The organism is Ensifer adhaerens, from assembly GCF_002007205.1.
Classification (GTDB): Bacteria; Pseudomonadota; Alphaproteobacteria; order Rhizobiales; family Rhizobiaceae; genus Ensifer; species Ensifer adhaerens_D.
In genome coordinates this window covers 400,714-458,384 of the sequence record NZ_LAZS01000014.1, presented here as the reverse complement: position 1 = coordinate 458,384, position 57,671 = coordinate 400,714, and the positions used below count along the sequence as shown (strand labels likewise).

At 63.5% G+C, this 57,671-nt stretch carries 51 protein-coding genes (2 of these 51 only partly in view); 24 read left to right on the top strand and 27 right to left on the bottom strand.

Annotated features, from left to right (window positions below):
* Positions 1-290 carry the 5' portion of an MmcB family DNA repair protein gene (locus tag XB14_RS32290; RefSeq protein ID WP_077968659.1) on the bottom strand. 235 nt of this gene lie to the left of the window's left edge, so only the first 290 of its 525 coding nucleotides appear in the window; its start codon is at positions 288-290; the stop codon falls past the left edge of the window.
* A gap of 183 nt (positions 291-473) precedes the next feature.
* Here XB14_RS32290 and XB14_RS32285 point away from each other — a divergent pair, with 183 nt between their 5' ends.
* Together XB14_RS32285 and XB14_RS32280 are read left to right on the top strand one after the other, a co-directional pair.
* Complete coding sequence (locus XB14_RS32285) at positions 474-1,163, top strand: L,D-transpeptidase (RefSeq protein ID WP_077968657.1); 690 nt, start codon at positions 474-476, stop codon at positions 1,161-1,163.
* A gap of 273 nt (positions 1,164-1,436) precedes the next feature.
* Positions 1,437-3,368, top strand: coding sequence for a HAMP domain-containing methyl-accepting chemotaxis protein (locus XB14_RS32280; RefSeq protein ID WP_077968656.1), 1,932 nt, complete (start codon positions 1,437-1,439; stop codon positions 3,366-3,368).
* Positions 3,369-3,483: 115 nt separating this feature from the next.
* Here XB14_RS32280 and XB14_RS32275 read toward each other — a convergent pair whose 3' ends face one another.
* Positions 3,484-5,655, bottom strand: coding sequence for a malate synthase G (locus XB14_RS32275; protein ID WP_077968654.1), 2,172 nt, complete (start codon positions 5,653-5,655; stop codon positions 3,484-3,486).
* A 203-nt stretch (positions 5,656-5,858) separates the two neighbouring features.
* Positions 5,859-7,862: a hydantoinase/oxoprolinase N-terminal domain-containing protein gene (locus tag XB14_RS32270; RefSeq protein WP_077968645.1), complete on the bottom strand. Its 2,004-nt coding sequence runs from the start codon at positions 7,860-7,862 to the stop codon at positions 5,859-5,861.
* A gap of 91 nt (positions 7,863-7,953) precedes the next feature.
* On the opposite strand from XB14_RS32270, the gene XB14_RS32265 reads away from it, so the two are divergent.
* Positions 7,954-8,643: a hypothetical protein gene (locus XB14_RS32265; RefSeq protein WP_143348639.1), complete on the top strand. Its 690-nt coding sequence runs from the start codon at positions 7,954-7,956 to the stop codon at positions 8,641-8,643.
* On the opposite strand, the gene XB14_RS32260 is transcribed toward XB14_RS32265, so the two are convergent.
* The 5 genes from XB14_RS32260 to hslV all read right to left on the bottom strand — a co-directional run bounded on the left by XB14_RS32260 (position 8,597) and on the right by hslV (position 13,576).
* Positions 8,597-9,991: a cytochrome P450 gene (locus XB14_RS32260; RefSeq protein WP_077968642.1), complete on the bottom strand. Its 1,395-nt coding sequence runs from the start codon at positions 9,989-9,991 to the stop codon at positions 8,597-8,599. The two genes, XB14_RS32265 and XB14_RS32260, sit on opposite strands and share 47 nt — an antisense overlap.
* Before the next feature lie 74 nt (positions 9,992-10,065).
* Entirely contained in the window at positions 10,066-11,010 is a 945-nt protein-coding gene (locus XB14_RS32255; protein WP_143348638.1) for a DUF1402 family protein, read from the bottom strand.
* Positions 11,011-11,203: 193 nt separating this feature from the next.
* Positions 11,204-12,508 (bottom strand): ATP-dependent protease ATPase subunit HslU, encoded by a 1,305-nt coding sequence (gene hslU, locus XB14_RS32250; protein WP_077968636.1) that lies wholly within the window; start codon positions 12,506-12,508, stop codon positions 11,204-11,206.
* Positions 12,505-13,029 (bottom strand): GNAT family N-acetyltransferase, encoded by a 525-nt coding sequence (locus XB14_RS32245; protein WP_077968635.1) that lies wholly within the window; start codon positions 13,027-13,029, stop codon positions 12,505-12,507. Before XB14_RS32245 ends, hslU begins: the two co-directional genes overlap by 4 nt.
* Entirely contained in the window at positions 13,019-13,576 is a 558-nt protein-coding gene (hslV, locus tag XB14_RS32240; RefSeq protein WP_051659613.1) for an ATP-dependent protease subunit HslV, read from the bottom strand. Before hslV ends, XB14_RS32245 begins: the two co-directional genes overlap by 11 nt.
* A gap of 227 nt (positions 13,577-13,803) precedes the next feature.
* Between hslV and hisB the strand changes: the two genes are divergently transcribed.
* Genes hisB through coaA form a run of 7 tightly spaced genes read left to right on the top strand, consistent with a single transcriptional unit; the run spans position 13,804 to position 18,432 of the window.
* Complete coding sequence (gene hisB / locus XB14_RS32235; RefSeq protein WP_077968633.1) at positions 13,804-14,412, top strand: imidazoleglycerol-phosphate dehydratase HisB; 609 nt, start codon at positions 13,804-13,806, stop codon at positions 14,410-14,412.
* 24 nt (positions 14,413-14,436) lie between these two features.
* Positions 14,437-14,907, top strand: a complete 471-nt coding sequence (locus tag XB14_RS32230; protein ID WP_060521554.1) for a DUF2628 domain-containing protein — start codon at positions 14,437-14,439, stop codon at positions 14,905-14,907.
* Positions 14,907-15,557, top strand: coding sequence for an imidazole glycerol phosphate synthase subunit HisH (gene hisH / locus XB14_RS32225; protein WP_077968632.1), 651 nt, complete (start codon positions 14,907-14,909; stop codon positions 15,555-15,557). The genes XB14_RS32230 and hisH overlap by 1 nt, the downstream gene beginning before the upstream one ends.
* A gap of 29 nt (positions 15,558-15,586) precedes the next feature.
* Positions 15,587-16,324, top strand: coding sequence for a 1-(5-phosphoribosyl)-5-[(5-phosphoribosylamino)methylideneamino]imidazole-4-carboxamide isomerase (gene hisA / locus XB14_RS32220; protein ID WP_077968631.1), 738 nt, complete (start codon positions 15,587-15,589; stop codon positions 16,322-16,324).
* Positions 16,325-16,327: 3 nt separating this feature from the next.
* Positions 16,328-17,104 (top strand): imidazole glycerol phosphate synthase subunit HisF, encoded by a 777-nt coding sequence (gene hisF, locus XB14_RS32215; RefSeq protein WP_034802161.1) that lies wholly within the window; start codon positions 16,328-16,330, stop codon positions 17,102-17,104.
* A gap of 15 nt (positions 17,105-17,119) precedes the next feature.
* The gene (locus tag XB14_RS32210; protein ID WP_077968630.1) at positions 17,120-17,443 is read left to right on the top strand and encodes a phosphoribosyl-ATP diphosphatase; all 324 of its coding nucleotides are present in this window, start codon (positions 17,120-17,122) and stop codon (positions 17,441-17,443) included.
* Complete coding sequence (coaA, locus tag XB14_RS32205) at positions 17,440-18,432, top strand: type I pantothenate kinase (protein WP_077968629.1); 993 nt, start codon at positions 17,440-17,442, stop codon at positions 18,430-18,432. The genes XB14_RS32210 and coaA overlap by 4 nt, the downstream gene beginning before the upstream one ends.
* Positions 18,433-18,446: 14 nt before the next feature.
* On the opposite strand, the gene XB14_RS32200 is transcribed toward coaA, so the two are convergent.
* The 5 genes from XB14_RS32200 to XB14_RS32180 form a co-directional block, all read right to left on the bottom strand.
* Positions 18,447-19,058, bottom strand: coding sequence for an alpha-ketoglutarate-dependent dioxygenase AlkB (locus XB14_RS32200; protein WP_077968628.1), 612 nt, complete (start codon positions 19,056-19,058; stop codon positions 18,447-18,449).
* 12 nt (positions 19,059-19,070) lie between these two features.
* Positions 19,071-19,508 carry a hypothetical protein gene (locus XB14_RS32195; protein ID WP_077968627.1) on the bottom strand — a complete coding sequence of 146 codons (438 nt, stop codon included), beginning with the start codon at positions 19,506-19,508 and terminating at the stop codon, positions 19,071-19,073.
* 2 nt (positions 19,509-19,510) lie between these two features.
* Positions 19,511-19,984 carry a peptidoglycan-binding protein LysM gene (gene lysM / locus XB14_RS32190; protein WP_077968626.1) on the bottom strand — a complete coding sequence of 158 codons (474 nt, stop codon included), beginning with the start codon at positions 19,982-19,984 and terminating at the stop codon, positions 19,511-19,513.
* Between the two features lie 78 nt (positions 19,985-20,062).
* Positions 20,063-20,497, bottom strand: a complete 435-nt coding sequence (arfB, locus tag XB14_RS32185) for an alternative ribosome rescue aminoacyl-tRNA hydrolase ArfB (protein WP_034801693.1) — start codon at positions 20,495-20,497, stop codon at positions 20,063-20,065.
* 203 nt (positions 20,498-20,700) lie between these two features.
* On the bottom strand, positions 20,701-22,311 hold the full coding sequence (locus tag XB14_RS32180) for a phosphoenolpyruvate carboxykinase (protein WP_077968712.1): 1,611 nt from the start codon (positions 22,309-22,311) through the stop codon (positions 20,701-20,703).
* Positions 22,312-22,634: 323 nt separating this feature from the next.
* On the opposite strand from XB14_RS32180, the gene chvI reads away from it, so the two are divergent.
* The 12 genes from chvI to trxA all read left to right on the top strand — a co-directional run bounded on the left by chvI (position 22,635) and on the right by trxA (position 40,394).
* Entirely contained in the window at positions 22,635-23,360 is a 726-nt protein-coding gene (chvI, locus tag XB14_RS32175) for a two-component system response regulator ChvI (protein WP_077968625.1), read from the top strand.
* 185 nt (positions 23,361-23,545) lie between these two features.
* The gene (locus tag XB14_RS32170) at positions 23,546-25,333 is read left to right on the top strand and encodes a stimulus-sensing domain-containing protein (RefSeq protein ID WP_077968624.1); all 1,788 of its coding nucleotides are present in this window, start codon (positions 23,546-23,548) and stop codon (positions 25,331-25,333) included.
* Entirely contained in the window at positions 25,330-25,788 is a 459-nt protein-coding gene (locus tag XB14_RS32165) for an HPr kinase/phosphorylase (protein ID WP_077968623.1), read from the top strand. The genes XB14_RS32170 and XB14_RS32165 overlap by 4 nt, the downstream gene beginning before the upstream one ends.
* Before the next feature lie 156 nt (positions 25,789-25,944).
* Positions 25,945-26,346 (top strand): PTS sugar transporter subunit IIA, encoded by a 402-nt coding sequence (locus XB14_RS32160; RefSeq protein WP_077968615.1) that lies wholly within the window; start codon positions 25,945-25,947, stop codon positions 26,344-26,346.
* Positions 26,346-26,636 (top strand): HPr family phosphocarrier protein, encoded by a 291-nt coding sequence (locus tag XB14_RS32155; RefSeq protein ID WP_043624332.1) that lies wholly within the window; start codon positions 26,346-26,348, stop codon positions 26,634-26,636. The genes XB14_RS32160 and XB14_RS32155 overlap by 1 nt, the downstream gene beginning before the upstream one ends.
* A gap of 166 nt (positions 26,637-26,802) precedes the next feature.
* Positions 26,803-28,203 carry an adenosylhomocysteinase gene (ahcY, locus tag XB14_RS32150; protein WP_077968599.1) on the top strand — a complete coding sequence of 467 codons (1,401 nt, stop codon included), beginning with the start codon at positions 26,803-26,805 and terminating at the stop codon, positions 28,201-28,203.
* A 306-nt stretch (positions 28,204-28,509) separates the two neighbouring features.
* Entirely contained in the window at positions 28,510-30,990 is a 2,481-nt protein-coding gene (locus XB14_RS32145; protein WP_077968597.1) for a PAS domain-containing sensor histidine kinase, read from the top strand.
* Positions 30,990-32,501 carry a tRNA (adenosine(37)-N6)-threonylcarbamoyltransferase complex ATPase subunit type 1 TsaE gene (tsaE, locus tag XB14_RS32140; protein WP_077968595.1) on the top strand — a complete coding sequence of 504 codons (1,512 nt, stop codon included), beginning with the start codon at positions 30,990-30,992 and terminating at the stop codon, positions 32,499-32,501. The genes XB14_RS32145 and tsaE overlap by 1 nt, the downstream gene beginning before the upstream one ends.
* A gap of 10 nt (positions 32,502-32,511) precedes the next feature.
* Positions 32,512-33,243 carry a nucleotidyltransferase family protein gene (locus XB14_RS32135; RefSeq protein ID WP_077968593.1) on the top strand — a complete coding sequence of 244 codons (732 nt, stop codon included), beginning with the start codon at positions 32,512-32,514 and terminating at the stop codon, positions 33,241-33,243.
* On the top strand, positions 33,240-36,428 hold the full coding sequence (gene addB / locus XB14_RS32130; protein WP_077968591.1) for a double-strand break repair protein AddB: 3,189 nt from the start codon (positions 33,240-33,242) through the stop codon (positions 36,426-36,428). The genes XB14_RS32135 and addB overlap by 4 nt, the downstream gene beginning before the upstream one ends.
* Positions 36,418-39,984 (top strand): double-strand break repair helicase AddA, encoded by a 3,567-nt coding sequence (gene addA / locus XB14_RS32125; RefSeq protein ID WP_077968589.1) that lies wholly within the window; start codon positions 36,418-36,420, stop codon positions 39,982-39,984. Before addB ends, addA begins: the two co-directional genes overlap by 11 nt.
* A gap of 86 nt (positions 39,985-40,070) precedes the next feature.
* Positions 40,071-40,394: a thioredoxin gene (gene trxA, locus XB14_RS32120; protein ID WP_057252049.1), complete on the top strand. Its 324-nt coding sequence runs from the start codon at positions 40,071-40,073 to the stop codon at positions 40,392-40,394.
* A gap of 90 nt (positions 40,395-40,484) precedes the next feature.
* Here the strand turns inward: trxA and XB14_RS32115 are convergent, their stop codons facing one another.
* From XB14_RS32115 to XB14_RS32095, 5 genes are all read right to left on the bottom strand, one after another.
* Positions 40,485-41,828, bottom strand: coding sequence for a bifunctional folylpolyglutamate synthase/dihydrofolate synthase (locus XB14_RS32115; protein ID WP_077968587.1), 1,344 nt, complete (start codon positions 41,826-41,828; stop codon positions 40,485-40,487).
* 160 nt (positions 41,829-41,988) lie between these two features.
* Positions 41,989-42,903, bottom strand: a complete 915-nt coding sequence (gene accD / locus XB14_RS32110; RefSeq protein ID WP_077968585.1) for an acetyl-CoA carboxylase, carboxyltransferase subunit beta — start codon at positions 42,901-42,903, stop codon at positions 41,989-41,991.
* 50 nt (positions 42,904-42,953) lie between these two features.
* A complete protein-coding gene (gene trpA, locus XB14_RS32105; RefSeq protein ID WP_077968583.1) occupies positions 42,954-43,793 on the bottom strand; it encodes a tryptophan synthase subunit alpha in 840 nt (279 codons plus the stop codon).
* A gap of 4 nt (positions 43,794-43,797) precedes the next feature.
* Positions 43,798-45,018, bottom strand: coding sequence for a tryptophan synthase subunit beta (gene trpB, locus XB14_RS32100; RefSeq protein WP_077968581.1), 1,221 nt, complete (start codon positions 45,016-45,018; stop codon positions 43,798-43,800).
* Entirely contained in the window at positions 45,015-45,689 is a 675-nt protein-coding gene (locus XB14_RS32095) for a phosphoribosylanthranilate isomerase (RefSeq protein WP_077968580.1), read from the bottom strand. The genes trpB and XB14_RS32095 overlap by 4 nt, the downstream gene beginning before the upstream one ends.
* Before the next feature lie 155 nt (positions 45,690-45,844).
* Here XB14_RS32095 and XB14_RS32090 point away from each other — a divergent pair, with 155 nt between their 5' ends.
* Complete coding sequence (locus XB14_RS32090) at positions 45,845-46,039, top strand: YqaE/Pmp3 family membrane protein (RefSeq protein ID WP_077968711.1); 195 nt, start codon at positions 45,845-45,847, stop codon at positions 46,037-46,039.
* A gap of 28 nt (positions 46,040-46,067) precedes the next feature.
* Here the strand turns inward: XB14_RS32090 and XB14_RS32085 are convergent, their stop codons facing one another.
* The 9 genes from XB14_RS32085 to XB14_RS32045 form a co-directional block, all read right to left on the bottom strand.
* Complete coding sequence (locus XB14_RS32085) at positions 46,068-46,820, bottom strand: M48 family metallopeptidase (protein WP_077968579.1); 753 nt, start codon at positions 46,818-46,820, stop codon at positions 46,068-46,070.
* 104 nt (positions 46,821-46,924) lie between these two features.
* On the bottom strand, positions 46,925-47,347 hold the full coding sequence (locus XB14_RS32080) for a DUF2852 domain-containing protein (RefSeq protein WP_077968578.1): 423 nt from the start codon (positions 47,345-47,347) through the stop codon (positions 46,925-46,927).
* A gap of 146 nt (positions 47,348-47,493) precedes the next feature.
* Complete coding sequence (phaZ, locus tag XB14_RS32075) at positions 47,494-48,768, bottom strand: polyhydroxyalkanoate depolymerase (RefSeq protein WP_077968577.1); 1,275 nt, start codon at positions 48,766-48,768, stop codon at positions 47,494-47,496.
* Between the two features lie 333 nt (positions 48,769-49,101).
* Positions 49,102-50,124, bottom strand: coding sequence for a zinc-binding alcohol dehydrogenase family protein (locus XB14_RS32070; RefSeq protein ID WP_077968576.1), 1,023 nt, complete (start codon positions 50,122-50,124; stop codon positions 49,102-49,104).
* 26 nt (positions 50,125-50,150) lie between these two features.
* The gene (locus tag XB14_RS32065; protein WP_077968575.1) at positions 50,151-51,128 is read right to left on the bottom strand and encodes an ABC transporter permease; all 978 of its coding nucleotides are present in this window, start codon (positions 51,126-51,128) and stop codon (positions 50,151-50,153) included.
* A gap of 88 nt (positions 51,129-51,216) precedes the next feature.
* Positions 51,217-52,770 (bottom strand): sugar ABC transporter ATP-binding protein, encoded by a 1,554-nt coding sequence (locus XB14_RS32060; RefSeq protein WP_077968574.1) that lies wholly within the window; start codon positions 52,768-52,770, stop codon positions 51,217-51,219.
* 94 nt (positions 52,771-52,864) lie between these two features.
* Positions 52,865-53,854, bottom strand: coding sequence for an ABC transporter substrate-binding protein (locus XB14_RS32055; protein ID WP_077968572.1), 990 nt, complete (start codon positions 53,852-53,854; stop codon positions 52,865-52,867).
* A gap of 167 nt (positions 53,855-54,021) precedes the next feature.
* Entirely contained in the window at positions 54,022-55,041 is a 1,020-nt protein-coding gene (locus XB14_RS32050) for an aldo/keto reductase (RefSeq protein WP_077968571.1), read from the bottom strand.
* A gap of 39 nt (positions 55,042-55,080) precedes the next feature.
* Positions 55,081-56,586, bottom strand: coding sequence for a UxaA family hydrolase (locus XB14_RS32045; RefSeq protein ID WP_077968569.1), 1,506 nt, complete (start codon positions 56,584-56,586; stop codon positions 55,081-55,083).
* A gap of 222 nt (positions 56,587-56,808) precedes the next feature.
* Here XB14_RS32045 and XB14_RS32040 point away from each other — a divergent pair, with 222 nt between their 5' ends.
* Positions 56,809-57,671, top strand: the 5' portion of a protein-coding gene (locus XB14_RS32040) for a GntR family transcriptional regulator (protein ID WP_077968566.1). 16 nt of this gene lie beyond the right edge of the window; only the first 863 of its 879 coding nucleotides appear in the window; it begins with the start codon at positions 56,809-56,811; its stop codon lies beyond the right edge, outside the window.

Below are 57,671 nucleotides of genomic sequence, written 5' to 3'. Positions count from 1 at the left end.
CCGGCATGCGTTGCGAAGAACAGCCGGTCGCAATGCTGGCGGTAGTCCGGCCATTTGCGGTCGACGCGAAAGTCCTCGATCGAGGTCTTGATTTCGACGATCCAGATCTCGCCCTTCACCGACAACGAGATCAGATCGGCGCGTCTTCCGCTCGCAAGCGTCAATTCCGGCAGGACCGAATGGCGCAGTTCGGCGAAAAGCCGCTGCACGCCGCGGCGCACCATCATGGCGCGATTTGACTGTCGGCCGTCGATCAGCGGGTTGTCGCCATGGATGGAGAGGATGGTCATGCGTCCGATGTCCCTTTGGCACGGTCATTTTGTTGCAAAAAAACAAGGGTCATGGAATTTGCACTTTTCAGCCAAATTGTGGCCGCGCAATCCCTTGCATAGCACAAACTAATCGAAAATAACCGTAGTCACTGTTGGTCGCGGCGACCCAGTTTTACTTCGCTTCTTTTTTAAGAGACTCCCATGCGCTTCCGCAATGCCTTCCTCTTGTGCAGCCTCGCGGCGACACTCGCCGTTGCCGGCTGCTCGACGACGTCGTCCAAACCCGAAACGGCTGCGAACGAACCCGCGCCCGTAGCGCAAACGGTCGCTACGAATCAGATTTTCAACGGCGATTATGGCGCAGTTGAGGATCACGGCTACGCGCTGCCGGCCATTCCGATCAACAAGGTCGATACCCGCTTCCATCGCCAGATCGTCGACTACGCCACCAGCGAGCGCCCCGGGACCATCATCGTCAACACGCCGAACCGCTTCCTCTACTACGTGCTGCCGGGCGGCAAGGCCGTTCGTTACGGCATCGGCGTCGGCAAGGCCGGCTTTGCATGGGAAGGCGAAGCCTATGTCGCCTGGAAGCAGGAATGGCCGATGTGGCACCCGCCGAAGGAAATGGCGGAGCGCAAGCCGGAAGTCGCCAAATATGTCGAAGAAGGCATGGGCCCCGGCCTCAAGAACCCGCTCGGCGCGCGCGCTCTTTACCTCTTCAACGACCAAGGCAAGGACACGCTGTTCCGCCTGCACGGCACGCCGGAATGGTCGTCGATCGGCACGGCCGCTTCGTCCGGCTGTATCCGCCTGATGAACCAGGACATCATCGACCTCTATTCCCGCGTTCGCCCCGGCAAGAACGCCCGCGTCGTCGTCCAGCAGTAATCGAATCAGATCGACACTGACGAAGCCGCCGACCCTGTCGGCGGCTTTTTACGTTCGCGCTCAACGTCACCCAACTTCCGAGCGAAAGCTGCAACCAAGCACACCATCGACGCAAAGTTGCCCTGTTGATTCGCGCTCAAATCAGGGTCGCGGAATTTGTCCCTGTCCGCTCCGAAAAGTTCAATTTCGACTTAAATTCAGTCGCTTATTAAGTAAGCGTTATCTAAATAATCGAAACAGTGTGCCCACGAAATTCGCTCGGGAGGGACTGGCATGCTGATCAAGACCAAGCTTATCGGCGCAATCGCGCTTCTATCATCCATCGCTATCGGCATCGCTTTTCACAGCCAGAGCACGCTGTCGGAAACCAGCGACATGATGGACGCGGTCTACGCCGATCGCATTGTGCCGCTGAAGAACCTGAAGGCGACTTCCGACGCCTTTGCGGTCTCGATCGTCGATGCTGCCCACAAGGTGCGCAATGGTAACGAATCGATGGAGAGCGGGCTTGCCTCGGTCAATGCCGCACGGGAAACGATCAAGTCAAACTGGGACGCCTATGCGGCGACCTCGATGACTGACGAGGAGCGGAAACTCGTCGACAATGCACGAAGGCAGATGGTCGTTGCGATGGATTCGATCATGGCACTCACTGAGATCCTCTCGGCCAAGGACCAGAAGGCTCTTGATGCCTTCGTGCGCGACAAGCTCTACGCGACGATCGATCCGCTGACGGCAACGATCTCCGAGATTTCGGACCTGCAGGTCGAACTTTCCGGTACGGCCTTCGAGGCAAAGCATCACGAGTTCGAAACCGTACAGACACTCAACATTGGGATCATCGTTCTCGTCGTGGCGCTTGCTGCCGGCACCTTCCTTGTGGTGCTGCGCGGCGTCGTCGGACCGCTCGCCCGCCAGATCGCCGCCATGCGCCGGCTGATCGACGGCCACGTCGAAGATGCCGACGAGCCGGTGCGCGGCAAGGACGAGATCGCCGAAATGGCCCACGCCATTCAATCCTTCCGCGAGGCGGCGCGCTCGAATCTTCGGCTGCAGGCGGAGGCCGAGGAGAACCGCCGCAACGGCGAGGCCGAACGTGTCGGCGTCCAGAAGGCGGCGGAGCAGGCGGCGCAGGAAAAGCTGACACAGGCGACTGCCGGACTTGCCGGCGGCCTGCAGAGGCTGGCCAAGGGCGATCTCGCCGTTCAGCTACATGAGCCGTTCGCCGCCGAGTTCGAACAATTGCGGCACGACCTCAACAAAGCGGCCGCGCAGTTGAACGATGCGCTTCTCGCCGTTGCCGACAGCGCCCAAAACATCGGCATGGGCACGCGCGAGATCAGCCAGAGCGCCGACGACCTGTCGAAGCGCACCGAGCAGCAGGCCGCGTCCCTTGAGGAAACGGCGGCAGCGCTCGATCAGATCACCGCCAATGTCAGCAATTCCTCAAGACGGACGGAGGAGGCACGCGACGTCGCCGGCGAGGCGAAGACCAGCGCGGCCCAGTCCGCCGTCGTCGTCGCCAACGCGGTGGAAGCCATGCGTCGAATCGAGGAATCCTCCAGCCAGATTTCCAGCATCATCGGCGTCATCGACGAGATCGCCTTCCAGACGAACCTGCTGGCGCTGAATGCCGGCGTCGAAGCGGCGCGGGCCGGCGAAGCGGGCAAGGGCTTCGCCGTCGTCGCCCAGGAGGTGCGCGAACTCGCCCAGCGCTCGGCGAAAGCGGCAAAAGAAATCAAGGATCTCATCCGTACATCGAGCCAGGAGGTCGAGAACGGCGTGCACCTGGTGCGCGACACCGGCGAGGCGCTGCAGACGATCGAGGCGCATGTGATCACCATCAACGAACACATGGCGGCGATTGCCACCTCCGCCCGGGAACAGTCCGTGGGCCTGAGTGAGGTCAACACGGCGGTCAACCAGATGGACCAGGTGACGCAGAGGAACGCGGCGATGGTCGAGGAAGCCAACGCCGCCTCCGCCACGCTGGCGCAGGAAGGCACAAATCTTCGCGACCTCATCGGCCGCTTCATTCTTGCCGGCGAGACGCAGGCGAAAAGCGGATCGAGGACACCTGCGCCGGCGGGCGGCCCAACGACGCGTGACCATGGGCGCCCCGTCGCCCAAATGAACCGGCGACCTGCGGCCTACGCGACGCAAGGCAATGCCGCGCTCGCTACGGACGGATGGGCCGAGTTCTAGAGTACGGCAGCGGAGACGGTTCCCCAGGCAGCGAACCAGGCGAAAGGCTCAAAAAGAAGGGCCGTGCGTTCACGCAAACGCACGGCCCTTCTTGACAATTAAACGCCAGCTCGAATCAGGCGGCGTTGCGTGCCTTCAGCTCCAGTCGACGGCGATGCAGGACCGGCTCGGTGTAGCCGTTCGGCTGCTCACGACCCTTGAGGACGAGCTCGACGGCGGCCTGGAAGGCGATCGAACCGTCGAAGTTGCCGGCCATCGCGACATAAAGCGGATCATCGGCGTTCTGACCGTCGACGACCGCGGCCATGCGCTTCATCGTATCGACGACCTGGGCCTCGGTGACGACGCCGTGGTGCAGCCAGTTGGCCATGTGCTGCGCGGAGATGCGCAGCGTCGCGCGGTCTTCCATCAGGCCGACATTGTTGATGTCGGGAACCTTCGAGCAGCCGACGCCCTGGTCGACCCAGCGCACGACGTAGCCGAGGATGCCTTGCGCGTTGTTGTTGAGTTCGCGCTGGATTTCCTCCGGCGTCCAGTTGGGACGGACCGCGACCGGTACCGACAGGATATCGGAGAGCTTGGCGCGCGGCCGGCTCTTCAGGCTTGCCTGAACGTCGGCGACGTTGACGCGGTGGTAGTGGGTGGCGTGCAGCGTGGCGGCCGTCGGCGACGGAACCCAGGCGGTGTTGGCGCCGGCCTTCGGGTGAGCGATCTTCTGCTCGAGCATCGCCGCCATCAGATCGGGCATCGCCCACATGCCCTTGCCGATCTGGGCATGGCCGGACAGGCCGCATTCAAGGCCGATATCGACGTTCCAGTTTTCGTAGGCACCGATCCAGGCGGCCTGCTTCATGTCGCCCTTGCGGATCATCGGGCCGGCTTCCATGGACGTGTGCATTTCGTCGCCGGTGCGATCGAGGAAGCCGGTGTTGATGAAGACGACGCGCTCGCGGGCAGCGCGGATGCATTCCTTGAGGCTGACCGTGGTGCGGCGCTCCTCGTCCATGATGCCCATCTTCATGGTGTTAGCGGCCATGCCGAGCGCCTTTTCGACGCGCGCGAAGATCTCGCAGGCAAAGGCGACTTCTTCCGGCCCGTGCATCTTCGGCTTGACGACATACATGGAGCCCTCGCGGGAGTTCATGCGGCGCCCACCCTGACCGATATCGTGCAGGGCGATCAGCGCCGTGACCATGGCGTCCATGATGCCCTCAGGGACTTCCTTGCCGTCGCGATCAAGGATAGCCGGATTCGTCATGAGGTGGCCGACATTGCGCACCAGCATAAGCGAGCGACCGGGAAGGGACAGCGTGCCGCCGGCAGCCGCCTGGTAGGTGCGGTCGGCATTGAGGCGGCGGGTGAAGGTCTTGCCGCCCTTGGCGACCTCTTCTTCGAGGTCACCCTTCATCAGGCCGAGCCAGTTGCGGTAGACGACGACCTTGTCCTCGGCGTCGACGGCGGCGACCGAATCCTCGCAGTCCATGATCGTGGTGATTGCCGATTCGAGTATGACGTCGGCGATACCGGCCGGATCTTCCTTGCCGATCGGCGTCGAGGTGTCGAGAACGACGATCGCATGCAGATTGTTGTGCCGCAGAACGATTTCCGCGCGTGCTCCTTCGGAACCACTGTAGCCCACGAACTGGGCAGCGTTGCGCAGTGCGGTGCTCGAACCATCCTTGAGACCGATCGCCAGCGCACTGCCAGCAACCTTCAGGGACGTAACGTCGGCCCAGCGTCCCTTCGCCAGCGGTGCGCTGGCGTCGAGGAAGTCACGCGCCCAGGCGATGACCTTGGCGCCGCGCTTGGGATTGTAGCCGCGGCCCTTTTCCGCGCCGTCCGTCTCGGAAATCGCATCCGTGCCATAGAGCGCATCGTAGAGCGAGCCCCAACGCGCATTGGCGGCGTTCAAGGCGTAGCGCGCATTCATGACGGGCACGACGAGCTGCGGACCGGCGATCGTTGCGATCTCAGGATCGACATTGGCGGTCGAAACGCTGAATTCGCCGCCTTCCGGCAGCAGGTAGCCGATGTCGCGCAGGAAGGTCTGGTACGTCTCGATGTCGACCGGTGCGCCATTCTGCTTGTACCAGGCGTCGAGCTTGGCCTGCAGCTCGTCGCGCTTGGCAAGCAATGCCCGGTTCTTCGGCGCCAGGTCGTGGACGAGAGCGGAAAGCTCGGCGAAGAAGTGCTCCGCCTCGACGCCGGTGCCCGGCATCGCCTCTTGCACCAGGAAGCGATGGAGTCCCGCATCAATCTTCAACCCAAACTTCTCAATGCGGTCCATCTGCCAACTCCTTGAAATAGACTTAAGGAGCGCCACCGATCCGGACAGATCCGATGAACGCCCCAACATGTTGATCCTGCGCCTGAAACCGATCGCGGACCAGCCCATGCGCAATGTGCGCGCGAAACGGCCGCAGTTTCTCACCAATTCATTCCCTGTCAATTCTGCAAGGATGCGAAGAATTGTTTCCGAAATGGAAAAGATCAATCGTGAGCGATGCGCGGACGACCGCTTGCCGAGGCGATAAACCGGGCCTCGATCAGCTTGCGGCTGCCCTCGACCTCCGGCGCGTCGATCTCCTCGCGCAACAGCGAGGCAGGATCATCGGCACCATTGGTGCGGGCTGTCTCCAGCGCGACCGTTTCCGCCCGCCGGCGCGCGGCGTCGAAGGCCTCCTCCTGGTCGAGAACGCGTTCGCTGGCCCCGGCACCGTTGACGACGAAGATGCCCTCCTCCGGCATGGTCACGAAAACCGTGACCGTGGCGCTGACCTGGCCGACGACCGCGCCGACGGCATTGGCGACACCGGCCTCCTCCGGAATGGCGATATCGGTTCCGAGCATCTCGGCTATAGCCGGGTAATAGACCGGCGCCGAAGCACCGAGGCCGACGAGCGGACGGTCGAGCGCGAGCGAGAAGCGGACGATGCCCGGGGTGCGGTTGAGCGCGCGATCGACAGCCTGCGATACGGCGGGATCGATCGCACCCGCGCCATCCTCGCCGAGACAGGCCTGCAGGATGACTTCGCAGGATTGCCGCGTCAGCCGGTCGACGATCATCTCGGCCATGACTTCCGGCGATGCGGCTATCGACTGGCCAGAGCCGTCGCGGGTACGCGCTGCAAGCTCGATGCCAAGCTCAGCCGCTTCCAGATTCCATTGCGACTGCCGGCCGAGCACATGCATGGCATCGGATGGCGTCAGGCCGCAGATATGCACGAGCCCACGCGCCACCAGCCGGTCGAGTGTCGCTTTCTGCGGCGTCGAGACAAGCAGCGTTTCGAGCGCAATGGGCACGCTGCCGATGCGCTCGTAGAGCGCCTGTTCCTGCGGCTGCAGCCCGCTTGCCAGATGGTCCGGCAGGCCGGTGCGCACGGCAAGGCGGCCGTCGTGGCGCCCGCGGTGCTGCGCGCGCATCTGCTTTTCCAACGCCGAGATGACGGCATCGCCATGCAGCGCAGCCGCGAGGCTCAGCGGCATCAGTCGGCGCGGACCGAGATCGAGCTTGGCCTTGAGGCCGCGATCGTTGATGCGCACCTCCGAATCGCCGCCGAGTCCATAGGTGCGCATCGCCACCGCTTCGACCATGGTGCGGAAGCCGCCGACCACGGCGCCTTCGGCATCGAGACGCGGCCGACCGCCATCAAGCACGGCCACGTCGGTGGTGGTGCCGCCGATATCCGAAACCACGGCATTGTCGAGACCGGTCAGATGCCGGGCACCGACGAGGCTTGCTGCCGGACCGGAGAGGATCGTCTCGATCGGGCGCAGCCGCGCCTCCTCGGCCGAAATCAGCGCACCGTCACCGCGCACTACCATCATGGGCACGTCGATGCCGCGCGCCTTCAGGAAACCTTCGCAGGAGCCGATCAGCCGGTCGATCATCGACACCAGCCGGGCATTCAGCAGCGTCGTCAAGGCGCGGCGCGGTCCGCCGAGCTTCGAGGACAGCTCGTGGCTGCAGGTGACCGGTAGGTGCGAGACTTCGCGGATGCGGTCGCGCACCCGCTTTTCATGATCCGGATTGCGCACGGCGAAGTAGCCGGCAATGGCGAAGGAGGAAACCTGTCCGGCAAGCACCGGCAGGGCGGCGTCGAGTTCGCTCATGTCGAGCGGGGTTTCGCCGCCATGCACATTGTGACCGCCGGGTAAGAAGAGCACCGGATCGGAACCGAGCGCTTCGAGCAATCCGTCGCGCTTCAGGTCATCCGGCCCGAAGCCGATCATGACCAGACCGGCACGCCCTCCCTGCCCCTCGACCAGGGCGTTGGTGGCAAGGGTCGTCGACAGCGACACCATGCTGATCGCCGATAGCGGCACCTTCGCCTGATCGAGCACGGCCTCGACCGCACCGGAAATGCCGACCGCGAGGTCGTGGCGGGTGGTCAGCGCCTTGGCCTTGGCGACGACACCTTTGGTTTCCGAGAAGAGAACGGCGTCGGTGTAAGTGCCGCCGGTGTCGATGCCGAGAAGAAAATGGGAGGTCAATTCGCGCAGTCCGGAATTCGCGCGGGGCTAAGGGCCCCGGGTTCAATGGGGATCGATGCGGTGATATGACATATTTCAGGAGAAAACCATCGTGTCGCAGACATCGACGATGAGTTCAGCGACACCGGTGACAATGGCAGGGGTCCATCGCATGCTCGAACGCCGCCGTCCGCTGCTTCTCGCCTCGCTGCTATCGGCGGGCATCCTCTGCCTTTCGGCGGGTTGGTCCCGCGCACAGGATGCAGATGAAGAGGAATACAAGCCGCAACTCCCCGAGGTCGCCATCTACAAGGCGATGCTCGACGCCAACAAGCAGACTGGATGGATCCAGTTTCGCGACTATGACGACCGGCAGCTGATCTATTTCACCGCATTGCAGACGATGCATTGCCGGCTATCGGAAATCCGCTACTCGATCAATTCCGACGCGCTCGACCAGCGATTTCCGCTGGCGAAGTGCAATCCGCAGCTGCCCTTCAACCTGCCGGGCGACGAAACGGCCGAGTACGTCTATATCTCCCTGCCCGCGAAAACCGCGCAAACCCTGACGATCCAGGCCGTCTGGGACGATGGCGCCGGCAGCGAGATCGTGGTTTACAAGCCCTGCGACAATGTCGGCGACGCCACCTGCGCGCAGATCAAGACGATCAAGAAGCCGTCGAAAATGCTGCAGCAGCCGAAGCCGGCGGATTCTCCAGTGCGTTCCGTTCAGTCACCGATTCCCGGCAAGACCTTCAGCGAGCCGAAACCCTCATCGGCAAGCCGCCCCGCGGTTGAGTAGTGAGCCGCTGCACCGGCCAGGGATTGGTTTCCGCTGTCATATCGAAGCGGTAGCGGTGCATCATCACCGCCAGCGCGATCACCGCTTCCTGCAGGGCAAAAGTCGCGCCGATGCAGACGCGCGGGCCGGCGCCGAAGGGCAAATACTGGTAGCGGTGCAACTTCTCGCGGTTTTCCGGCAGGAAGCGCTCGGGCATGAAGGCGCGCGGCTTGTCCCAATAGAGCACATGGCGATGCAGCGTCCAGGGCATGATCAGCACGGCGATGCCCTTGGGGATGCGCACGCGCTTGCCTGACGGCGAGGTCCATTCGTCTTCCTCGATCGCGGCGCGGTTGATCGACGGCGCCGGCGGATAGAGCCGCATCGCCTCCTCGAAGGCGGCGAGCACATGCGGCATCAGGCCGAGCCATTCGACCGGCTCGGCACCGCTTGCAATCGCCGCATCGATCTCGGCTTCCATGATCTCGCGATAGGCCGGCGTGTTGGCGACGCAGTAGAGCGTCCAGGCGAGTGCACGGGCGGTCGTTTCGTGCCCGGCGCCGATGAAGGTCAGGATATTGTCTTCGATCTCGGCGGTCGAAAGACCCTGGCTGCCCTCGATCTCCAGAAGCAGGGTCAGAAAGTCCTGCGGCGTGCCCTCGGGGTCCTCCACCATCTTGCGGCGGCGAAGCGCCATGGTCTCCGACACGATCGAGCGGAAGCGGTTCATCACCTTCCGGCCGCCGATGCGCGTCGGGCGCGGAATCCATTCCGGCGCGAGCAGGATATCCATCGGATCGACGCGCCCCATGCGGTGCAGCAACTCCTCGACGCTCTGCACGAACCCATCCCGCTCGACGGCGACTTCGCCTGAGAACAGCGTTTCGGCGAGGATGTCGAAGGTCAGTTCCGTCATGTCGTTGGCGAGGTTGGTCGTGAACGGAGCTTTCTTGGCTTCGACATAACGCTCGACGAACGCTTCCGAACTGCGCAGCATCTGCCCGGCAAAGCCCTTGGCGTGGCGCGGCGTGAACACCGGCGCCATGGCCCTGCGCGAGCGCTTCCAGACCTCGCCCTCCGCCGTCAGCAGCCCGTCGCGCAGAATCGGCCGCAGGATCAGCCGACGCACCTTCGACATTTCGTAGTTGGCGACATTGTCGACGAGGATATGTCGGATGAGGCCGGGATCGTTGACGATCAGCGTGCGCTGGGTGACGAACTTCGTCTCGATCCAGGGCAACGTATAGGACGGCTCGCCCCAGAGCTCGAGCGGATTGCGCAGGACGGTCCTGATGATCTTCAGGTAGGAAGGAATGCCAACGCGAGGAATGGGAGCCGGCGGCTCGAAGGGCTCCGGACGCATGTCCATGGTGATCGCCTTTTCTCGATTGTGCCAGGATTTCAGGTTTTTACGGCGCAATCAAGGAAAGTGCTTCACGTGAATCACAGCAGGCTTTCAAGCTCCGAAAGCTTGTCGTTGACGAGCCAGCCGTAATAGTTTTCCTCCGGCCATTGCGCCTGTCCACCCTGGATTTTCGCCGCAAGTGCTGCGGCACGGCCATCCGGATTGCCGACATTGTAGAGCGTTGCGGTGACGCCCGGGTTGGTGGAGATATCGACGCCGGCGATCGACTTGTAGGCGTCGATCGAGTGGCGGATCGAGGCGGCCATGTAAGCGAGCGAGACATCCGGATCCATGATCGCCTCATAGACGCCGGCAGCGTTGTTCTCGTCCAGGCGATCGTAGCCCGACGTCTTCGCGACGATATCCGTCAGCATCAGCGCCGTCAGCGGGTTGATCTGGCCGAGCCCGAAGGTCTGGCCGGCAAAGAACGGCTGGAAGAACACGGCGCTGAACCGGTTGTTCGGGAAGGATTTGCCGCCGACGGACTTGCCGCGGAAGTCATTGTCCCAGACGCGCTCGCGGCAGCTCCAGAGCGCATAGGCGCCCTTCTTGGCGCCACACTCGGAAAACTGCGGACGCGCCACGAACTCGGCAACCGTCTCGCCGTCATGGCCGAACTGGAAACTGTTGCCGGCATAGGCAGCCGCCTTGACGTAGTAGGACTGCAGCCGGTCGTAGGCGTCGACATTGTAGGTATGCTCGCCGACGATGGCGCCGACCATGTGGATGGGCGCGATGCCATAGGCGCGCGACACGGACTTGATCTTGCTGATCAGCTGCTTGTCGGTCGCGAGCAGATCGCGGACCTTCTCGAACTTGGCGTCAAAGGAGGTGCGGCCGGCCTTGGTGCGGCGCACGGATGCGCCAGGGATCGCCGGTTGCTCGACGTTGCGGTTGCCCGGCGGGACGTCGGTCGCGGCGAATGTCTGGCTTGCGGTCAGGCAAAACGTGGCGATAGCGAGCATGCAGGCGGTAAAACGCACGATCTCTTCTTCCTGTGACTGGTGGAGGCTGCCTCCGTCGGCGGGCGCTCCTACGCCAAGATCATGTCGGAAAAATGCCCGGACCACGATCGGTATCCGGGTCCGTGTTAGAAAAAATGCGGCCGCCTGTCGAGAGACAGGCGGCCTGCGTATTCAGGGTTGCGGGCGTTTGCACGCCCCCACGACCGAAATGTCACAGGATGTAGCGCGACAGATCGGTGTTGGCGGCGAGATCGCCGACGTGCTTGCGCACATATTCGGCATCGATCGTCACTTCCTGACCGGCGCGGTCCGGGGCGTTGAACGAGATCTCGTCCAGCACGCGCTCCATCACCGTCTGCAGCCGGCGGGCGCCGATGTTCTCGACCGTGGCATTCAACTGCACCGCGACATCGGCGAGCGCATCGATCGCGTCGTCGGTGAAATCGAGCTTGACCTCTTCGGTATCCAGGAGCGCCTTGTACTGGCGGATGAGGCTGGCCTCGGTTTCCGTCAGGATGCGGCGGAAGTCTTCCTTGGTGAGTGCCCGAAGCTCGACGCGGATCGGCAGGCGGCCCTGCAACTCCGGCAGGAGATCCGAGGGCTTGGACACATGGAAGGCGCCGGACGCGATGAACAGGATGTGGTCGGTCTTGACCGGCCCATACTTGGTGGCAACCGTCGTACCTTCGACGAGCGGAAGCAAGTCCCGCTGCACGCCTTCGCGCGATACGCCCGCCCCCATGCCGCCTTCCCGCGAAGCGATCTTGTCGATCTCGTCGAGGAAGACGATGCCGTCGTCCTCGACTGCCTTCATGGCCTCGCGCTGGATCTGCTCGTTGTCGAGCAGCTTGTCGGACTCGTCGTCGATCAGCATGCCGTAGGAAGCCTTGACCGTGGTCTTGACCTTCTTGGTGCGGCCGCCCATCGCCTTGCCGAACATTTCCGAAAGGTTCAGCACGCCGATATTGGCGCCCGGCATGCCCGGAATTTCGAACCCGCCCGGCGCACCGGTCTCGGCGATGTCGATCTCGATTTCCTTGTCGTCGAGCTCGTTGGCCCGCAGCTTCTTGCGGAAACTGTCGCGCGTTGCCGGCGATGCGGTGGCGCCGACCAGAGCATCGAGCACGCGCTCCTCGGCGTTCTGGTGCGCCTTCGCCTTGACTTCGGCGCGGCGTTTTTCGCGCACGAGACCGATGCCGACCTCGACGAGGTCACGGATGATCTGCTCGACATCGCGGCCGACATAGCCGACCTCGGTGAACTTGGTCGCCTCGACCTTGACGAAGGGCGCGCCGGCGAGCTTGGCCAGCCGCCTGGAAATTTCGGTCTTGCCGACGCCGGTCGGCCCGATCATCAGGATGTTCTTCGGCATCACCTCGTCGCGCAGCTCGTCGCCGAGCTGCTGGCGGCGCCAGCGGTTGCGGAGCGCGATCGCCACGGCGCGCTTGGCGTCCTTCTGGCCGATGATGAAACGGTCGAGCTCCGACACGATCTCTCTGGGTGAAAACGTACTCATGTAGTCCTCTCAAACTCGGTCCGCGTCAGCTCCATCAGGAGCGTGCGGCCGGATGCATCAATCCATTCTGCATAGGGTACGAAGCCGGCCTTGGCGTAGGCGCTGACAGCCCTTCGGTTGCCGGCATCGGGGTCGATCACGACGCGGGGCGCGCCGGCGGCAAAGAGCCGCTCGGCAAAGGCCCTGACCGCCAGCGATGCAACGCCCCTACCCGTCAGTTCCGCCGGGCCGATGAAGATGTCGATACCGGGCACATCGGCCGGCATGTCCTTCGCCCAGGGCTCGTCGTCCGGGTACTGGGCCGGCACCCAGGACTGGATGTAGCCCGCCGGCTCGCCGGCCACGTGGAAGATGAAACCTTCCACTTCTCCTGACGCGCAGCCTTCGCGGATCAGCACCACTTCCTTGTCCGGGTCGCCCCACCATTGCCGCACATGCGGTTCACTCAGCCAGGCATGCAGCAACGGCAGATCGTCATCGACCACCGGCACGAAGCTGACATGCGCGGGCTCATTGGGCATCCAGTGTCTCCACGACGATATTGTGGTTGGTATAGACGCAGATGTCGCCGGCGATCTGCAGCGCCCGGCGGGCGATGTCCTCGGCCGATTTGTCGCTGTCCATCAGGGCGCGGGCTGCGGCGAAGGCATAGTTGCCGCCCGATCCGATGGCGATGGTGCCGTGCTCGGGTTCGAGAACGTCGCCATTGCCGGTGATCGCCAGCGTGATCGACTTGTCGGCGACCAGCATCATCGCTTCGAGATTGCGCAGATATTTGTTGGTGCGCCAGTCCTTGGCAAGCTCGACGGCTGCCCGCATCAGCTGGTCGGGATATTGCTCAAGCTTGGCCTCGAGCCTTTCGAGCAGCGTGAAGGCGTCAGCCGTCGCGCCGGCAAAGCCGGCGATCACGTCGCCCTTGGCGAGGCGCCGCACCTTGCGCGCATTGCTCTTCATCACGGTCTGGCCGAGGCTCACCTGGCCGTCGCCGGCCATCACCACCTTGCCATCCTTGCGTACCGTGATGATGGTCGTCGCATGCATCGTTCCGTAGGGATTGTGTTCGCTCATGAAGTTACCCGTAGGCCCCTGATACGCGGGGCATTGCGGCTCGTGACACGAGCCTGGTTGCTTGAGGCCTATGTAAGTACGGCAGACAGGTTTGCAAATGGCAACAGGCTGCGGGCGCAATCTTCGTTCGGCGCCCGTCGCCGGATGATTCGAATCGACCGCTCAAGTTCTGGATATTTCAGCTTTTGCCTGATAAGGAGCCGCGTCAGCCACTTGAGGAGAGCCCGATGGCAGAAGCCACGTCCAGCCGCACTGCAGAGGTTTCGCGCAAGACCAACGAAACCGCGGTGTCCGTATCGGTCAATATCGACGGCACCGGCGTCTCGAAGATTTCGACCGGCGTCGGCTTCTTCGACCATATGCTGGACCAGCTCGCCCGCCATTCGCTCATCGACATGGAGATCAAGACCGACGGCGACCTGCATGTCGACGATCATCATACCGTCGAGGATACCGGCATTGCCATCGGCCAGGCCCTCGCCAAGGCGCTCGGCGACCGGCGCGGCATCACCCGCTATGCCTCGCTCGACCTCGCAATGGACGAGACGATGACGCGTGCGGCAGTCGACGTTTCCGGCCGGCCGTTCCTCGTCTGGAACGTGATCTTCACGTCGCCGAAAATCGGCACCTTCGACACGGAACTCGTGCGCGAATTCTTCCAGGCGCTTGCCCAGCATGCCGGGATCACGCTGCATATCCAGAACATCTACGGCGCCAACAACCATCATATCGCCGAGACCTGCTTCAAGTCCGTCGCCCGCGTGCTCCGCACCGCAACTGAAATCGACCCGCGCCAGGCCGGCCGCGTTCCCTCGACCAAGGGGACCCTTGCCTAAGCGGCCAGTCACTGGCTTTGACTCATGGCTTCTTACATGATCCTCACCCCGCCGGGTGCACGCGCTAACGACGAGCGCGCGCGCTTCGTCGCCGACGGCTTTTCCTGGTGGGCCTTCCTTTTCCCGGCGCTCTGGCTTCTCGCCAAGCGTCAATGGGCAATCGGAATCGCAGTTGCTGTTCTGCAGATCTCGTTAATATTCCTGTCGAACCACGAAAGCGGCTTCTTGCCATCTCTCTTGGCGCAGCTCGCGCTTCGGCTGGTGGTGGCGCTCGAAGGGCCTGTTCTGGTGGCACGCAGCCTGACGGCCCGCGACTGGACGCTGCGTTCCATCGTTCCGGCGCCCAATCTCGAAGCGGCCGAAGAGATCTATTTCACGAGCCTGGCTTCGAATGAGACCAAGCCCGCCGCCCCCTCCCCGGCCGACTGGACCGTGCGCAAGCCCTCAAGTGGCGGCCCCGGCCTCGGCCTTTTTGATTCCTACGGAGAACGCTGATGCGCGTCGCCATTATCGATTACGGCTCGGGCAATCTGCGCTCGGCCACCAAGGCCTTCGAACGGGCCGCCCGCGAAGCCGGCATTGCAGCCGAGATCGACCTTACCGACAAGCCGGAACGGGTGGCGAGCGCCGACCGCATCGTGCTTCCGGGAGTCGGCGCCTATGCCGATTGCCGCCGCGGCCTTGCTGCCGTCGACGGCATGGAGCAAGCGTTGACCGAGGCGGTCGAACAGGCTGGGCGACCCTTCCTCGGCATCTGCGTCGGCATGCAGCTGATGTCGTCGCGCGGGCTGGAGAAGACCATCACCCATGGTTTTGGCTGGATCCCCGGCGATGTCGTCGAGATGACGCCTGCCGACACCACGCTGAAGATCCCGCAGATCGGCTGGAACACGCTGACGCTCAAGCGCGCCCACCCGCTGTTTGACGGCATCCAGGTTGGCGAAGGCGGCCTGCATGCCTATTTTGTGCACTCGTACCACCTGGCGGCCGAGAATGCCGACGACATCGTTGCCGAGGCGGACTATGGCGGACCGGTCACGGCCTTCGTCGCCAACGGCAACAAGGCGGGCTCGCAGTTCCACCCGGAAAAGAGCCAGGCGCTCGGCCTTGCCCTCATCTCGAATTTCCTGCGCTGGAAGCCCTGAGCCTCCGCCTTTCTCGATTGGACAGACCCATGATCCTTTTTCCCGCTATCGACCTGAAGGACGGGCAATGCGTGCGCCTGAAGCTTGGCGACATGGACCAGGCGACGGTTTACAACCCCGACCCGGCGGCCCAGGCCCGTGCCTTTGAAGACCAGGGCTTCGAGTGGCTGCACGTCGTTGACTTGAACGGCGCCTTTGCCGGCGAGACGGTCAACGGCGCGGCTGTCGATGCCATCCTCAACGCGACCAAGAACCCGGTGCAGCTCGGCGGCGGCATCCGCACGCTCGAGCACATCGAGAACTGGCTGTCGCGCGGGCTTGCCCGCGTCATCCTCGGCACGATCGCCGTCCGTGATCCGGCGCTCGTGATCGAGGCCTGCCGCCAATTCCCCGGCAAGGTCGCCGTCGGCATCGACGCCAAGGGCGGCAAGGTTGCCGTCGAAGGCTGGGCCGAGGCTTCCGAACTCGGCGTGATCGAGCTTGCGAAGAAGTTCGAAGGCGCCGGCGTTTCGGCGATCATCTACACCGACATCGACCGCGACGGCATCCTGACGGGCATCAACTGGCCCTCGACCCTGGAACTCGCGGATGCGGTTTCCATTCCTGTCATCGCATCGGGCGGTCTCGCCTCGATGGACGATATCCGCCGCATGGTCGAGCCGGACGCACGCAAGCTCGAAGGCGCCATCTCCGGCCGCGCGCTCTATGACGGCCGCATCGACCCGCAGGAGGCGCTGGACCTGATCCGCGCTGCGAGAAAGGCTTGACCCATGACGCTTAAAGCCCGCGTTATCCCCTGCCTCGACGTCAAGGACGGCCGTGTCGTCAAGGGCGTCAACTTCGTCGACCTGATCGACGCCGGTGACCCGGTAGAAGCGGCCCGCGCCTATGACGCTGCCGGCGCCGACGAACTCTGCTTCCTCGACATCACCGCTTCCTCGGACAATCGCGAGACGATCTTCGACGTTATCGCCCGCACCGCCGAACAATGCTTCATGCCGCTGACCGTCGGCGGTGGCGTGCGCCAGGTCTCGGATATCCGCAAGCTGCTCCTGGCCGGCGCCGACAAGGTGTCGATCAATACGGCCGCGGTGAAAAACCCGGAATTCGTCGCTGAAGCGGCCGACAAGTTCGGCAACCAGTGCATCGTCGTCGCGATCGACGCCAAGAAGGTCTCGACGGATGGCGAAGCGGATCGCTGGGAGATCTTCACCCATGGCGGACGCCAGCCGACCGGCATCGACGCGATCGATTTTGCCCGCCGTGTCGTCGACCTTGGCGCCGGCGAGATCCTTTTGACCTCGATGGACCGTGACGGCACCAAGAGCGGCTACGACATCGCGCTTACCCGCGCCGTCGCCGACGCGGTCCGCGCGCCCGTCATCGCGTCGGGTGGCGTCGGCACACTCGACCACATGGTCGCCGGCATCAAGGACGGTCACGCGACCGCCGTGCTTGCCGCCTCCATCTTCCACTTCGGCACCTATAGCATTGGCGAAACCAAGCGCTATATGGCCGAGCATGGCATCGCCATGCGCCTCGACTGAGCTCCAGGATCTCCCATGGCTGATTTCACACTTTCCGATCTCGAGGCCATCGTCGCGACACGCGCGCAGGCGGCACCGGACCAATCCTGGACGGCAAAGCTGGTCGCGGGCGGCCAGCCGAAGGCGGCCAAGAAACTCGGGGAAGAGGCGGTCGAGACGGTGATCGCGGCCATCAGCAACGACCGCGCGAATCTCGTCGCCGAAAGCGCCGATCTCATCTATCATCTGATGGTCGTATTGAAGATCGCCGACGTCCCGTTGCAGGATGTGCTCGACGAACTTCAGCGGCGGACCAACCAATCCGGCCTGCAGGAAAAGGCAAATCGGCAGACCCCATGACGATCGCGGCGAAAGACATCGAAGCAGCCGACCTTCCCGACAACCTCCAGAAGCGGGACTATTCGCCCTATCACTTCTTCACCGCCGAGGAATGGTCGCGCTTCCGCGCCGATACACCATTGACGCTGACGGCCGACGAAGTGCAGCGGCTGCGCTCGCTGAACGACCCAGTCGATCTCGGTGAGGTCCGGCAGATCTACCTGTCGCTGTCGCGCTTGCTTTCGACCCATGTGGAATCGTCGCAGATGCTCTTCGAGCAGCGCAAGCGCTTCCTCAGCATGTCCGAGACGAAGACCCCCTTCGTCATCGGCATTGCCGGATCGGTCGCCGTCGGCAAGTCGACGACGGCCCGTATCCTGGCGCAGCTCCTGGCGCGCTGGCCGTCGAGCCCGAAGGTCGACCTGGTGACAACAGACGGTTTTCTCTATCCGAACGCCGTGCTCCAGCGCGAAAACATGATGGATCGCAAGGGCTTTCCGGAGAGCTACGACGTCGGCGCGCTCCTGCGCTTCCTGTCGGCGATCAAGGCCGGCCAGCCGAACGTCAAGGCGCCGAGCTACTCGCACCTGACCTATGACGTGCTGCCCGACCAGTACACGGTCATCGACCGGCCGGATATCCTGATCTTCGAAGGCATCAACGTGCTGCAGTCGCGCAACCTGCCGGCCGACGGCAAGATCGTGCCGATGGTCTCGGATTTCTTCGACTTCTCGATCTATATCGATGCCGAGGAAAGCCTGATCCACAGCTGGTACGTCAATCGCTTCATGCGGCTGCGCGAAACCGCCTTCAAGAACCCGGAATCCTATTTCCACCGCTACGCGACGATCAGCGAGGATGCGGCCCGGGCCATTGCCGAAGGCCTTTGGCACAACATCAACCTGAAGAACCTGCACCAGAACATCCTGCCGACGCGCCCGCGCGCCGACCTGATCCTGCAAAAGGGCCCGAACCATCTGACGGAAAAGGTGGCGCTCAGGAAGCTCTGAGCTTTCGGTGCATCTCAGGGATTGACGCGGCGGAGTGTCAGATTGACCCGGCCGCCATTCTTCAGCAGCGTCGACGTGCTCGGATAGATGCGGTCGACGCCATGGAATGCGAGCCGCCCTTCCCCGCCGAGCACGACGATATCGCCGCTTTCCAGCCGGAAGGACATGGTCTGGCCGCCGCGCGTGTTGCCGCCGACACGAAACAGGCAGCTGTCGCCGAGCGAGATCGACACGACGGCCGTTTCGAGGTCGCGTTCGTCGCGGTCCTGGTGCAGGCCCATGCGGGCTTCCTCGGAATAGAAGTTCACGAGACAGGCTTCCGGCGCCTTTTGGCTGGCGGAAACCGCATTCCAGATGTCGATCAGCACATCCGGCATGGGTGGCCAGGGCCGGCCGGTCAGCGGATGCTGAGCCTGGTAACGATAGCCGCGATCGCGATCCGTGACCCAGCCGAGCGAACCGCAATTGGTCATGCGCACCGACATCGGCTTGCCGGTCTTCGGCATTTCCGGCACGAAGAGCGGTGCCTCGGCAACGACAAGGCGGATGGCCTCGACCAATTGCTCCTGCCGGGCGCGATCGAGATAGCCCGGAATATGTCTGACCCCTTTCGGGAGCACCTGCATGAGAAGCAGTCCTTATTGTTCCAGGCCGAGAAGTGCCGCCGGCACGCCGTAGCGAAGCGGCCAGCCGGCATAGGCGACATCGGTCGGCCCAACGACGTGATCGACCAGGTTCCAGCGGCCATTCTGGAAGCTGACGAGTGCGAACACCGTCAGACCATCCATCATGTCTGCCTCGTCGCGCAACCCGGTTTGAGATAGGTCGATCGATCCGCCACCCGGCCGTTGCGGCTCGACTTGCGTGAAGGCCCAGGTGGGTGCGGCACGCATGGTGGTGACGACGAATTCGACGGGTCCGCGCATCTCCGCCTCGACCGCCGGACGGATCGCGTCGAGGATGGCGGAACGCTCCGTACTGCCCTTGGCGGGTTCACGGAAAGGCTGCGCCACAGAAACGCCGGCAAGCCAGAGGCTCGCCAGCGCGGCAACGACGAGAGAACGCCCGAAGGACACGCTCAGGCCGCATCCAGCTCCGGAATGCGCAGAACCTGGCCGGGATAGATCTTGTCCGGATGGGTCAGCATCGGCTTGTTGGCTTCGAAGATCACCGTGTGCTTGGCGCCCTTGCCCTTGCCGTACTGCGCCTCGGCAATCTTCCAGAGGTTATCGCCCTTCTTGACCGTATAGAAGACGGGCTCCTTTGCCGGAGCAGGTGCTGCGCCGGCATCGGCGACCTTGAGTTCGGAGGCCTCGACCGCGGACACGCCGAGCGTGTTGCCGACGGCGACGACGGCCTTTTCGAAGACGCTCTGGTCCTTCACGACACCCTTCAGCACGACCTTGTCACCGGCCACTTCGACCTGCACGTCCTTGGTGCCGAGATCGTGGGATGCAAGTTCCTTCTGAACGCTTTCGGCATCCGGAGCATCGTCATCGCCGCCGATGCCAAGCTTCTTGCCGGCGTTCTTGATAAAGCTGAAAAGACCCATGAATATCTCCTTTTGCGAAAACACTGCTCGATAAGAGAGGGCGCTGCCCGCCAAAAGGCAAGGGAGCGGCAAAAAGAATCAATCGCCTCCAGGCCGGCCCCGGAGCTTCTTGATCTCCCCGCGCCCGGACTTCTCCTTGAGACGCCGCTCGACGGAGCCGCGCGTCGGCTTGGTCTTCTTGCGCGGCGGCGGCGGGGGTTCGGCAGCCTTGAGGATCAGCTCCTTCAAGCGCTCGCGCGCATCCTCGCGGTTGCGCTCCTGGCTGCGAAAGCGGCTCGCCTCGATCATCAGCACGCCCTCTTTCGAGGCGCGCTTGCCGGCGATCTTCAGGGCATTGGCCTTGATACGGTCGGAAAGCGCCGGAGACGCCTGGACGTTGAAAAAGAGCTGAACGGCGGTCGACACCTTGTTGACGTTCTGCCCGCCCGGGCCACCGGCCAGCACGAATTGCTCCGTCAGCTCCCAGCCGGCAAGGACGATATTGTCGTTTATGTAGAGCGGGTCGCTGGCCATGGTTCACCTCGGCCCGATCTATGGCACAGAGCGAACCCGTTGAAAACACTGCGGCGCCGCGCGTCTCATCAGACGCGCAAAGGTCGCCGTAGCACTTTGGCTCCCCTTAGATCGAAGAGGATTCAAGGCGACATACAGCAAGCGCAAAAGCGAAAAACCCGGCCACGAGGACCGGGTTTCACGTGAATCATAGCCGACAATGTTTATTCGGCGGCGATCTTTGTGCCGGGAGCCGCGTCGCGAACGCTGCCGTCCACATGGCTCTCGAACTTGGCGAAGTTCGCGATGAACATGTCGACCAGGCGGCGGGCCTGTGCGTCATAGGCTGCACCATCGGCCCAGGTCGAGCGCGGGTCGAGGATGCCGTCGTCGACGCCCGGGACAGAGACCGGAACGGCAAAGCCGAAGTTGGCGTCGGTGCGCAGTTCGGCAGCGTTGAGCGAGCCGTCAAGTGCGGCTGCGAGCAGAGCGCGCGTCACCTTGATCGGCATGCGGCTGCCGGTGCCGTAGGCGCCGCCGGTCCAGCCGGTGTTGACCAGCCAGCAGGTAACGCCGTTCTTGGCGATCAGGTCCTTCAACAGGTTGCCGTATTCCGACGGATGACGCGGCATGAACGGGGCGCCGAAGCAGGTCGAGAACGTGGCTTCCGGCTCGGTGACGCCCTTTTCCGTACCGGCGACCTTGGCCGTGTAGCCGGAGAGGAAGTGGTACATCGCCTGTTCCGGCGTCAGCTTGGCAATTGGCGGCATCACGCCGAAGGCGTCTGCCGTCAGCATGATGATGGTGCGCGGCTGCGGTGCCGTGCCGGTGGCGCTGGCGTTCGGGATGAAGTCGAGCGGGTAGGCGCAGCGGGTGTTTTCCGTCAGCGAGCCATCGTCGAAATCAGGAACGCGGCGCTCGTCGAGCACGACGTTTTCCATGACGGTACCGAAGCGGCGGGTCGTGGCGTAGATTTCCGGCTCGGCCGCTTCCGACAGGCGGATCGCCTTGGCATAGCAGCCGCCTTCGAAGTTGAAGACGCCCTGTTCGCCCCAGCCGTGCTCGTCATCGCCGATCAGCGTGCGGGTCGGGTCGGCCGAAAGCGTCGTCTTGCCGGTGCCCGAAAGGCCGAAGAAGATCGCGGTATCACCGGCCGGGCCGACATTTGCCGAGCAGTGCATCGGCATGACGCCCTTCTTCGGCAGCAGGTAGTTGAGGACGGTGAAGACCGACTTCTTCATTTCGCCGGCATAGGAGGTGCCGCCGATGAGGATCAGGCCATTGGTGAAGTCGCAGGCGATGACCGTCTCGGTGCGGCAGCCGTAACGCTCCGGATCGGCCTTGAAGCTCGGCAGGTCGATGATCGTCAGCTTCGGCAGGAACGAGCCGAGCGCTTCGCGGGCCGGACGGATCAGGAGATTGCGAATGAACAGCGAATGCCAGGCATATTCGGTGACGACACGGGTCGGCAGTGCGTTGTCGGCATCGGCGCCGCCGACGAGGTCCTGGACATAGAGCGACATGCCCTTGGCATGTTCGAGCATGTCCTTGCGCAGCAGGGCAAAATGCTCCGGCGACATTGGCTTGTTGTTGTCCCACCAGATCTGGTCGTCGGTGTTTTCATCGCGAACGACGAACTTGTCCTTCGGTGACCGGCCGGTGTGCTGGCCGGTGCGGGCGACGAGCGCGCCATGCGCCGTCAGCTCGGCCTCGCCGCGGCGAAGAGCTTCCTCATAAAGCTCTGCGGCTTCGAGGTTGTACCGAACCGTTTCGAGGTCGGTAAAGCCGAGTTTTTCCAAGCCGTTCGCGAGATTGCGAGTGCCGAGTTGCTCCATGGTCAAGCTTCCTTCGTGTTTGGCCATTGGCGTTGAATTTCGCCGGACCTTACTTGCATGCTCGCTCAAAAACAAGGCGGCGTCAAAAAAAGAATAATGATTTCAGTATATTAATCGATTTAAAGAAAATTATCGTTTTTTTAATCGGTTGAAATCGGTCTGTCGAACACCGGTCTGAGAGGACTTATCCTACCGTTAAGAAAGACGGTTTTTGGTCTTCGCCACAATTTGTTCCACCTTTATACTCACTAACGCACCCGTGACTCGCGAATGCCGGAGTTTTCGGGGACGGACCGGCACCTCAAAAGACGGAGTTGAACACGATGCAGACCATCGCGCTTGTCGATGATGACCGGAATATTCTGACGTCCGTATCCATCGCCCTGGAGGCGGAGGGCTACAAGGTCGAGACCTATACCGATGGCGCTTCCGCGCTCGAAGGCCTGCTTGCCCGGCCGCCGCAGCTTGCGATCTTCGACATCAAGATGCCGCGCATGGACGGCATGGAATTGCTGCGTCGCCTGAGGCAGAAGTCCGATCTGCCGGTCATCTTCCTCACCTCCAAGGATGAAGAGATCGACGAACTCTTCGGCCTGAAGATGGGGGCCGACGACTTCATCACCAAGCCGTTTTCGCAGCGCCTGCTGGTAGAGCGCGTCAAGGCGATCCTGCGCCGCGCCGCAAACCGCGAGGCCGCGGCCGCCAGCACGACAAACACCACGAAGGCTTCCGACGCACCGTCGCGCTCGCTCGAGCGCGGCCAGTTGGTCATGGACCAGGAGCGCCACACCTGCACCTGGAAGAACGAGCCGGTGACGCTGACGGTGACGGAATTCCTGATCCTTCATTCGCTGGCGCAGCGCCCGGGCGTGGTTAAAAGCCGCGACGCGCTGATGGACGCGGCCTATGACGAGCAGGTCTATGTCGACGACCGCACCATCGACAGCCACATCAAGCGGCTGCGCAAGAAGTTCAAGATGGTCGACAACGACTTCGACATGATCGAGACGCTTTACGGTGTCGGTTATCGTTTCCGGGAATCCGCCTGAGCCACGGGGCTTGCCATCGCGCCCAGAGTGGCGCATTTGAAGCGGCGCGATGGTGATGGCTTCGTCTGAGGCCCGACACGATCTCCGCCGTTTTTGGATCAAAACCATGGAAGGCGGCGCAACCGGCCGGCAGCGCCGCCGTTATCGAACGATTATGAAGGACAGTCCGCGCGGGAGCGGGACATTTGGTAGAAGTCTTGCAGGGCGACATCGAAGATACTGACGGGCGTGCCCAGGCACAGAAGGGCCAGCGCCGCTGGGCGCATCCCTTCACGCTCATTCGTCGTCTCTTCGGCAATGCCGTCTTTTCGAGCCTCACCCGCCGCATCGTCTTCTTCAACCTGGTGGCGCTCGTCGTTCTGGTCGGCGGCATCATGTACCTCAACCAGTTCCGCGAGGGACTGATCGACGCCCGCGTCGAAAGCCTTTTGACCCAGGGCGAAATCATTGCCGGCGCGATTTCGGCGTCGGCCTCTGTCGACACCAACTCGATCACCATCGATCCCGAAAAGCTGCTGGAACTGCAGGCCGGCCAGAGCATCACGCCGCTGCCGAGCGACGAGGATCTCGATTTTCCGATCATCCAGGAGCGCGTCGCCCCGGTTCTGAGGCGCCTGATCTCGCCGACGCGCACCCGTGCCCGCCTGTTCGACGCGGATGCCGACCTGCTGCTCGATTCGCGCCATCTTTATAGCGGCGGCCAGGTGCTGCGCTTCGACCTGCCGCCGATCGAGCCGGAATCGTCGGGCATCGGCGAGAAGCTCAACAGCTGGCTGAACAAGCTGCTGCAGCCGGGCAACCTGCCGCTCTACAAGGAGCCGCCGGGTGGCAACGGCGCAATCTATCCTGAAGTCACCAACGCGCTGACGGGCGTGCGCGGCTATGTCGAGCGCGTCACCGAGAAGGGCGAACTCATCGTTTCGGTGGCGGTGCCCGTCCAGCGCTTCCGCGCCGTGCTCGGCGTGCTCCTGCTTTCGACACAGGCCGGCGACATCGACAAGATCGTCCAGGCCGAGCGCCTCGCCATCATCCGGGTCTTCGGCGTCGCCGCCCTCGTCAACATCATCCTGTCGCTGCTTCTGTCGTCGACGATCGCCAATCCGCTGCGGCGGCTGGCGGCGGCCGCCGTGCGCGTGCGCCGCGGCGGCGCCAAGGAGCGCGAGGAAATTCCCGATTTCTCCTCGCGTCAGGACGAGATCGGCAACCTCTCGGTCGCGCTGCGCGAGATGACGACCGCGCTCTACGACCGTATCGCCGCGATCGAAAACTTTGCCGCCGACGTCAGCCACGAACTGAAGAACCCCCTCACCTCGCTGCGCAGTGCCGTCGAGACGCTGCCGCTGGCGCGGACCGACGAATCGAAGAAGCGTCTGATGGACGTGATCCAGCATGACGTGCGCCGCCTCGACCGCCTGATCAGCGACATCTCGGACGCCTCGCGGCTCGATGCGGAGCTTGCCCGCAGCGACGCCAAGATCATCGACCTCGAAAAGCTGCTCGGCGACCTCGTCGACATCTCGCGCCAGGTGCGCAGCAAGAAGAAGTCGGTGCTGCTCGATTTTGTCATCGACCGCAAGGACAGTCCCAAGGCGCGCTTCGCCGTCAGCGGCTATGACCTGCGCATCGGCCAGATCATTACCAACCTGATCGAAAACGCCCGATCCTTCGTTCCCGAGGACGGCGGGCGGATCGTCGTGCGCCTTACACGCTCGCGCTCGCGCTGCCTCGTCTATATCGAGGACAACGGTCCCGGCATTCAGGCCGAAGACATCGACCGCATTTTCGAGCGCTTCTATACCGACCGCCCGGAAGGCGAGGATTTCGGCCAGAACTCCGGCCTCGGCCTGTCGATCTCCAGGCAGATCGCCGAAGCGCACGGCGGCACGCTCAAGGCCGAGAACATCGCCGCACCGGATGGCCGCATCACCGGCGCCCGCTTCATCCTGTCCCTTCCCGCCGAGCCGCACGCGTGACGGCGGCCCGAGCCAATGTCCACGGCACTGCGATCGTGCTCGGGACGCGCGGCTTCCTGATCACCGGCCCGTCCGGCACCGGTAAATCCAGGCTGGCGCTTGCATGCATCACGGCTGCCCGGCAGGCCGGGCACTTCGCAGCACTCGTCGCCGACGACCGGGTGGATCTTTCGCTCGAGCGCGACAGGATCGTGGCCCGCTGCCCGCCGTCCATTCACGGTCTCATCGAAATCCGCGGGGCCGGCATCGGCACGATCGAAACCGTGCCTGCCGCAGTGATGGACTGGGCCATGCTGCCGGTCGCCGCCCCTTTCGACCCGCGGCTACCGCCGGAAGACGAGACATTGCCCCTGCCACTCGGGCGAGCATTGCCGATTGTTCGCGTTCCCGTTGAAGAGAGCGTGCAGGTTCTCAATATTTTGCAGGCGCTCATCGCCGAAAAAATAGGTTTCTAGCCCGCTTTACCGTCAGCGCGACCGGATTTTCGGCATTTTTGGCTTGCACTTCGCCTTTTCCTTGCCAAGATGCCCTCCCCAACAGGTGGACGAAATTGCTGCATTGCGATATCTGGCCATCAGTGAATTGCGTGTGCAGTTGGAGCGAAGATACCCATGATCGGACTTGTGCTTGTCACCCATGGCAAGCTGGCTGAGGAATTTCGACATGCGCTTGAGCATGTTGTCGGTCCGCAAAAAGCTATAGAGACCGTCTGCATCGGCCCCGAGGACGACATGGACCAGCGTCGGCAGGATATCCTCGACGCGGTCACCAATGTCGACGAAGGCAACGGCGTCATCATCCTGACCGACATGTTCGGCGGGACGCCCTCCAACCTCGCCATCTCGGTGATGCGCAGCGGCTCGGTCGAAGTGATCGCCGGCGTCAACCTGCCGATGCTGATCAAGCTTGCCGGCGTGCGCGGCGAAAGCGACATGGACAAGGCACTGGTCGAGGCCTCGGAAGCCGGGCGGAAGTACATCAACGTCGCCAGCCGCGTCCTGAGTGGAAAATAATGGACCATCGCCCCGACATGTCGCTGACGCGCGAACTGCTGATCATCAACAAGCGGGGCCTGCATGCGCGGGCGTCGGCGAAGTTCGTGCAGACGGTCGAAGCCTACGACGCCGAGATCACCGTCTCGAAGGACGGCATGACCGTCGGCGGAACCTCGATCATGGGGCTGATGATGCTGGCCGCCAGCACCGGCTGCAGCGTTTGCGTGACCGCCAGCGGCGCGCAGGCCGAAGAGGCGCTGAACGCGCTCGACGCACTGGTCGCCGACAAGTTCGGCGAAGAAATCTGACGGCAATATAAAGATATAAAGACTTCTTTATATCGAGGTTGCTCTCCACCTGGAATCCTGATAGATCGGTCGCACTCTCACCGCGTCGTATAGACGTGGGAGGCATAATCGCGCCGCGAAGTTGGCCAAAGCCGCGCGGCTTGAAGAGATCAGCCCGGAGAACTCCATGACCACCACTCAGGACTACATCGTCGCCGACATCGGACTTGCCGATTTCGGGCGCAAGGAAATTGCGATCGCCGAAACGGAAATGCCGGGCCTGATGGCCTGCCGCGAAGAGTTCGGCGCTTCGAAGCCGCTGAAGGGCGCGCGCATCACCGGCTCGCTGCACATGACCATCCAGACCGCCGTCCTCATCGAGACGCTGGTTGCGCTCGGCGCCGACGTGCGCTGGGCATCCTGCAACATCTTCTCGACCCAGGACCACGCGGCCTCCGCGATCGCCGCCAGCGGCGTTCCGGTCTTCGCCGTCAAGGGTGAAACGCTCGAAGAATACTGGACCTACACGGACAAGATCTTCCAGTGGGCCGATGGCGGCGTCTCGAACATGATCCTCGACGACGGTGGCGACGCCACCATGTACATCCTGCTCGGCGCCCGCGCCGAAGCCGGCGAGAACGTGCTCACCAACCCGGGTTCGGAAGAAGAAGAGATCCTCTTCGCGCAGATCAAGAAGCGCCTTGCCGCTTCGCCGGGATTCTTCACCAAGCAGCGTGACGCCATCAAGGGCGTGACCGAAGAAACCACGACCGGCGTCAACCGCCTGTACCAGCTCCAGGCCAAGGGCCTGCTGCCGTTCCCGGCGATCAACGTCAACGACTCGGTCACCAAGTCGAAGTTCGACAACAAGTACGGCTGCAAGGAATCGCTGGTCGACGGTATCCGCCGCGGCACCGACGTGATGATGGCCGGCAAGGTCGCCGTCGTCTGCGGTTACGGCGACGTCGGCAAGGGTTCGGCTGCCTCGCTCTCGGGCGCCGGCGCCCGCGTCAAGGTCACCGAAGTCGACCCGATCTGCGCACTCCAGGCCGCCATGGACGGCTTCGAAGTCGTTCAGCTCGAAGACGTCGTCTCGTCGGCCGACATCTTCATCACGACGACCGGCAACAAGGATGTCATCCGCATGGACCACATGCGCGAGATGAAGGACATGGCGATCGTCGGCAACATCGGCCATTTCGACAACGAGATCCAGGTCTCGGCGCTGCGTAACCTGAAGTGGACGAACATCAAGCCGCAGGTCGACATGATCGAGTTCCCGAAGGGCAACCGCATGATCCTGCTCTCGGAAGGTCGCCTGCTCAACCTCGGCAACGCCACCGGCCACCCGTCCTTCGTCATGTCGGCCTCGTTCTCCAACCAAGTGCTGGCCCAGATCGAGCTCTTCACCAAGGGTGAGAACTACAAGAACGAAGTCTACGTTCTGCCGAAGGCACTCGACGAGAAGGTCGCTCGCCTGCACCTGAAGAAGCTCGGCGCCAAGCTCTCGGAACTTTCCGAAGAGCAGGCCGACTACATCGGCGTGAAGACGCAGGGTCCGTTCAAGGCCGAGCACTACCGGTACTAATCCTTACCCGGGCAATCCACAACATCTTGTGGCCGCGTTCTTGACAAGAGAGCGCGGCCGCTTTTTTGGGCCTCTCCCTTCCCGACGATTCGACTAGGAAGTATGCTCTAACCCATTGATTCGTGATGCCGGTGCGGACCTTGGGCATCGCGGATGGGATGTCTTGTCGAATAAGCGGCAAACAGACGGAGACAGACCGGGGATGCAAACGGAACTGACGCGGACCCTTGAACAGGGCCCCGGTGGAACTGTGCAAGGCGCAGCAAGGCCGGCAGCACCCTTCGGACAGACGGGGATGGCAGCGCCATGAACAGAGACCAGACAGATTTTCCGGCCATCCGCCGCAAGGGTCCGAAATTCCTGCGCCGCCTCTTGGCCGGCACCGCCCTTTTCACCGCCACGGACGCGCTTGCCCAGGTTGCCCCGCAAAAGGCCGGCATCTTCGGCTCGTCGGAGGTCGTCACCTTCTCCGTGCTGATCGGCGTCATTTCCGCGGCGATGATTTCGGCGATCTGGCTGATCCGTCAGCGCGGCAACATCGAGGCGGAAAACCGCGAGCTCAGGTCCGACCTTTCCGACGCCAACCAGCGTCTCTCGCGCTACCAGGCGCTGGTCGCCGACAAGAATCGCCGGATCGTCATCTGGGATGGGCTGCTTGAACGCGCCGAACTGCTCGGCCAGCTGCCGGCCGAAACCGGCGCACCTTCCGACGACCGCGACTTCCTGGCCTTCGGCCGCTGGGTCAAGGCGCAGTCCGCAGGCGAGCTGGAAAAATCGATCGAGGCGCTGCGCACCCAGGCCCGCAGCTTCGATCTGGTCATCGAGACGCAGCGCAACGAAGTGCTGGAAGCCCAGGGACGCGTTTCCGGCGGACGCGCCTTCGTGCGCTTCATCGCGCTCAACAACATGCGCGCCGAACTCGCCGAGCTGAAGCTCGAGCACGATCGGCTCAATACCGCGCTTCGCTCCTTCCATACGCTTCTCGACGCGATCGACCTGCCCGTCTGGCAGCGCGGCACCGACGGGGCGCTCGTCTGGGTCAACGAAGCCTATGCCGACGCCGTCGAGGCGCCCAATGTCGCGACCGCCATCTCAGAACGGCGCGAGCTGCTCGCGACCGTCGCGCGTGAAAAGATCCGGTCGGTCTCGACCTTCGATACGCCTTTCCGCGACAAGGTCTCGACCGTCGTGCGCGGCAACCGTACCTTCTTCGACGTCGTCGACGCCCGCAGCGCCGCGGGTTCGGCCGGTATCGCGGTCGATGTGTCGGGGATCGAGGCCGTACGCGAAGAGCTCAACCGCACGCTCAAGAGCCATGCGGAAACGCTCGACCATCTGGCGACGCCCGTCGCGATCTTCGATGGCAACCAGCGCCTGCAGTTCTATAACCAGGCTTTCCAGCGCCTGTGGAACCTCGACATCGGCTTCCTCGAGCGCAAGCCGGACAACGGCGAAGTGCTCGACCGGCTGCGCGCCGGCGGCCAGCTGCCGGAACAGCTCAACTGGAAACAGTGGAAGGCGAACGCGCTGTCGGTCTACCAGGCGCTCGATACGCAGAGCGATCTCTGGCACCTGCCGAACGGTCAGACGCTGCGCGTCTTTGCCACCGCCCGCCCGCAGGGCGGCGTTACCTGGGTGTTCGAGAACCTGACCGAGAAGGTCGACCTCGAAACGCGCTACAACACCCTCGTCCAGGTCCAGGGCGAAACCATCGATCATCTCGCCGAGGGCGTCGCCGTGTTCGGCCCGGACGGCCGCATTCGCCTGTCGAACCCGGCGTTTCGCGCGATTTGGGGCATCAGCGAGGCGGAAGCCAAGCCCGGCACGCATATCAAGGCGATCGAGCAGGCCTGCCTGATGTCCTACGACCAGGCCGACGGCTGGAAGCGGTTCACCCACATCATCACCAGCTTCGACGACGAACGCCCCTCCAGCCGCGGCATCCTCGAACTCAGGACCGGGCTGATCCTCGACTACGCGGTCATTCCGCTGCCGAACGCCCAGACGATGCTGACCTTCGTCAACATCACCGACAGCGTCCGGGTCGAGCGCGCGCTCACCGAAAAGAACGAGGCGCTGCGCAAGGCCGATGCGCTGAAGAACGACTTCGTCCACCACGTTTCCTACGAGCTGCGTTCGCCGCTCACCAACATCATCGGTTTTGCCGATCTCCTGAAGACGCCCGCCTTCGGCGATCTCAACGAGCGGCAGGCCGAATATGTCGATCACATCGCCACGTCCTCGTCGCTGCTGCTCACGATCGTCAACGACATTCTTGATCTCGCAACCGTCGATGCCGGCATCGTCCAGCTCGACATGGCCGACATCAGCCTCACCGACTTCCTTGACGACATCGCCCATCAGATGGCCGACCGGCTGATCGAAAGCGGCGTGACGCTCCGGATCGCCGCCCCCGACAATCTCGGTCGGATGATCGCCGATCAGCAGCGACTGAAGCAGATTTTCGTCAAACTCTTGACCAATGCCGCGAACTTCGCACCCGATGGCAGCGTCATCGAACTGACGTGCCGCCGCGAGGGCAGCGACTTCATCTTCTCGGTTTTGGACAGCGGCCCCGGCATTCCACAGGACGTGCTCGACACCGTGTTCAACCGCTTCGAAAGCCACGGCCAGCGCGGCGGCGCGGGCCTCGGGCTTTCGATCGTCGAGAGCTTCGTCAGCCTGCATAACGGCACGGTCTCGATCCGCAGCAAGGAAGGCGAAGGCACGGAAGTGACCTGCCGCATCCCTTCGGCCGAGGTCCCGACGATCGTAGCGGCCGAATAATGCCGGCGATCGAGCGCCTCCTCGCGGACGAAGCGGCAACGATCGAGCTTGGCGAAGACCTGGCACTGGCCCTGAAGCCCGGCGACTGCGTCGCCCTCTCGGGCGATCTCGGCGCCGGCAAATCGACGCTCGCACGCGCCTTTCTCAGGGCTGTCGCCGACGACGACGGACTGGAGGTGCCGAGCCCGACATTCACGTTGGTCCAGAGCTATGACCTGCGCATACCCGTCGCGCATTTCGACCTCTACCGACTGGCCGATTCCAGCGAGCTCGACGAACTCGGCTTCGATGAAGCGCTGTCGCAGGGCATCTGTCTGGTTGAATGGCCCGAGCGCGCGGACGACGCGCTCCCCTCAAGTCGCATCACGCTCGCGATCAGCCATGACAACGACGGGCGGCGCGTCGAAATTTCCGCCCCTCACGACACGCTGCAACGCATTGCCCGCACGCTTTCGATCCGCAACTTTCTCGACCGGAACGGGCATTCGAAAGCGCGGCGCCGGCACCTGAGCGGCGACGCCTCGATCCGCGCCTATGAGCGCATTTACCCGGCGGATGGCTCCGTTAGCCGGATTCTGATGGATTCGCCGCGGCACAAGCCGGGGCCGATCCTTGAGGACGGGAAGTACTATCAGCAGCTGGCGCATATCGCCGAGGACGTCGTTCCGTTCGTCGCCATCGACCAGCTGCTCGTCGCTCGTGGCTTTGCGGCACCGGCGATTTACGCCCGCGACCTCGACCAGGGCATCCTGCTGATCGAGGACCTGGGCTCGGACGGCGTTCTCGATGCGGACGGACAGCCGATCGACGAGCGCTACATCGAGAGCGCACGGCTGCTCGCCCGCCTCCACGCGGAGCAGGCACAGCGCGATATCAGTGTCGACAAGGCGGTCATTCACCGCATTGCGGATTTCGACCGGACGGCGATGAAGATCGAAACTCGGCTCCTGACCGACTGGTACCTGCCGTGGAAACGCGGCGCGCCGGCAAGCGACGACGAGAAGCGCGAATACAGCGAAATCTGGGATGGCCTGATCGATCTCCTCGAGAGCTCGGAAACAAACCTGTTGCTGCGCGATTTCCATTCGCCGAACATCATCTGGCGTGGGGAACGCGAAGGGTTGGACCGTATCGGCCTCATCGATTTCCAGGATGCTATGATCGGCCCGACCGCCTATGACGTCGCGTCATTGGTGCAGGATGCGCGTGTCACCATCGCCCCTTCGCTCGCAAGCAGGATGATGGAGACCTACCTCGCCGAGCGGCGCCAAAGCGCCGACTTCGACGAGGCAACGTTCCTGCGCGACTGGCACGTGATGTCGGCGCAGCGCAACTGCAAGCTCGTCGGCATCTGGGTGCGACTGATGCAGCGCGACGGCAAGCCGGGCTACATGAAGCACATGCCGCGCACTTTCGCCTATCTTCAGGCGGCGCTTTCACATGAATCGCTGAAACCCTTGCACGACTGGTGTAAGAAGACCGGAATCCTTGTTTCCGAATCAGCGAACTGACAGAGAATCAATGTCGATCAGCAATGCGATGGTGCTCGCCGCGGGCCTCGGGACCCGTCTTCGTCCGATCACCAACACCATGCCGAAGCCGCTCGTCGAAATCGCCGGCAAGCCGATGATCGACTATGTTCTGGATCTCCTGGTGGAGGCGGGCGTCAGCAAGGCCGTGGTCAACGTGCACCACTTCGCCGACCAGATGGAAGGCCATCTCAGCCGACGCAGCGCTCCGGAAATCCTGATTTCGGACGAGCGCGACGCGCTGATGAATTCCGGCGGCGGCCTGGCCAAGGGATTGAAACTTCTGCCGGAAGGCCCGGCCCTGGTGATGAATGCCGACCTGTTCTGGGTCGGCGAGCCCAAGGGCGAGCCCAGCAACCTGACGCGCCTGGCAGCAGCCTTCGATGCGGAGCGCATGGACATGCTGCTCTTGTGCGTGCGCGACGAGGATACGACCGGCCACAACGGCAAGCGGGATTTCTCGCTGGGTGATGACGGCAGCCTTACCCGCTACACCGAAGGTCTGCCGAACCCGGTGGTCTATGCCGGTGCGATTGCGCTTCACTCGCGCCTCTTCGCCGACGCGCCCCACGAGGCCTTCAATCTCAATATCTATTTCGATCGCGCCGCCGAAAAGGGCCGTCTCTACGGCCTGCTGCTCGACGGCCATTGGATGACGGTCGGCACGCCCGAAGCGATCGGCGAAGCGGAGGCGGCGATCCGTCGCCACCGGCCGGAGGGATGAGCGTGCGCGGCCGCCGGTCCAACGTCTTCACGATTCCGCCTGGCCTCCCGTTCCTGAAGACGCTCGCCGAAAGGCTTTGCGACGGTAGCCTGACGCCGGACTTCCGCTACGATCCGGCCGATCCCCTGCCGCTTGCGGGCGTGACGATCTTCGTACCGACGCGGCGCTCGGCCCGTGTGCTCAGGTCCGAATTCGTCGATCTGCTCGGCGGCCGCTCCACCATCCTGCCCACCATCAAGGCGCTCGGCGAGACCGACGACGACAGCGGCTTCTTCGATGCCGAGGTGCCGGCGATCCTCGATCTGGCCCCGCCTCTTCCCGGCACCGCCCGCCTGATCGAGCTTGGCCGGCTGATCCTCGCCTGGCGCAACCGGTTGCCGAAGGTGGTGCTCGACATTCATGCGGAGAGCCCGTTGATCGCGCCGGCGAGCCCCGCCGATGCGATCTGGCTCGCGCGCAACCTTGCCGACCTCATCGATGCGATGGAGACGGAAGAGCTCAACTGGGACAAGCTCGACAAGCTCGATGCCGGCGAGCACGCACTCTGGTGGCAGCTAACGCTCGAATTCCTGAAGATCGCCCGCAGCTACTGGCCGGAACGGCTAGAGGAATTGAAACAATCCTCGCCCGCGCGCCACCGCAACGCCATCCTGCAAGCCGAGACGCAGCGCATTGCCGGCGGCAAGATCGAAGGCCCGATCATCATTGCCGGTTCGACCGGCTCCATTCCCGCGACCGCCGCGCTGATTGCCGCGGTGCAGAAGCTTGCCAACGGCACGATCGTGCTGCCCGGCCTCGACCAGACGATGAGCGATGCCGAATGGGACATGATCGTCGCCGATGCCGCTCTTGACGGCAGGCCGGACCCGGCAAGCCGCAGCCACCCGCAATACGGCTTCTACAGGCTGCTGAAGCGCATGGCCGTTCTGCGGCCGGACGTGACTGCCCTGGCCGGCGCCGAGGCCGATCTCGACGTCCGTGCCGAGATCCTGTCTCATGCGCTGCTCCCGGCCAAGGCGACGAATGCCTGGACCGAGATGCGCAGCGAGCTCGAGCCGGCCTTGCTGCAGCAAGCCTTCCAGGATGCAGCGCTGATCGAAACCGCCAACGAGCGCGAGGAAGCGGCCGCGATCGCCGTTGCATTGCGGCTGGCGCTCGAAGGCAGCGACGAGAGCCAGGCGGCACTGATCACGCCGGACCGAAATCTCGCACGGCGGGTCGGCGCCGAGCTTGCTCGCTTCGGCATAGAGGCCGACGATTCCGCCGGCACGCCCCTCACCGCGACGCCACAGGGCAGCCTGCTGCGCCTGCTGTTGGAAGCATGCCTGCGCCCCGGCGATCCCGTGCCTTTCGTCGCGCTGCTCAAGCATCCACTGGCGCGCTTCGGCCTTTCCCGGGACAGGATGCGCGACGGTGCCGACGCGCTGGAACGCATGGCGCTGCGCGGCAGCACCGCGACCGTCGATCTGCTCGCCCTCGCCCCCTTGCTCGACGCGGCGATCACCCGGCACAAGGCCGACCGCCACCCACCGGAATGGCGCATCGGCATCGGCGAAAACGAGCTTCTGGCCGCCCGCGACGTGGCGACGAAGATCAGCCTCGCGGTCGCGCCGCTCGCCTCCGCGCTCACGCGCAGCAGGGACGGCAGCCGCGTGTTCTCGGAGGAATTCACCTTCGCCGACTGGGCGACGCGCACCGGGGAAGCCCTGGAAGCGGCCTCAGCCGACGAGCGTGGCGATCTCGGCGGGCTCTGGTCCGGCGAGGCCGCCGATACGCTCGCGACTCTCCTGCGCGGTATTATCGAAACCGATGGCCAGATGACCGCGGACGGGCCGCAATGGTGCGACGTCGTCGAGGCGCTGTCGGCAAGTGCTGCGGTCAAGCCGCGCTCCATGCGCCATCCGCGGGTGTTCATCTTCGGTGCACTGGAATCGCGCCTGCAGAGCATGGATCTGGTGGTCCTCGGGGGCCTGAATGAGGGCAACTGGCCGGGCCAGACTGCCAATGATCCGTTCCTGTCGCGCACCATGAAGACAGGGATCGGCCTCGAACCGCCGGAGCGGCGCATCGGCCAGCTTGCCCACGACTTCCAGATGGCCTGCGGTACGCGGCGGCTGATCTTCACCCGCTCGATGCGCCAGGGCGCAGCACCCACCGTCGCCTCGCGCTGGCTACAGCGTCTGCTGGCACTCGGCGGCGAACGGCTGACGCAGACGCTCCACGCCAATGGCGCCGACTATCTCACCTGGGCCCGGATGCTGGACGACGGTGGCCGCCAGCCGCTTGCGGAGCGCCCCGCGCCCAAGCCTTCGGCAGACCTGCAGCCGCGCAAATACTCTTTCAGCGAAGTCTCGCGGCTGCGTCGCGACCCCTACGCGATCTATGCGCGACGCATCCTTCGGCTGCACCCGCTGCTGCCGTTCAACAGCGATCCCGGTCCGGCCGAGCGGGGCACGCTCTACCACCAGATCGTCGAACGTTTCGTGCGCGCCGGCGTCGATCTGATGTCGCCCGCGGCCGAAGAGGTCATGAACCGGCTTTTGAACGACGCTTTCGACGAGGCGCGACTGCCCACCCATATCGACACGATCTGGCGGCCGCGGTTTGCCGCCGTCGGAATGGCCTTCATCAAGTGGGAGCGGGACCGCGCCCGCTTCCTCCGCCGATCGCGCACGGAAGCTCCGGCATCGATGGAGCTCGGCGTCGCCGACATGCGGCTGACCGGCATTGCCGACCGGCTCGATACGCTGACCGACGGCAGTGTCGAGATCATCGATTACAAGACCGGCTCCAGCCCATCGGTCAAGGAAGCCCGCGTGCTGCTCGACCCGCAGCTCGCGCTGGAAGCCGCGGCACTCAAGGCCGGCGCTTTCAAGGACGTGCCGCCCAGCCACCCACAGTCGCTGCTCTATGTCAGGCTGAAGCCGGGCGCGCGGTTCAAGTCGGAAGCCGTCAACAACGAAGGCAGCAAGTCGAAGGAGACGAAATCCGCGGACCAGCTTGCGGACGAGTCGCTTGCCGAACTCAGGAAGCTGCTGAGTGCGCTTCTTTCCGGCAAGCATGGCTTTGCCTCGCGTGTGATTGTTCAGAAAGAGCGCGATTATGGCGGCGAATACGACCATCTGGCGCGTGTAGCCGAATGGTCGACGGCCGATAGCGAGGAGGAGGATGGCGATGAGGGATGACAGCCTCGGCCCCGAACAGGCGACGCCACAAGGCTGGCTCGACTGGACCTCGCGCCGGCAGTCGCTGGCCTCGGACCCTGCCCGTTCCGCCTGGGTGTCGGCCAATGCCGGCTCCGGCAAGACGCATGTGCTGACCCAGCGGGTCATCCGCTTGCTGCTTGCCGGCTGCCGCCCCTCGGCGATCCTCTGCCTCACCTATACCAAGGCGGCGGCCTCCGAAATGTCGAACCGTGTCTTCGAGCGGTTGGCCGAATGGGTCACGCTCGACGACGCGACGCTCGAAAAGCGGATCGAGGCGATCGAGGGTGAGCGGCCCGGGCTCTTGAAGCTGCAGGAGGCGCGGCGCCTGTTCGCCCGCGCGCTGGAGACGCCCGGCGGCCTCAAGATCCAGACCATCCATGCCTTTTGCGAGGCGCTGCTGCACCAGTTTCCACTGGAGGCCAATGTCGCCGGACATTTCTCCGTTCTCGACGATCGCGCGGCTGCGGTTCTGCTTGCCGATGCGCGACGGCTGCTGCTGACCGCGACCGCCGCCAAGGACGATCCGGCCCTTGCCCATGCCTTTGCCACTGTGCTCGACATCGCCGACGACACGGGCCTCGAAAAACTGCTGGCCGCGATCGTCCAAAACCGAACCGCGATCCAGGCCTTTCTCGAACATGCCGATGGGCTCGGCGGCACCGAGGCCGAGTTGCGCCGAGCGCTGAAGGTTTCGCCGGAGGAAAGCGTCGACCGTGCCATGGCGGCGATCTGGCCCTTGGCGGGACTGAACGGTGCGGCACTCGAACGCTATTTCTCGCTCGCCACCAGCGTCGGCGGTACGAAGGTGCTCGACTTTGCGGAAGGGCTGAGAACCGTTTCGAAGATGACGGACCTCAGTGCGCGCTATGACGGCCTGCGTCATCTGTTCTTCACCGGCACCGGCAAGCCGCGGGCGCAATCCGCCTTCCTCAACAAGGCGATGCAGCAGGCCGCACCCGATCTCATTGACCCCGTGGACGAGGCCTACCGCCATGTCGTCGCCTGCATCGACCACATCAGCATTCTCCGGATGTTCGAGGCGACGCTGGCGGCGCTGACGCTGGCCGAGCGGCTGAATGCCGATTACGAGGAACTCAAGCGGCGCCGCAGCCAGCTCGATTTCGAGGACCTGATCAACCGCACGGCGGCGCTCTTTGCCCGCGGCGACGTCAGCGCCTGGGTCCACTACAAGCTGGACAAGGGCATCGACCATATCCTCGTCGACGAGGCCCAGGACACCAGCCCGGCGCAGTGGACGATCATCCAGGCGCTGGCCGCCGACTTCTTCTCCGGCGAAAGCGCCCGCGGCGCCAACCGCACGATGTTTGCCGTCGGCGACGAGAAGCAGTCGATCTATTCCTTCCAGGGCGCACGGCCGGAACGGTTCTCGCACGAGAGCCAGCAAACCGAACGACGCGTGCGCGACGGCGGCAAGGCTTTCGAACCCATCCGCCTGCAACTCTCCTTCCGCTCGACCGTCGACGTGCTTTCCGCCGTTGACGCCGTCTTTGCCGATCCGGCGCATGCGCGGGGCTTGAGCGCGCGCAACGAGGCGGTCGTGCACGCTTCGAACCGCATCGGCCATCCCGGCGCCGTCGACATCTGGGACGTGATTGCCGCCGAACCGGTGGATACGGACGACGAGTGGACCGCCGCCTTCGACGCGACGCCGGAGAGCGCGCCGGTCAACATCCTCGCCCGCCGCATCGCAGCCACACTGGAGAGCTGGATCGGCAAGGAGACGATCGTCGAGAAGGGCGCTCGCCGGCCGATGCGCCCGGGCGATATCATCGTGCTGGTCCGCAAGCGCGATGCCTTCGTCAACGCGCTGACGAGGGCGCTCAAGCGCCGCAACAACATCCCTGTTGCCGGCGCCGACCGATTGGTGCTCACCAAGCACATTGCCGTCCAGGACCTGCTGGCGCTCGGGCGGTTCGTCCTGCTGCCGCAGGACGACCTGTCGCTGGCGGCGCTTATGAAAAGCCCGCTGTTCAACCTCGGCGAGGACGCCCTGTTCGAACTTGCCGCCCGGCGCAGCGAAGGCGAAAGCCTCTGGCAGCGGCTGCTGCATGAAGCCGATGACGGCATCCTGTTTCACCAGGCGGCGCGAATGCTGAAATCCTACATGGCGCTCGCGAGCCAGCTTGCGCCGCATGATTTCTATGCCCGCGTTCTTGGCGTCCATGGCGGCCGGGCCGCTTTCCTCGCGCGGCTCGGCAGCGAGGTCAGCGACATTCTCGACGAGTTCCTGACCTTCGCGCTCGACCAGGAAAGAAGCGGCCTGCCCGGCCTGCAGGCCTTCGTCTCGACGCTGGAAATGGAAGCGCCGACCGTCAAGCGCGAGCAGGACAAGGAACGCGACGAAGTCCGGATCATGACGGTGCACGCAGCCAAGGGCCTCGAGGCGCCGGTCGTCTTCCTCGTCGATGGCGGTGGGGCAGCGTTCAGCAACCAGCATGTGCCTTCGCTCCGCTTCCTCGAACTCGCCCAGAGGGACGGCAGCGTTCTGCCGCTGCCGGTATGGCGCGCGCCGGGCGCGGAGTCGAACTCGCTCGTCACCGCCGATGGCGAGCGGCTGAAGACGCTGGCCGAGGAAGAGTACCGCCGCCTGCTCTATGTCGGCATGACCCGCGCCGCCGACCGCCTGATCGTCTGCGGCTACCGCGGCCAGCGGGCCGTCGCAGATACATGGCATGCGATGGTTCAGGCGAGCCTAGCCGGAGACGAAAACGGCCGCGGTCATCCCACCAGTTTTCACGCCGGCGGCGACGAATGGTCCGGCCATGCCTGGCGCGAAAAACAGCTTGAGCGCGACCTTCCCTCCGGCGATGCGCCCTTGGCGGATATGGGTCGCCCGGCGACCACGCTGCCCAAGGCGCTTTCCACGCCGCTGCCGCCGCAAAAGCGGTTGCCGCGTCCGCTCAGCCCTTCCGGCGTCGGCATTGCGGTTGACGAGGACGACGGCGATGCGCTCGTCGGCTCGGCGCTCTTCTCCGAAGAAGCACCGGCGAACCTGTCGCTGCTGCGCGGCGCCATCCTGCATCGCCTGCTTCAGGTTCTGCCTGCGATGGCCAGCGACGATCGCCGAGCCGCGGCCGAACGTTACCTGGAGCGGTCCGTCCCCAGTTGGCCCCCCGAGCAGCGCGCGGCACTGATCGCCGGCGTCGAAAACGTGCTCGACCACCCGGATCTTGGTGCGCTTTTCTCGCCGAGCAGCCGGGCCGAGGTTTCGGTCATGGGCACCCTGACGCTCGGCAGGCGCGAGCACGCGGTTTCGGGCCGGATCGATCGGCTGGCCGTCGGCGACGGTGTCGTGACGATTGCGGACTTCAAGACCAACCGGCAGGTGCCGGCATCGCCCGGCGACATTCCCTTCGCCTACACGGCGCAGCTTGCGATCTACCGCGCGCTTTTGCGGCCGCTTTATCCGGCGCATGCGTTTCGATGCGTGCTGATCTTCACGGAAGGACCGGCAATCCACGTCGTTCCCGATCAGGCGCTCGACAGGAGCCTTGAAGACCTCGCGACAAAGTGAGATACCCGATATTGAAAATCCAGCGGTGCCTTCTCACATGAGACACAACATCTGGATACTGCCATTCCGAACGCAAGGAGCAGCCTATGGCTACTGTAAAGGTCGATACGTCCAATTTTCAGCAGGAAGTGCTGAACTCCGCCGAGCCGGTGGTTGTCGATTTCTGGGCTGAATGGTGCGGCCCGTGCAAGATGATCGCGCCGAGCCTCGAGGAAATCTCGAACGAACTCGCCGGCAAGGTCAAGGTCGTCAAGCTCAACATCGACGAAAATCCGGAACTGGCCGCCCAGTACGGCGTTCGCTCGATCCCGACGCTCGCCATGTTCAAGGCCGGCGAAGTGGCCGACATCAAGGTTGGCGCCGCCCCGAAGACGGCCCTTTCCTCGTGGATTTCCACCGCCGTCGCTTAAGGCGGGCTCACCGCTGAAATACGTTGAAAGCCCGGCATGCCGGGCTTTTTTCTTGGCTTCTTTTTGAGGTTCCGGCTCGACGAGCCGCGATCACTTCGGTGGCGTGCCGTTGTCGGCGAGAACGTCGCCCACCAGATAGAGCGAGCCGCCGATCAGGATGCGCGGTGGTGCCGGGTCTTCGTCGACCAGATTGGCGATGACCGTCAGCGCCTCGGCAACGGACGAGACCGCGGAGGCCTCGAAACCGACCGAAGCGGCATCACTGGCAAGCGCCACGGGATCAAGTCCGGCGTCGGAACCGCGGATCGGAACGGTGAAGACCTGCTCGGCGAGATCGAGGAAGGCGCGGAAGTAGCCGACGGGCTCCTTCGTGTTGATCATGCCGATGATCAGGAACAAGGGCCGCGATTCGCGCTCTTCGAAGGTCGCCATCGCCTCGGCGATCACTTGGCCTGCGCCGGGATTGTGGCCGCCGTCGACCCAGATCTCCGCACCATCAGGACCGTAATGCGTGAGCTTGCCGCCAGTCAGGCGCTGCAGGCGTCCGGGCCATTCGACGCCCGCGAGACCGCGCTCGATCGCCGCCTCGGAAACATCAAAACCGGCGGCTCGCACGGCGCGGATGGCCGCTGCGGCATTGGCATATTGGTGACGTCCCGGCAGCTTCGGCAGCGGCAGGTCGGCGAGCCCGCCCTCGTCCTGATAGACGAGGCGACCGAACTCCTCATGCGCCATGAAATCCTGGCCATAGACAAACATCGGGCAGCCGAGGCGCTCGGCGGTCGAGACCAGCACGTCGCGGGCGGCCTCTTCCTCCTGCTGGCCGATCACCACGGGGCAGCCGCGCTTCATGATCCCAGCCTTTTCGGCCGCAATCAGTTCCACCCGATCGCCGAGATAGGCCTGATGGTCGAGCGAGATCGGCATGACGACCGAGACGGCCGGGCGGGAAATGACGTTGGTCGCGTCGAAGCGGCCGCCGAGACCAACCTCGATGATCGCCACATCCGCCGGGTGCTCGGCAAAAAGCAGGAATGTGACGGCGGTCAGGATCTCGAAGACGGTGATCTTCTCGCCGCCATTGGCTTCGGCGACACGCCGCACGGCATCGGCAAGGACCGGATCGCTAACAAGCTTGCCCTTGCCGCCCTTGACGCCCAGACGATAGCGCTCGTGCCAATTGACGAGATGCGGCGAGGTGTGAACGTGAACGCTGAGGCCGGCTGCTTCGAGGATAGCCCGCGAAAACGCGGTCGCCGAGCCCTTGCCGTTGGTGCCGGCGACATGGATCACCGGCGGCAAGCGGTCCTGCGGATTGCCGAGGGCTGCCAGAAGCCGGGTGATCCTGTCCAGCGACAGGTCGAAGCCCTTGGGGTGAAGGGCGAGAAGTTTTTCGATCTCGTAGCCCGCTTCGCTGGCTTCCACCGCTGCCATCTCTTAACCCCGCCCTGACAAGCCCGTTTGCTACAGCGCCGCGCACCTTGTCGACCGCCCAAAAGATCGCTGCAGCGCCTAGAGTTCGGCATCCCCGCTCACAAGAAATCGCGGAGATGCATCATTTTGTTCTACGCGGTCCGACCAGCCCAGCGCTTTTTCAAGCGCTGGCGGCCACCGGCAAGGCTGCCGGCTGCGTGCCGCCATTGAGCTTCGAGGCTTCCGCCGGCTTCTTCATCAGGATCTTCAGGACCCGGGCGAGCGTCGACGGCAGATCATGGCGCTTGACCACCATGTCGACCATGCCGTGCTCCAGCAGGTATTCCGACGTCTGGAAACCTTCCGGCAGCTTCTCGCGCAGCGTCTGCTCGATCACGCGCTTGCCGGCAAAGCCGATCTCGGCGCCCGGCTCAGCCATGTGGACGTCGCCGAGCATCGCATAGGATGCGGTGACGCCACCGGTGGTCGGGTTGGTCAGAACGACGATGTAGGGAAGGCCGGCTTCCTTCAGCATGTTGACCGCAACCGTGGTGCGCGGCAGTTGCATCAGCGACAGGATGCCTTCCTGCATGCGGGCGCCGCCCGATGCCGGGAAGATGACCAGCGGGCACTTCTCGGCGATCGCCCTTTCGAAGGCCTTGATGATCGCCTCACCGGCAGCCATGCCGAGCGAGCCGCCGATGAAGTTGAACTCGTGCACGACGCCGACGAGCTTGACGCCCTGGACGCGGCCGAGGCCGGCGACGATCGTGTCTTCGAGTTCGGTCTTGGTGCGGCTGTCGCGCAGACGGTCGACATATTTCTTGGAATCGCGGAACTTCAGCGGGTCCTGCGCCACCTTCGGCTGCGGAAACGCTTCATAGATGCCGCCGTCGAACAGGTCCTTCAACCGCGCCTTGGCCGGCATCTTCATGTGGAAGCCGGACTGCGGGATGACCCACTTGTTTTCTTCGAGATCGCGGTGGAACACCATCTCGCCGGTTTCCGGGCACTTGATCCAGAGATTTTCCGGAACTTCCCGGCGGCCCAGCATCGAGTTGATCTTCGGCCGAACGTAGTTTGTGATCCAGTTCACTTAGTAACTCCTGAAGATTTCCTTCGGGTTGTGCGCGCTAATATAGGCAATTATTCGGCTGCTGCGAGACGTGCGGACCGCACGCCTGCCGAGAGCCCTCTCACCAGCGCTTCGACACCCGGAACCGTCGCATCGGTCGCCTTGCCCTCTTCGGTCAGGCTCGACGCGATCTGGTTGACGATCGCCGTACCGACGACCACACCATCGGCAGATGCTCCGATGGCCCTTGCATGTTCCGCCGTCTTGACGCCGAAACCGACGCAAACCGGCAGAGAGGTATGCGCCTTGATACGCGCGACGGCACCGCCGATCAGCGACGGGTCGGGCAGCGCCGAGCCGGTGATGCCGTTCATCGACACGTAATAGACGAAACCGGAGGTGTTTTCGAGCACCTTCGGCAGGCGGCGGTCGTCCGTGGTCGGCGTCGCCAGGCGAATGAAGTTGATGCCCTTTTCCAGCGCCGGGATGCAGAGCTCGTCGTCCATCTCCGGCGGCAGATCGACGACGATCAGACCGTCGATGCCGACCGCCAGCGCATCCGTCAGGAAGCGATCGACGCCGTAGATATAGATCGGATTATAGTAGCCCATCAGCACGATCGGCGTGTGCTGGTCGCCCTCGCGGAAGCGGCGCGCGATCTCGAGCGTCTTTGCGAGCGTCTGGCCGCCCTTCAGCGAGCGCTGGCCGGCAAGCTGGATCGCCGGACCGTCGGCCATCGGATCCGAAAAGGGCATGCCGAGCTCGATAACATCGGCGCCAGCCTTCGGCAGCGCCTTCATGATCGACACCGACGTCTCGAAATCCGGATCGCCGCCCATGAAATAGGTGACGAGGACCGGACGTCCGTCGGCCGCCACATCGGCAAATCGCTTGTCCATGCGTGCGGTCATGATCTTACAGCCCCATTCCCAGTAACTTGCCGACGGTGAAGATGTCCTTGTCGCCGCGGCCGGAGAGGTTCATCAGGATGATCTCGTCCTTGCCCATTTTTGGCGCGCGCTTGATGACTTCGGCAAGCGCGTGCGACGGTTCGAGCGCCGGAATAATGCCCTCAAGTCGGGTCAGCATCTGGAACGCTTCGAGCGCCTCATGGTCCATGATCGGTACGTATTCGACGCGGCCCACATCGTTCAGCCAGGCGTGCTCCGGGCCGATGCCGGGATAGTCGAGGCCAGCCGAAATCGAATGGCCTTCCTTGATCTGGCCGTCGCCGTCCTGCAGCAGATAGGTGCGGTTGCCATGCAGCACGCCGGGCGAACCGGCAGTGATCGAGGCGCAATGCTCGTCACCCTCGATGCCCTTGCCGCCGGCTTCGACGCCGACGATCTTGACGCTCTCGTCATCGAGGAAGGGATGGAAGATGCCGATCGCATTGGAACCGCCGCCGACGGCGGCAACGACGAGATCCGGCAGCCGGCCTTCGGCAGCCAGCATCTGTTCCTTGGCTTCCTGGCCGATGACCGCCTGGAAATCGCGGACCATTTCCGGATAGGGATGCGGGCCGGCGGCCGTACCGATCAGGTAATAGGTGTTGTCGACATTGGTGACCCAGTCGCGCAGGGCCTCGTTCATCGCGTCCTTGAGCGTGCCGCTGCCGGCGGTCACCGGCTTTACCTCGGCGCCCAGCAGCTTCATACGGAAGACGTTCGGCGCCTGGCGCTCGACATCGGTCGCGCCCATGTAGACGACACAGGGCAGGCCGAAGCGGGCGGCAACCGTCGCCGAGGCGACGCCGTGCTGGCCGGCACCGGTTTCGGCAATGATGCGCGTCTTGCCCATGCGCTTGGCAAGCAGGATCTGGCCGATGCAATTGTTGATCTTGTGCGAGCCCGTATGGTTCAGCTCTTCACGCTTGAAATAGATCTTGGCACCGCCGAGTTCGGCCGTCAGCCGTTCGGCGAAATAAAGCGGGCTCGGCCGGCCGATGTAATGGGCACCGAGGTGTTCCAGTTCCGCCTTGAAGGCCGGATCGTTCTTCGCGTTGTCCCACTCGTTCTGGAGATCGAGGATCAGCGGCATCAGGGTCTCGGCCACGAAACGGCCGCCAAAAATGCCGAAGCGACCGTCTTCATCCGGGCCACCCCGGAAGGAATTCAACTTTGGCGCCTGATTCACGTCCTGCTCCCTGACCGTGGCATGCCCGCCTCCGCCTGGCGAACGGCATTGAAAAACGATTCCATGAGCTTCAGATCCTTGACGCCCGGCGCGCTCTCGACGCCGGAGGAGATATCGATGGCGCGAGCGTGGGTCTGCGCCATGGCCTCGCCGATGTTGTCGGCGTTAAGACCACCGGAAAGCATGTAATCGACGCTTCCGTCAAGCGCATCGAGCAGCTTCCAGTCAAAGGAAACGCCGTTGCCACCGGGCAAATCCGATCCCGCCGGCGGCTTGGCGTCGAAGAGGAAGCGATCGGCGATGCCGATGTAGGCGTCGATCCTTTCAAGGTCCGATGCTTCGCGCACCGAAAACGCCTTCATGACCGGCAGGCCGTACATCGCCTTGACCGTCAGCAGCCGCTCCGCATCCTCGCTGCCATGAAGCTGCAGGATATCCGGATTGAGAGCAGAGACGATCTCGTCGAGTTCGTCGTTGTCGGCATTGACAGTGACGGCGACGACCTTCGCCTGGCCGCGAATCCTCTCGGCGATGCGGCCGGCATCGTCGGGCTCGATGTTCCTGGGGCTCTTCGGGAAAAAGATGAAGCCGACATGGGATGCGCCGAGCGCGACGGCACGCTCGGCCGCTTCCGCGGTCTTCAGCCCGCATATCTTCACTTGGGTTTTCATGAGAAGCGACCTTGCATGAAATGTTGCGCGAGTCGAGCCAAAAACCGACGCTCAAGCGGTCGGTCAGCGCCCTCTGCACCCGTCATTCGACGGGCGGCGCCCTTGCGCGGCAGGCACGCTTTTACCATATGCATTTTACCACAACGGAGAGACTGATGCGCCTGTTGCTCGCGCTTATCCTGCCCTGGCTGCAGTTTTTTACCATTGGCCGTCCCTTTGCCGGCCTCATCTGCCTGATCCTGCAACTGACGCTGATCGGCTGGGTTCCGGCGGCAATCTGGTCGGTCTATGCGCTCAGCCAATACAAGACCGACGAGAAGATCCGCGAAGCGCTGCGCTACCGCGCATGACGCGCCCTGAACGCCGGTTCCGCCTGGTTCAATCGAAGTCGATCGCGTGAAGCATCGTGCCGTTGCGGCGGAGCCAGCGCTTGGCATCCTCCGTATCCGGGCACAGCCTTGCGCAGAGCGCCCAGAAACCCGGGCCATGGTTCATTTCCTGCAAATGCGCCACCTCGTGGGCGGCGAGATAGGCGATAACCTTCGGCGGCGCCATGACGATGCGCCATGAGAAGCTCAGCGCCCCGTCGGCGGAGCAGGATCCCCAGCGGCTGCGCGTGTCCTTCAGCGACAGCGACTTTGCGCGCCGGCCGATCCGGCCGGTGTAGATCGCAACGAGGCGGTCGAGATCCTGACGGGCTTCCTTCTTCAGGAAATCGACGATACGCCGGTTCAAATGCTCTTCCCCGCCACTGACCCGCAGGACTGGTTCGTCATCGATGACGACAGCTTCTGTCAGTCCTCGGATCTTGCCGGTGCGCTCGATGCGATGGGCGACGCCGCGGATAAGGATGGAGCCGCCCTCCTCGATCTGGCTTTCGCCGGAGAAGCGGGCAAGCTTGGTCATCAGCCAGCCCTGATGGCGGCTGAGAAAGGCGCTGACCTCGCGCTCCGGCAGACCTTGGGGGATCGTCATCTTCAAGGCCCGGCCGCCCGGCTCGATGCGCAGCGTCATGCGCGTTGCGCGCGCGTTCTGCTTGATCGTCAGCGGCAGGGATTTGCCGGCAACATCGATCTGCCGCGTGGTGGCGGGTGGTGCTGGTTGAATGCGCCGCTTGAAGGAAGGGAACATGCAGGCTTTCTAACCGATTCGCTGGGCTTTCGCCTACAGCGTCGCGAGGCGCGAAAAAGATAATCCGGCGTTTCATGTGAAACGCCGGAGGCATTTTCGTAAGATTACTGGGCTTCGACGATCGGACCGGAGCCGCCGTTCTTGCGGTCGCGCATGAAGCGGTCGAACTCTTCCTGGTCCTTGGCACGGCGAAGCTCGCGCACATAGGTGTCGAACTCTTCGCGCATTTCGTCGAGCTTGCGGCGTTCCTCGTCGAGGCGCACGAGTTCGGCTTCGCGCCAGTCGTCGAAGGCGACGTTGCCGGTGCGGTTATGCGTCCAGTTGGAACGGCGACCATTGCGCTTGAAGTGAGAGCACATGCCATCCACCGTATCGTTTGCGTCTTTCTTGAACGTCTTGAGCTTTTCGCCAAACAGGATGTAGGCGAGCATGGCCAGGCCGAGCGGCCAGAAGACCACGAAGCCAAGCACCATCAGGGCGATGGTCGCGGGCGTCCAATCCGGACGGATCATTGCAGATTGGTTCATCTTCAGGATTCCTCGCAATCATCCGGGCCACCCATGCGGCCCGATGAAAACGATGTGGGAAGGCGCCATTGTCTCTGCAAGACGCCCTCCTCCGGAATCGGACAAACCCTTGACTCTACGCGGTCAAAACGGCGTCGAACGCAAGATCAGGCCGATTTGCCGCCCTTGATCAGCTGCTTTACCGGCTTCACGTGCCGCGAATGCTCGCGGTGGAAAGCAACGATGCGCGGGGCGATTTCGCGGCGGAAACGCGAGCCGTTGAAAACGCCGTAGTGACCGACATCCGGCTGCATGTAGTGCATGCGCATGTGATCCGGGATGTTGGTGCAGATCGTCTGCGCCGCCTTGGTCTGGCCGACGCCGGAGATGTCGTCGTTCTCGCCTTCGACGGTCAGCAGCGCCACCTTCCTGATCGCGGTCGTATCGACGCGCTTGCCGCGGTGCATCATCTCGCCCTTCGGCAGCGCGTGCTGCATGAACACCACCTGCACGGTCTGCAGGTAGAATTCGGCGGTGAGGTCCATGACCGCCAGATACTCGTCGTAGAAGTCGCGGTGCTTTTCGGCCGCGTCGCCGTCGTTCTTCACCAGATGGGCGAAGAACTCCTTGTGGGCGATCAGGTGCCGGTCGAGGTTCATCGACATGAAGCCTGAAAGCTGGAGAAAGCCTGGATAGACCATGCGCATGAAGCCCGGCTGTGGCCACGGCACCGGCATGATGACGTTGTCGCGGAACCATTCGATCGGCCGCTGTTCGGCCAGCTGGTTGACGCCGGTCGGATTGATGCGGGTATCGATCGGTCCGCCCATCAGCGTCATCGTCGCCGGCGACAGCGGGTCGTCCGCCGCTTCCATCAGGGCAACGGCGGCGAGTACCGGCACTGCCGGCTGACAGACACCGATCACATGCGTGTTCGGGCCGAGGTGATGCAGCATCTGGATGACGTAATCGATGTAATCATCGAGGTCGAAGGTGCCTTCGCTGAGCGGCACCACGCGGGCGTCGATCCAGTCGGTGATGTAGATGTCGGAATGCGGCAGCAGGGCTTCCACGGTGCCGCGCAACAGCGTCGCATAGTGGCCGGACATCGGCGCGACGATCAGAACCTTCGGATCGGCGGCACGCTCCTTGGGCAGGGCGCGCTCGAAATGGATGAGATTGCAGAAGGGCGCGCGCCAGACGATACGCTCGTAGACGGAGACGGACGTACCATCGACCTCGGTTGCAGGAAGTCCGAACTCCGGCTTGCCATAGCGGCGGGTGGAGCGCTCGAACACTTCAAGCCCGGCGGCAGCAGCGCGACCGAAATAGGTATGCGAGACGGGGTTCATCGGATTGCTGAACGCGAGCCGCATGGCATCGGCAGCCGTGCGCCACGGCGCCATCATTGCGTGGTTCAGTTCATAGAGCTGGTAGAACATGGGAAGCGTACCCCTTGGGTTCAATCAACGACAACGCCGCTCCCGGTCGGACGCAAGCTTGCGATTGTTTGTCTTGGTGTCCGCAATCGTTGCCAGACTACCATGTTTCTTGTGCACTGCAACAAATATACCCGTCTCACCTCGATACAAGGCCTTGAGCCAGAATGAATCTGGATTCCTGACGATTTGCAAACGAGCTTGTCTGAAACTGGCGGTTTTCCGCTATTTTCGTGCGTTGAGAGGCGATAACGCCCATTTTAGAAAAGAAATCGCGGCTCCGAAGACCAAATGCGGGGCGTGACGTCTATGGCGCTGCAGCAAGGCCGGCACCACTCAAGCTGCGACCACCTTCACGATTGCCTTCACCAGACCCGTCTTTTCCTCCGCCCATCGCGGCAGATCGGCAACCGTGCCGTCCAGCGTGGTGCGGTGGGTGATCAGCGCCTCGACCGGCACGAGGCCGGACGCGATCGATGTCACGACATGGTCGAAATCCTGGCGGGTCGCGTTGCGGCTGCCGATCAGGGTCATTTCACGCTTGTGGAACTCCGGATCGGAGAAACGTATCTCGTCCTTGACGACGCTGACGAAGACCAGCGTGCCGCCATGGGCGACATGGGCGAAGGCGGCCTGCATCGAGCCACCATGCCCCGTGGCGTCGAAAACGACATCGAAGCCGTCGCCGTCCGTCGCCGCGGCAACGCGCGCCGCCGCATCAGCATCCACGACGATGCCCTTGGCAAAGCCGAGCTTGCGGGCGGCAAAGTCCAGCCGCTCGGCGCTGGTGTCGGCGAGCACCACGTCATGGCCGGCGATGCGCGAGAAGATCGCCGTCCCGAGGCCGATCGGGCCTGCGCCGATGACCAGCGCCCGCGAACCGGCATCCGCCGATGCCCGGCGTACCGCGTGGGCGCCGATTGCCAGGAACTCGACGGTGGCGGCTGCCTCCGCCGACAGGCCCTGCGCCGGATAAAGGTTACCCTCCGGCACGACGATCTCCTCGCAGAACGCGCCATCGGTATGAACGCCGAGAACCTCGATGGCAGTGCAGCAGTTGGGCTTGCCCTTCCGGCAGGCAACACAGTTGCCGCAGGAGAGATAGGGATTGACCACAACAGGCGTTCCGGGCGCCATCGTCGTCCCTCGCCCGCCGGCAATCACCGTTGCCGAGATCTCGTGACCCATCACCCTCGGATATTCGAGGAACGGATGTTTGCCGGCGAAGATATGGTAGTCGGTGCCGCAGATGCCGACATGGCTGACGGCAAGGCGCACCCAGCCGTCAGGCACGTTTTCGGCCCGCGGGCGGTCAACGACCTCCAGGCGGCCGGGTTCGAGGCAGAGCACGGCTTTCATGGCAATTCTCTCTAATACGGCGGCGTCTAGCGGGCGCTGCGGCGACGCAATTGGTCGAAATAGACGATGACGATGATCAGCGCGCCGGTGATGATGCGCTGCCAGAACGAGTTCACGTTCAGCAGATTGGCGCCGTTGTTGATCGTCGCGAGGATGAAGGCGCCGAGCAGCGGCCCGTGCACCGAGCCGACGGCACCGAAGAGGCTGGTGCCGCCGATGACCGACGAGGCGATCGCCTGCAGTTCCCAGCCTTCGGCCTGGGTGGCATTGCCGATGCCGATGCGCGAGGCAAGCAGCAGGCCGACGAAGGCGGCGCAGGTCGACGACAGGATGTAGGCGAGATAGATCGTGCGGTGGACGTTGACGCCGGAAAGGCGTGCGGCCTCACTGTTGGAGCCGACGGCGAAGAGATAGCGGCCGAAACGGCTCAGATGCAGGAAGACATAGGCCGGAATCGCCACCACGATCACCATCCAGAACAGGCTGGGCACGCCGAGGAAATCCGCCCGCGAAAAATTGGTGAAGGCTTCATTGGTGATCGAAATGGTCGAGCCATTGGTGATCAGGAGACCGATGCCGCGCAACGACGTGAGGGTCGCCAGCGTGATGATGAAGGGCGGTAGCCCCATGCGCACGATGCCGAAGGCATGGAAGGCGCCGATCAGCACGCCGAAGGCGAGCGTGAGGATGATGGCGATCCAGAGCGGCACGCCGGCGGCCAACAGCCAGGCGACGATGACGCTGGTAAAGCCGACTACGGCGCCGACCGACAGATCGATGCCGGCGGTAATGATGACGAAGGTCTGGCCGACTGCGAGGATCGCCGTCATCGCGCCCTGACGCAAAAGGTTGCTGATATTGTTTGGCGTCCAGAAGCTGTTGGTGGCAAGCCCCAGGAGCAACCAGAGGAACAGAAGCAGCCCAAGAAGGGTGAGGCCGAACAGAATACTCACGCCCTTGCGTGGTGCCGCGCTCGCGCCGCTTTCCACCGTTTCCGCACTCATCGCCTTCCTCCCTGCATCCTTTGGATTTCCTGGAGCGGGATGCGGGCGGACAACCGCTCACACTTTTTCCTCATCCCGCTCTCTATGATCAAACGCCGATCGCCTGCGTCAGCACTTCCTCATGGCTGGCGGCGCGATAGTCATGGCTGGCAACGAGCCGGCCGCCTCGGAACACATGCAGCCGGTCGGCGAGTTCGTAGACCTCGGGCAGGTAGGAGGAGATCAGAACGATGCCTGCCCCCTTCTCCAGAAGCCGCGCGAACAGGCGGTAGATTTCCGCCTTGGTGCCCACGTCGACGCCGACGGTCGGTTCATCGAAAATGAAGAGCTTAGCGCCATGGCTCAACCACTTGCCGATGACGATCTTCTGCTGGTTGCCGCCCGACATGGCGGACACCAGGACGCGCCGCGACGGCGTCTTGATCTTCAGATCGCGGATCTGCCGGTCGGCGTTCTCCCGCTCCTGCTGGCCGTTGATCGTCAGGCCGCGCGACAGCCGGTTGAAAACCGGCAGATTGATGTTGAGGCCGATCGGCAGGTTGAGGCAGAGGCCTTGGTCACGCCGGCTTTCCGGCGCCAGCGCGATGCCGAGATCCATGGCGATGCGCTCGCTGGCGATCTCCACCTTGCGCCCCTGCCAATAGACCTCGCCTGATGTTGGTCGGTGCCGGCCGTAGAGACCGAGCGCGAACTCGCTGCGCCCCGCTCCGATCAGCCCATACAAGCCGACGATCTCGCCGGCGCGCACGGTCAGAGACACATCCTGAAAGCCGGGACCGCTCAAGTTGCGCGTCTCGACGATAACCTCGCCGGGCGGAAAATGCTCCTTGTGGTAGATCTGCTCGATGGTGCGGTTGATCATCAGGGCGATCAGCTCGGCCTCGTTCGTCTCCCCGATCCTGCGGGTGCCCACATGGGTGCCGTCGCGCAGCACCGAGACACGGTCGGCAAGCTCGAAGACTTCCTCCATGCGATGGCTGATATAGACGATGGTCACGCCTTCGGCCTGCAGCCTTCTGATCAGCCGGAAGAGCTGCGCCGATTCCTGGCGGGTGAGATAGGCGGTCGGCTCGTCGAAGATCAGAAACTGTGTGCCGCGCATGGCGGCGCGCGCCGTGGCAACAAGCTGCTGCTGGCCGATGGTCAGGCTGCCGAGCACGGCGCCGGCCGGCAGGTTGAAGCCGAGATCATCCAGCACGCTTTGTGCCGCATCGGTCATGGCGCGCTTGCGCATCAGGCCGTTGCGGTTGATCTCGTCGCCGAGAAACATGTTGGCTGCCACCGTCAGATGGGCGCAGAGCACCACTTCCTGATGCACGGCATTGATGCCGCGCTCGATCGCCTCCTGCGGCGTGCCCAGCTGCACCGGCTTGCCGCACCAGAAGACTTCGCCGGACGTGCGCTTGATGACGCCGGTCAAGAGCTTGATCAGCGTCGACTTGCCGGCACCGTTCTCGCCGACGATCGCGTGAATCTCACCGGAAAGAAAGGTCAGCGACGCCGGCTTCAAGGCTTCGACGGCGCCATACTTCTTCTGCAGGGCGCGCAGCTCCAGGATAGGCTCGCCTTTCGGAACCGGGTGACGTGTCGCCACATGCAGCCCTTCGGTCCTGATGTCGCGTGCCTCTTGCAACTCGGTCATCTGCGCATTCCTCCCATGGCAGAGATCGCTTGCGGCCGGTCCTCGCTCCGGCCGCAAGCGCGGTGCGGCAGGCCGAAGGCCCGCCGCGCCGTCGTCACTTGATCTTCGGGTTCAAGAGAGCGTCGATCTTCGGGTCCGCCATGTTGGCCTTGGTCACCAGGTTGGCACCGGTATCGACATTCGCCTCAACCTTCTCCTTCTTGGAGACGGCGAGCGCCGTCTTTATGCCATCATAACCCATGCGATAGGGATCCTGAACGACGAGGGCCGCCAGAACGCCTTCCTTGAGGAAGCCGACCGTCTTGTCGTCGCTGTCGAAACCGATCACCTTGATCTTGTCGCCGAGCTTGTTTTCGGCGATCGCCTGGCCGACGCCCTGCGCCATGATCAGGTTGGACGCGAAGACGCCAACCAGATTGGGGTTGGCGGTGATCAGGTCGGTCATCATGTTGAGGCCGGTGGTCGCCTGACCATCGGCATATTTATCAGCGACGACCTTGAAGCCCGGATACTTGGTCTTGATCTGATCGAGGAAGCCTTCGCGGCGCTGGTCGAGCGAACCGACGCCTGGAAGGTTGGTGATGATGGCGATTTCGCCCTCTTCCTTGCCGGTCATTTCCTTCACCGCTGCGGCGAGCCCGTCGGCAGCAATGCGCCCGCCCTGGACGTTGTCGGTCGTCAGAAACGACGAGAAGGCCTTGGAGTCGGCTGCGGAATCGATACCGATGATCGGAACGGCCTTGGCGGCCTCGTCGATCGGCTTGCCGAGCGCCTTGAACTCCGTCGGCGAAATGACGACGGCAGCCGGTGCGCCGGCGACCGCGTTTTCGAGAATGCTGATCTGGCCATTGATATCGGATTCGGCCTGGGCGCCGAGTTCCGGCACGTTGACGCCGAGATCCTTACCCGCGGCGCGGGCGCCGGCCAGCACGATCTGCCAGTAGAAAGACGTCGTATCCTTGACGATGATCGGGATCGTCACGTCCTGCGCGAAGGACGCGACCGGCGACATGCCGGCAATCATCGCGGCACTCGCCAAGGCTGTGAAGGCGCGACGGGTAAGGCTGCTTTTCAGAATGCTCATCCCAGGTTTCTCCTCTTAGTGCACCGTGTTCCACTTCTTGGAGATCGATCGCAGGTGCCAGCTTATCGACCTTTTATCGATAAAAAACATATTGGAATGCTAATACGACAATGCCGGCTTGGCAAGCTGCCGGAACAGCATTTCAGACGGCGCTTTAGTGCCGTCCGTTAAACCCGAACCGGCTCGTCGCCGAGCTCCGGCGCGACAAGCGTAAACGGCTCGAAGGCGGCAAAGTCGGCGGCGGAAAACCGTCGATCGACGAGCGCCATATTACGCACCAGGCTCTGCGGCTTGGCCGTGCCGAGCAGCACCGAGGCGACCTGCGGACTGGCGAGTGGAAACTGCATGGCGGGTGCGGCAAGCGGCACGTTCATGCCGCGGGCGACCGCGTCCATGGCGCCGACCTTTTGCCGGATATCCTCCGTTGCCGGCATGTAGTCGAAATGCGCGCCTTCGATCGGTCCCGTCGCCAGGATGCCCGAATTGAAGACACCGCCAACGACAAGAGAGGTCCCCTTTTTCTCGCAAAGCGGCAACAACTCGGCGACGGCGGATCGATCAAGCAGCGTGTAGCGACCGGCCAGCAGGATGCAATCGAGATCGGCTCGACGCAGGACGTCGAGACAGACCGGCACTTCGTTGACGCCGAGACCATAGGCGGCGATCGTTCCAGAGGATTTCAGATCCTCCAGCGCCTTGAGACCGCCCTCCAGCAATTGCCGCAGGTAGGCTGCATTGCGCGCGGCACCGTGTGTGTAGACGCCGATATCGTGCACATAGAGGATATCGATGCGGTTGAGCCCCAGCCGGGCGTAGCTGAACTCGACGGAACGCATGATGCCGTCATAGCTATAGTCGTAGGTGACGTCGAAATTGAGCGGCTTCACATAGGAATAGTCCGGCACCCTGTCTTCCGGCACCGGATGCAGGAGACGGCCGACCTTGGTGGAGAGCACGAACTGATCACGCGGTTTCTCGCGCAGGAAGTCGCCGACGCGACGCTCGGCCAGGCCGAGGCCGTAATAGGGGGCCACGTCGAAGTAGCGCATGCCCGACTGCCAGGCCGCCTCCAGCGTCGCGATGGCCGCGTCATGGGTACACTCGCGATAGAGCCCGCCAAGGCCGGCGGCGCCAAAGCTAAACTCGGTTACCGATAGCTCGGTTCGACCGATCCGTCTCGTCTGCATTCCCCGTCTCCTCCTCCAAGGATGCCAGTCGTTGCGTATTTAGAGCGTTGCGCCCAGATGCCAGGGCACGAACTCATTATCGCCGTAACCAAAGATCTCGCTCTTGGTCTTGCGGCCAGAGGCGGTCTCGACGATCAGGTCGAAGATCTCGCGACCGAGCCCGGCAATCGTCGCCTCCCCCGAAGCAATCACGCCGCAATCGATATCCATGTCCTCTTCCATCGCCCTGAACAGCGCCGTGTTGCTGGTGAGCTTGATCGACGGCGCGGGCCGACAGCCGAAACAGCTGCCGCGGCCGGTGGTAAAAGCAATCACGTTGGCGCCGCCGGCAACCTGGCCAGTGGCCGATACCGGGTCGTAGCCGGGCGTATCCATGAAGACGAGCCCGTGCTCGGTGATGCGCTCGGCGTAACGATAGACGGCAGTCAGTGGCGAGCGGCCACCCTTGGCGACGGCACCGAGCGATTTTTCGAGAATGGTCGTCAGGCCACCGCGTTTGTTGCCCGGCGAAGGATTGTTGTCGAGCGAGGCGCCATGCAGCGCCACATAGTCCTCCCACCAGGAAATCAGGCCATCGAGCTTCACCGCCACCGCTTCATTGACCGCCCGACTGCGCAGTAGGTGCTCGGCACCATAGATCTCCGAGGTCTCCGAGAGGATCGCCGTGCCGCCGACCGCGGCAAGGATATCGACGGCAGCACCCAGCGCCGGATTGGCGGTGATGCCCGAAAGCCCGTCCGATCCTCCGCATTGCAGGCCAACGATGATCTCGCTGACCGGAATGGGGATACGGCGCTCTCTTCCGACCTCGGCCGCGATTTCCTCGAGAATGCCGAGTGCCTTTTCCACGGAGCGACGCGAGCCGCCGGCCTCCTGAATGTTGAAATGGCGTTTCTCGGCGCCGGCGCCGCTCTGGCCGTAAAGCGTCAACTGGTTGACCTCGCAGCCGAGCCCCACCATCAGCACGCCACCGAAATTGACGTGGCGGGCGTAGCCGGCGAGCGTGCGGTGCAGGCTGGCCATGCCGTCGCCGGTCGACGACATGCCACAACCCTGGTCGTGCACGATCGGCACGAAGCCATCGATGCCTTCGTATTTCGGCAGGATGCGCCGGTTCGCCTCCTCGGCAATGGCGCGACAGACGGTGGTGGAACAATTCACGCTGGCGACGATGCCGATGTAGTTTCGCGTCGCCGCACGCCCGTCGCCACGGCGATAGCCCATGAAGGTGCGCGCCCTGTCAGCGGCGCTTGCCGCCTGCGGCGTTCCTTGCGGGCCGATCGCGAGCCGGTCCCGATCAAAAGCAAGATTATGGGAATGCACGTGGTCGCCCGGCGCGATATCCACGGTCGCGCGGCCGATTGCCTGGGCGTATTTGACCACCGGTTCGCCGGCGTGGATCGCGCGGATCGCGATCTTGTGTCCCGCATCCACCTTCGCCGCCGCGCGGGCGCCATTTGGCAAAGCCTCACCGGCGGCGATCGCCAGGGTCGCCACGACGACGTTGTCCTCCGGTGAAAGCAGGATGGTGGACGGCGCAGACACCGATCTTCTCCTTGTTCGTTACGGGCATCTGTCTTTTATCTACAATAGACAGATTTCCGTCAATGGGTATTATAGCGGAAAGCGTCGGTGAGACCGCCGAGCTGACGACCGGGCAAACGGGAGGAACAGATGTCGACGACAGACGCAGACAAAACCGGATCGCCGCGATAGAGGAGCGTCGCTGATAAACGCACAGATTTCTCGATCGGCCGGACGTCGCCCATGGCAAAACAGAACACCGTCTTCAAGGATGCCTATAACCGCTGCCTGAAACTGCTGGCGGACACATCTTCGCTGCCCTCCGAGCCGGAGCTCGGCCAGATGCTCGGCGTCAGCCGAACGACGGTGCGGGCAATCCTCAGCCGCTTCGAGGAGCTGCAGCTGATCGCCTGGGACAAACGCAAGAAGAGCGTGCTGCGCCAGCCCCGGCCCGACGATTATTTTCCGACGGAAGAGACGGATTCGCTCGCCGAGATCATCGAGCGCAGCTTCATGCGCCGGATTCTCGCCGGCGGCGCCGAACCGGGCATGCAGATCAACGAACTGGAACTTGCCCGCGAGATCGGCACCGGCACCACCAGCGTGCGCGAGTTTCTCATCCGCTTCAGCCGCTTCGGCCTGATCGAGAAGCGGCCGAACAGCCACTGGATCCTCAAAGGCTTCACCCGGGAATTCGCTCTCGAGCTGACGGAAGTGCGCGAGATGTTCGAGCTGCGCTCGGCCGCGCGCTTCGTGTCGCTGCCCGACGACCACTCGGCCTGGGCCGAGTTGACCCAAATCGAAGCGCTGCACCGGGAGATTCTGGCTGATATCGACAGCCGCTACCGGGAATTCTCCGAACTCGACGAGAAGTTCCACCTGCTGGTGCACAAGGCGTCCAGCAACCGCTTCATCGTCGATTTCTACGACATCATCGCGATCGTCTTCCACTATCACTACCAGTGGAACAAGACGAATGCCCGTGAGCGTAACGCCCGCGCGCTGGAGGAGCATCTCGCCTATATCGAGGCGCTGCGCTCTCACGACCCGGGAAAGGCCGAACAGGCATGCCGGCGACATCTCCAGTCCGCGCGCGAAACTTTACT

What these genes read in the sequence shown, in the direction of transcription:
- XB14_RS32285 (WP_077968657.1), top strand. Translation starts at nt 474, where the DNA reads ATGCGCTTCCGCAATGCCTTCCTCTTGTGCAGCCTCGCGGCGACACTC.
- XB14_RS32280 (WP_077968656.1), top strand. Translation starts at nt 1,437, where the DNA reads ATGCTGATCAAGACCAAGCTTATCGGCGCAATCGCGCTTCTATCATCC.
- XB14_RS32275 (WP_077968654.1), bottom strand. Translation starts at nt 5,655, where the DNA reads ATGGACCGCATTGAGAAGTTTGGGTTGAAGATTGATGCGGGACTCCAT.
- XB14_RS32260 (WP_077968642.1), bottom strand. Translation starts at nt 9,991, where the DNA reads ATGGACATGCGTCCGGAGCCCTTCGAGCCGCCGGCTCCCATTCCTCGC.
- hslU (WP_077968636.1), bottom strand. Translation starts at nt 12,508, where the DNA reads ATGAGTACGTTTTCACCCAGAGAGATCGTGTCGGAGCTCGACCGTTTC.
- XB14_RS32245 (WP_077968635.1), bottom strand. Translation starts at nt 13,029, where the DNA reads ATGCCCAATGAGCCCGCGCATGTCAGCTTCGTGCCGGTGGTCGATGAC.
- hslV (WP_051659613.1), bottom strand. Translation starts at nt 13,576, where the DNA reads ATGAGCGAACACAATCCCTACGGAACGATGCATGCGACGACCATCATC.
- hisB (WP_077968633.1), top strand. Translation starts at nt 13,804, where the DNA reads ATGGCAGAAGCCACGTCCAGCCGCACTGCAGAGGTTTCGCGCAAGACC.
- XB14_RS32230 (WP_060521554.1), top strand. Translation starts at nt 14,437, where the DNA reads ATGGCTTCTTACATGATCCTCACCCCGCCGGGTGCACGCGCTAACGAC.
- hisH (WP_077968632.1), top strand. Translation starts at nt 14,907, where the DNA reads ATGCGCGTCGCCATTATCGATTACGGCTCGGGCAATCTGCGCTCGGCC.
- hisA (WP_077968631.1), top strand. Translation starts at nt 15,587, where the DNA reads ATGATCCTTTTTCCCGCTATCGACCTGAAGGACGGGCAATGCGTGCGC.
- hisF (WP_034802161.1), top strand. Translation starts at nt 16,328, where the DNA reads ATGACGCTTAAAGCCCGCGTTATCCCCTGCCTCGACGTCAAGGACGGC.
- XB14_RS32210 (WP_077968630.1), top strand. Translation starts at nt 17,120, where the DNA reads ATGGCTGATTTCACACTTTCCGATCTCGAGGCCATCGTCGCGACACGC.
- coaA (WP_077968629.1), top strand. Translation starts at nt 17,440, where the DNA reads ATGACGATCGCGGCGAAAGACATCGAAGCAGCCGACCTTCCCGACAAC.
- XB14_RS32200 (WP_077968628.1), bottom strand. Translation starts at nt 19,058, where the DNA reads ATGCAGGTGCTCCCGAAAGGGGTCAGACATATTCCGGGCTATCTCGAT.
- lysM (WP_077968626.1), bottom strand. Translation starts at nt 19,984, where the DNA reads ATGGGTCTTTTCAGCTTTATCAAGAACGCCGGCAAGAAGCTTGGCATC.
- arfB (WP_034801693.1), bottom strand. Translation starts at nt 20,497, where the DNA reads ATGGCCAGCGACCCGCTCTACATAAACGACAATATCGTCCTTGCCGGC.
- XB14_RS32180 (WP_077968712.1), bottom strand. Translation starts at nt 22,311, where the DNA reads ATGGAGCAACTCGGCACTCGCAATCTCGCGAACGGCTTGGAAAAACTC.
- chvI (WP_077968625.1), top strand. Translation starts at nt 22,635, where the DNA reads ATGCAGACCATCGCGCTTGTCGATGATGACCGGAATATTCTGACGTCC.
- XB14_RS32160 (WP_077968615.1), top strand. Translation starts at nt 25,945, where the DNA reads ATGATCGGACTTGTGCTTGTCACCCATGGCAAGCTGGCTGAGGAATTT.
- XB14_RS32155 (WP_043624332.1), top strand. Translation starts at nt 26,346, where the DNA reads ATGGACCATCGCCCCGACATGTCGCTGACGCGCGAACTGCTGATCATC.
- ahcY (WP_077968599.1), top strand. Translation starts at nt 26,803, where the DNA reads ATGACCACCACTCAGGACTACATCGTCGCCGACATCGGACTTGCCGAT.
- XB14_RS32145 (WP_077968597.1), top strand. Translation starts at nt 28,510, where the DNA reads ATGAACAGAGACCAGACAGATTTTCCGGCCATCCGCCGCAAGGGTCCG.
- tsaE (WP_077968595.1), top strand. Translation starts at nt 30,990, where the DNA reads ATGCCGGCGATCGAGCGCCTCCTCGCGGACGAAGCGGCAACGATCGAG.
- XB14_RS32135 (WP_077968593.1), top strand. Translation starts at nt 32,512, where the DNA reads ATGTCGATCAGCAATGCGATGGTGCTCGCCGCGGGCCTCGGGACCCGT.
- addB (WP_077968591.1), top strand. Translation starts at nt 33,240, where the DNA reads ATGAGCGTGCGCGGCCGCCGGTCCAACGTCTTCACGATTCCGCCTGGC.
- addA (WP_077968589.1), top strand. Translation starts at nt 36,418, where the DNA reads ATGAGGGATGACAGCCTCGGCCCCGAACAGGCGACGCCACAAGGCTGG.
- trxA (WP_057252049.1), top strand. Translation starts at nt 40,071, where the DNA reads ATGGCTACTGTAAAGGTCGATACGTCCAATTTTCAGCAGGAAGTGCTG.
- XB14_RS32115 (WP_077968587.1), bottom strand. Translation starts at nt 41,828, where the DNA reads ATGGCAGCGGTGGAAGCCAGCGAAGCGGGCTACGAGATCGAAAAACTT.
- trpA (WP_077968583.1), bottom strand. Translation starts at nt 43,793, where the DNA reads ATGACCGCACGCATGGACAAGCGATTTGCCGATGTGGCGGCCGACGGA.
- XB14_RS32095 (WP_077968580.1), bottom strand. Translation starts at nt 45,689, where the DNA reads ATGAAAACCCAAGTGAAGATATGCGGGCTGAAGACCGCGGAAGCGGCC.
- XB14_RS32090 (WP_077968711.1), top strand. Translation starts at nt 45,845, where the DNA reads ATGCGCCTGTTGCTCGCGCTTATCCTGCCCTGGCTGCAGTTTTTTACC.
- XB14_RS32085 (WP_077968579.1), bottom strand. Translation starts at nt 46,820, where the DNA reads ATGTTCCCTTCCTTCAAGCGGCGCATTCAACCAGCACCACCCGCCACC.
- XB14_RS32080 (WP_077968578.1), bottom strand. Translation starts at nt 47,347, where the DNA reads ATGAACCAATCTGCAATGATCCGTCCGGATTGGACGCCCGCGACCATC.
- phaZ (WP_077968577.1), bottom strand. Translation starts at nt 48,768, where the DNA reads ATGTTCTACCAGCTCTATGAACTGAACCACGCAATGATGGCGCCGTGG.
- XB14_RS32070 (WP_077968576.1), bottom strand. Translation starts at nt 50,124, where the DNA reads ATGAAAGCCGTGCTCTGCCTCGAACCCGGCCGCCTGGAGGTCGTTGAC.
- XB14_RS32065 (WP_077968575.1), bottom strand. Translation starts at nt 51,128, where the DNA reads ATGAGTGCGGAAACGGTGGAAAGCGGCGCGAGCGCGGCACCACGCAAG.
- XB14_RS32060 (WP_077968574.1), bottom strand. Translation starts at nt 52,770, where the DNA reads ATGACCGAGTTGCAAGAGGCACGCGACATCAGGACCGAAGGGCTGCAT.
- XB14_RS32055 (WP_077968572.1), bottom strand. Translation starts at nt 53,854, where the DNA reads ATGAGCATTCTGAAAAGCAGCCTTACCCGTCGCGCCTTCACAGCCTTG.
- XB14_RS32050 (WP_077968571.1), bottom strand. Translation starts at nt 55,041, where the DNA reads ATGCAGACGAGACGGATCGGTCGAACCGAGCTATCGGTAACCGAGTTT.